The 56383-nt window shown below is 70.4% G+C and carries 49 protein-coding genes and 2 pseudogenes (2 of these 51 only partly in view); 25 read left to right on the forward strand and 26 right to left on the reverse strand.

Annotated features, from left to right (window positions below):
- Positions 1-198, reverse strand: partial view of an ATP-binding protein gene (locus tag ACH4F2_RS06850; RefSeq protein WP_398131629.1) — the 5' portion only. It extends 243 nt beyond the left edge of the window; only the first 198 of its 441 coding nucleotides appear in the window; it begins with the start codon at positions 196-198; its stop codon lies off the left edge, out of view.
- Between the two features lie 208 nt (positions 199-406).
- On the opposite strand from ACH4F2_RS06850, the gene ACH4F2_RS06855 reads away from it, so the two are divergent.
- Positions 407-1300: a helix-turn-helix domain-containing protein gene (locus ACH4F2_RS06855; RefSeq protein WP_398131630.1), complete on the forward strand. Its 894-nt coding sequence runs from the start codon at positions 407-409 to the stop codon at positions 1298-1300.
- Complete coding sequence (locus ACH4F2_RS06860) at positions 1297-1488, forward strand: DUF397 domain-containing protein (RefSeq protein ID WP_381594757.1); 192 nt, start codon at positions 1297-1299, stop codon at positions 1486-1488. Before ACH4F2_RS06855 ends, ACH4F2_RS06860 begins: the two co-directional genes overlap by 4 nt.
- 46 nt (positions 1489-1534) lie before the next feature.
- Here the strand turns inward: ACH4F2_RS06860 and pglX are convergent, their stop codons facing one another.
- The gene (pglX, locus tag ACH4F2_RS06865) at positions 1535-5236 is read right to left on the reverse strand and encodes a BREX-2 system adenine-specific DNA-methyltransferase PglX (protein ID WP_398131631.1); all 3702 of its coding nucleotides are present in this window, start codon (positions 5234-5236) and stop codon (positions 1535-1537) included.
- Positions 5237-5403: 167 nt separating this feature from the next.
- Here pglX and ACH4F2_RS06870 point away from each other — a divergent pair, with 167 nt between their 5' ends.
- Genes ACH4F2_RS06870 through ACH4F2_RS06880 form a run of 3 tightly spaced genes read left to right on the forward strand, consistent with a single transcriptional unit; the run spans position 5404 to position 8752 of the window.
- Complete coding sequence (locus ACH4F2_RS06870) at positions 5404-5934, forward strand: hypothetical protein (RefSeq protein ID WP_398131632.1); 531 nt, start codon at positions 5404-5406, stop codon at positions 5932-5934.
- A complete protein-coding gene (locus tag ACH4F2_RS06875) occupies positions 5931-7301 on the forward strand; it encodes a KGGVGR-motif variant AAA ATPase (RefSeq protein WP_398131633.1) in 1371 nt (456 codons plus the stop codon). Before ACH4F2_RS06870 ends, ACH4F2_RS06875 begins: the two co-directional genes overlap by 4 nt.
- Positions 7301-8752, forward strand: a complete 1452-nt coding sequence (locus tag ACH4F2_RS06880) for a hypothetical protein (protein ID WP_398131634.1) — start codon at positions 7301-7303, stop codon at positions 8750-8752. The genes ACH4F2_RS06875 and ACH4F2_RS06880 overlap by 1 nt, the downstream gene beginning before the upstream one ends.
- Positions 8753-8848: 96 nt before the next feature.
- On the opposite strand, the gene ACH4F2_RS06885 is transcribed toward ACH4F2_RS06880, so the two are convergent.
- Together ACH4F2_RS06885 and pglW are read right to left on the reverse strand one after the other, a co-directional pair.
- Positions 8849-10261 (reverse strand): hypothetical protein, encoded by a 1413-nt coding sequence (locus ACH4F2_RS06885; RefSeq protein WP_398131635.1) that lies wholly within the window; start codon positions 10259-10261, stop codon positions 8849-8851.
- A 48-nt stretch (positions 10262-10309) separates the two neighbouring features.
- Positions 10310-14674 carry a BREX system serine/threonine kinase PglW gene (pglW, locus tag ACH4F2_RS06890; RefSeq protein ID WP_398131636.1) on the reverse strand — a complete coding sequence of 1455 codons (4365 nt, stop codon included), beginning with the start codon at positions 14672-14674 and terminating at the stop codon, positions 10310-10312.
- A 441-nt stretch (positions 14675-15115) separates the two neighbouring features.
- Here pglW and ACH4F2_RS06895 point away from each other — a divergent pair, with 441 nt between their 5' ends.
- The gene (locus ACH4F2_RS06895; protein WP_398131637.1) at positions 15116-16294 is read left to right on the forward strand and encodes an IS30 family transposase; all 1179 of its coding nucleotides are present in this window, start codon (positions 15116-15118) and stop codon (positions 16292-16294) included.
- Between the two features lie 473 nt (positions 16295-16767).
- Here ACH4F2_RS06895 and ACH4F2_RS06900 read toward each other — a convergent pair whose 3' ends face one another.
- On the reverse strand, positions 16768-17286 hold the full coding sequence (locus ACH4F2_RS06900) for a transglycosylase SLT domain-containing protein (RefSeq protein WP_398131638.1): 519 nt from the start codon (positions 17284-17286) through the stop codon (positions 16768-16770).
- Between the two features lie 572 nt (positions 17287-17858).
- Between ACH4F2_RS06900 and ACH4F2_RS06905 the strand changes: the two are divergent.
- Positions 17859-18239, forward strand: a pseudogene (locus ACH4F2_RS06905) (nucleotidyl transferase AbiEii/AbiGii toxin family protein); the annotation flags it as partial.
- A gap of 146 nt (positions 18240-18385) precedes the next feature.
- Here the strand turns inward: ACH4F2_RS06905 and ACH4F2_RS06910 are convergent.
- Together ACH4F2_RS06910 and ACH4F2_RS06915 are read right to left on the reverse strand one after the other, a co-directional pair.
- On the reverse strand, positions 18386-18595 hold the full coding sequence (locus ACH4F2_RS06910) for a DUF397 domain-containing protein (protein ID WP_351391483.1): 210 nt from the start codon (positions 18593-18595) through the stop codon (positions 18386-18388).
- The gene (locus ACH4F2_RS06915) at positions 18577-19419 is read right to left on the reverse strand and encodes a helix-turn-helix domain-containing protein (protein ID WP_398131639.1); all 843 of its coding nucleotides are present in this window, start codon (positions 19417-19419) and stop codon (positions 18577-18579) included. The genes ACH4F2_RS06910 and ACH4F2_RS06915 overlap by 19 nt, the downstream gene beginning before the upstream one ends.
- A 201-nt stretch (positions 19420-19620) precedes the next feature.
- On the opposite strand from ACH4F2_RS06915, the gene ACH4F2_RS06920 reads away from it, so the two are divergent.
- The 3 genes from ACH4F2_RS06920 to ACH4F2_RS06930 all read left to right on the forward strand — a co-directional run bounded on the left by ACH4F2_RS06920 (position 19621) and on the right by ACH4F2_RS06930 (position 22262).
- A complete protein-coding gene (locus ACH4F2_RS06920) occupies positions 19621-19911 on the forward strand; it encodes a hypothetical protein (protein ID WP_398131640.1) in 291 nt (96 codons plus the stop codon).
- Positions 19908-20159, forward strand: a complete 252-nt coding sequence (locus ACH4F2_RS06925; protein ID WP_398131641.1) for a hypothetical protein — start codon at positions 19908-19910, stop codon at positions 20157-20159. Before ACH4F2_RS06920 ends, ACH4F2_RS06925 begins: the two co-directional genes overlap by 4 nt.
- Before the next feature lie 162 nt (positions 20160-20321).
- Positions 20322-22262 carry a DNA/RNA helicase domain-containing protein gene (locus ACH4F2_RS06930; protein ID WP_398131642.1) on the forward strand — a complete coding sequence of 647 codons (1941 nt, stop codon included), beginning with the start codon at positions 20322-20324 and terminating at the stop codon, positions 22260-22262.
- Positions 22263-22470: 208 nt separating this feature from the next.
- Here ACH4F2_RS06930 and ACH4F2_RS06935 read toward each other — a convergent pair whose 3' ends face one another.
- The 9 genes from ACH4F2_RS06935 to bagB all read right to left on the reverse strand — a co-directional run bounded on the left by ACH4F2_RS06935 (position 22471) and on the right by bagB (position 31496).
- On the reverse strand, positions 22471-23223 hold the full coding sequence (locus tag ACH4F2_RS06935) for a DUF6182 family protein (RefSeq protein WP_398131643.1): 753 nt from the start codon (positions 23221-23223) through the stop codon (positions 22471-22473).
- Positions 23224-23248: 25 nt separating this feature from the next.
- A complete protein-coding gene (locus ACH4F2_RS06940; protein ID WP_398131644.1) occupies positions 23249-24379 on the reverse strand; it encodes a hypothetical protein in 1131 nt (376 codons plus the stop codon).
- Entirely contained in the window at positions 24376-25242 is an 867-nt protein-coding gene (locus tag ACH4F2_RS06945; protein ID WP_398131645.1) for a class I SAM-dependent methyltransferase, read from the reverse strand. The genes ACH4F2_RS06940 and ACH4F2_RS06945 overlap by 4 nt, the downstream gene beginning before the upstream one ends.
- Before the next feature lie 119 nt (positions 25243-25361).
- A complete protein-coding gene (locus tag ACH4F2_RS06950) occupies positions 25362-27044 on the reverse strand; it encodes a GH3 auxin-responsive promoter family protein (RefSeq protein WP_398131646.1) in 1683 nt (560 codons plus the stop codon).
- 1 nt (position 27045) lies between these two features.
- On the reverse strand, positions 27046-27735 hold the full coding sequence (locus ACH4F2_RS06955) for a dTMP kinase (protein ID WP_398131647.1): 690 nt from the start codon (positions 27733-27735) through the stop codon (positions 27046-27048).
- A 271-nt stretch (positions 27736-28006) separates the two neighbouring features.
- A complete protein-coding gene (bagY, locus tag ACH4F2_RS06960; RefSeq protein ID WP_398131648.1) occupies positions 28007-29110 on the reverse strand; it encodes a LuxR family transcriptional regulator BagY/FevT in 1104 nt (367 codons plus the stop codon).
- Positions 29111-29230: 120 nt separating this feature from the next.
- Positions 29231-29593: an SAV_915 family protein gene (locus ACH4F2_RS06965; RefSeq protein ID WP_398131649.1), complete on the reverse strand. Its 363-nt coding sequence runs from the start codon at positions 29591-29593 to the stop codon at positions 29231-29233.
- A 4-nt stretch (positions 29594-29597) separates the two neighbouring features.
- Positions 29598-30704, reverse strand: a complete 1107-nt coding sequence (gene bagC / locus ACH4F2_RS06970) for a bagremycin/ferroverdin biosynthesis 3,4-AHBA synthase BagC/FevH (RefSeq protein ID WP_398131650.1) — start codon at positions 30702-30704, stop codon at positions 29598-29600.
- 18 nt (positions 30705-30722) lie between these two features.
- The gene (bagB, locus tag ACH4F2_RS06975) at positions 30723-31496 is read right to left on the reverse strand and encodes a bagremycin/ferroverdin biosynthesis DhnA-type aldolase BagB/FevI (protein ID WP_398131651.1); all 774 of its coding nucleotides are present in this window, start codon (positions 31494-31496) and stop codon (positions 30723-30725) included.
- A 168-nt stretch (positions 31497-31664) separates the two neighbouring features.
- Between bagB and bagA the strand changes: the two genes are divergently transcribed.
- From bagA to bagI, 7 genes are all read left to right on the forward strand, one after another.
- Complete coding sequence (gene bagA, locus ACH4F2_RS06980) at positions 31665-33254, forward strand: bagremycin/ferroverdin biosynthesis tyrosine ammonia-lyase BagA/FevW (protein WP_398131827.1); 1590 nt, start codon at positions 31665-31667, stop codon at positions 33252-33254.
- On the forward strand, positions 33251-34579 hold the full coding sequence (gene bagE / locus ACH4F2_RS06985) for a bagremycin/ferroverdin synthetase BagE/FevW (protein ID WP_398131652.1): 1329 nt from the start codon (positions 33251-33253) through the stop codon (positions 34577-34579). The genes bagA and bagE overlap by 4 nt, the downstream gene beginning before the upstream one ends.
- Positions 34580-34582: 3 nt before the next feature.
- Positions 34583-35617 carry a phospho-2-dehydro-3-deoxyheptonate aldolase BagF/FevY gene (gene bagF / locus ACH4F2_RS06990; protein WP_398131653.1) on the forward strand — a complete coding sequence of 345 codons (1035 nt, stop codon included), beginning with the start codon at positions 34583-34585 and terminating at the stop codon, positions 35615-35617.
- 133 nt (positions 35618-35750) lie between these two features.
- On the forward strand, positions 35751-37127 hold the full coding sequence (bagG, locus tag ACH4F2_RS06995) for a bagremycin/ferroverdin biosynthesis FAD-dependent oxygenase BagG/FevA2 (RefSeq protein WP_398131654.1): 1377 nt from the start codon (positions 35751-35753) through the stop codon (positions 37125-37127).
- A 130-nt stretch (positions 37128-37257) separates the two neighbouring features.
- Positions 37258-37632 (forward strand): bagremycin/ferroverdin biosynthesis copper chaperon BagZ/FevE, encoded by a 375-nt coding sequence (gene bagZ, locus ACH4F2_RS07000; RefSeq protein WP_398131655.1) that lies wholly within the window; start codon positions 37258-37260, stop codon positions 37630-37632.
- Between the two features lie 34 nt (positions 37633-37666).
- On the forward strand, positions 37667-38590 hold the full coding sequence (bagH, locus tag ACH4F2_RS07005; RefSeq protein WP_398131656.1) for a bagremycin/ferroverdin biosynthesis o-aminophenol oxidase BagH/FevF: 924 nt from the start codon (positions 37667-37669) through the stop codon (positions 38588-38590).
- Between the two features lie 164 nt (positions 38591-38754).
- Positions 38755-39753 carry an AfsR/SARP family transcriptional regulator BagI/FevR gene (gene bagI / locus ACH4F2_RS07010; RefSeq protein WP_398131657.1) on the forward strand — a complete coding sequence of 333 codons (999 nt, stop codon included), beginning with the start codon at positions 38755-38757 and terminating at the stop codon, positions 39751-39753.
- Between the two features lie 85 nt (positions 39754-39838).
- On the opposite strand, the gene bagJ is transcribed toward bagI, so the two are convergent.
- From bagJ to bagL, 3 genes are all read right to left on the reverse strand, one after another.
- Positions 39839-41197: a bagremycin/ferroverdin transporter BagJ/FevB gene (bagJ, locus tag ACH4F2_RS07015; RefSeq protein WP_398131658.1), complete on the reverse strand. Its 1359-nt coding sequence runs from the start codon at positions 41195-41197 to the stop codon at positions 39839-39841.
- Positions 41194-42642 (reverse strand): bagremycin/ferroverdin biosynthesis FAD-dependent oxygenase BagK/FevA1, encoded by a 1449-nt coding sequence (bagK, locus tag ACH4F2_RS07020; protein WP_398131659.1) that lies wholly within the window; start codon positions 42640-42642, stop codon positions 41194-41196. Before bagK ends, bagJ begins: the two co-directional genes overlap by 4 nt.
- Positions 42643-42772: 130 nt before the next feature.
- On the reverse strand, positions 42773-43228 hold the full coding sequence (bagL, locus tag ACH4F2_RS07025) for a MarR family transcriptional regulator BagL/FevM (protein WP_398131660.1): 456 nt from the start codon (positions 43226-43228) through the stop codon (positions 42773-42775).
- 60 nt (positions 43229-43288) lie between these two features.
- Between bagL and bagM the strand changes: the two genes are divergently transcribed.
- From bagM to ACH4F2_RS07040, 3 genes are all read left to right on the forward strand, one after another.
- The gene (gene bagM, locus ACH4F2_RS07030) at positions 43289-43939 is read left to right on the forward strand and encodes a bagremycin/ferroverdin biosynthesis UbiX family decarboxylase BagM/FevK (protein WP_398131661.1); all 651 of its coding nucleotides are present in this window, start codon (positions 43289-43291) and stop codon (positions 43937-43939) included.
- Complete coding sequence (gene bagN, locus ACH4F2_RS07035; protein WP_398131662.1) at positions 43936-45477, forward strand: bagremycin/ferroverdin biosynthesis UbiD family decarboxylase BagN/FevL; 1542 nt, start codon at positions 43936-43938, stop codon at positions 45475-45477. Before bagM ends, bagN begins: the two co-directional genes overlap by 4 nt.
- 205 nt (positions 45478-45682) lie before the next feature.
- Positions 45683-46768 carry a prephenate dehydrogenase gene (locus ACH4F2_RS07040; protein ID WP_398131663.1) on the forward strand — a complete coding sequence of 362 codons (1086 nt, stop codon included), beginning with the start codon at positions 45683-45685 and terminating at the stop codon, positions 46766-46768.
- A 68-nt stretch (positions 46769-46836) separates the two neighbouring features.
- Here ACH4F2_RS07040 and ACH4F2_RS07045 read toward each other — a convergent pair.
- Positions 46837-47081, reverse strand: a pseudogene (locus ACH4F2_RS07045) (glyoxalase/bleomycin resistance/dioxygenase family protein); the annotation flags it as partial.
- Positions 47082-47107: 26 nt separating this feature from the next.
- Complete coding sequence (locus tag ACH4F2_RS07050) at positions 47108-48463, reverse strand: NAD(P)-binding domain-containing protein (RefSeq protein WP_398131664.1); 1356 nt, start codon at positions 48461-48463, stop codon at positions 47108-47110.
- Between the two features lie 143 nt (positions 48464-48606).
- Between ACH4F2_RS07050 and ACH4F2_RS07055 the strand changes: the two genes are divergently transcribed.
- A complete protein-coding gene (locus ACH4F2_RS07055; protein WP_398131665.1) occupies positions 48607-48972 on the forward strand; it encodes an ArsR/SmtB family transcription factor in 366 nt (121 codons plus the stop codon).
- Between the two features lie 125 nt (positions 48973-49097).
- Here the strand turns inward: ACH4F2_RS07055 and arsB are convergent, their stop codons facing one another.
- Together arsB and ACH4F2_RS07065 are read right to left on the reverse strand one after the other, a co-directional pair.
- Positions 49098-50207, reverse strand: a complete 1110-nt coding sequence (gene arsB, locus ACH4F2_RS07060; RefSeq protein ID WP_398131666.1) for an ACR3 family arsenite efflux transporter — start codon at positions 50205-50207, stop codon at positions 49098-49100.
- Positions 50204-50512 (reverse strand): ArsR/SmtB family transcription factor, encoded by a 309-nt coding sequence (locus ACH4F2_RS07065; protein ID WP_398131667.1) that lies wholly within the window; start codon positions 50510-50512, stop codon positions 50204-50206. Before ACH4F2_RS07065 ends, arsB begins: the two co-directional genes overlap by 4 nt.
- A 92-nt stretch (positions 50513-50604) precedes the next feature.
- Here ACH4F2_RS07065 and ACH4F2_RS07070 point away from each other — a divergent pair, with 92 nt between their 5' ends.
- Positions 50605-51018, forward strand: a complete 414-nt coding sequence (locus ACH4F2_RS07070; RefSeq protein ID WP_398131668.1) for an arsenate reductase ArsC — start codon at positions 50605-50607, stop codon at positions 51016-51018.
- Between the two features lie 44 nt (positions 51019-51062).
- On the opposite strand, the gene ACH4F2_RS07075 is transcribed toward ACH4F2_RS07070, so the two are convergent.
- A complete protein-coding gene (locus ACH4F2_RS07075) occupies positions 51063-52565 on the reverse strand; it encodes a SulP family inorganic anion transporter (RefSeq protein ID WP_398131669.1) in 1503 nt (500 codons plus the stop codon).
- Positions 52566-52973: 408 nt separating this feature from the next.
- On the opposite strand from ACH4F2_RS07075, the gene ACH4F2_RS07080 reads away from it, so the two are divergent.
- A complete protein-coding gene (locus ACH4F2_RS07080) occupies positions 52974-53426 on the forward strand; it encodes a MerR family transcriptional regulator (RefSeq protein WP_398131670.1) in 453 nt (150 codons plus the stop codon).
- A gap of 399 nt (positions 53427-53825) precedes the next feature.
- Positions 53826-54713: a DUF2637 domain-containing protein gene (locus tag ACH4F2_RS07085; protein ID WP_398131671.1), complete on the forward strand. Its 888-nt coding sequence runs from the start codon at positions 53826-53828 to the stop codon at positions 54711-54713.
- Between the two features lie 48 nt (positions 54714-54761).
- Here the strand turns inward: ACH4F2_RS07085 and ACH4F2_RS07090 are convergent, their stop codons facing one another.
- Positions 54762-55214: a DUF6299 family protein gene (locus ACH4F2_RS07090; RefSeq protein WP_398131672.1), complete on the reverse strand. Its 453-nt coding sequence runs from the start codon at positions 55212-55214 to the stop codon at positions 54762-54764.
- 282 nt (positions 55215-55496) lie between these two features.
- On the opposite strand from ACH4F2_RS07090, the gene ACH4F2_RS07095 reads away from it, so the two are divergent.
- The gene (locus tag ACH4F2_RS07095; RefSeq protein ID WP_398131673.1) at positions 55497-55721 is read left to right on the forward strand and encodes a DUF5999 family protein; all 225 of its coding nucleotides are present in this window, start codon (positions 55497-55499) and stop codon (positions 55719-55721) included.
- A 58-nt stretch (positions 55722-55779) separates the two neighbouring features.
- Here ACH4F2_RS07095 and ACH4F2_RS07100 read toward each other — a convergent pair whose 3' ends face one another.
- On the reverse strand, positions 55780-56383 hold the 3' portion of the coding sequence (locus tag ACH4F2_RS07100; protein WP_398131674.1) for an alpha/beta fold hydrolase. The gene runs 224 nt beyond the window's last position; the window shows 604 of its 828 coding nt (coding positions 225-828); its start codon lies off the right edge, out of view — the gene reads right to left on this strand; the stop codon is at positions 55780-55782.

Genomic DNA, 56383 nt, shown 5'->3' on the forward strand with positions numbered 1-56383 from the left:
GTGAAGGACGGAGTTCGTGGCAAGTTCGGCGACGACGAGGATGACGGTGTCGTGCGCCTCGGTGCCGTGCGGGTGACCCCGCTCGGTGAGCTGGTGCGCGGCGAGCAGCCGGGCGAGGCGGGCGCCGCGGGGGGTGGCGGAGAAGCGCTGGGTGAACGTACGGGCCGGGGTGGGGCTCTGGGCGCGGGGGACTGACATGGCGGCCACCCTGCCGGGAGGTGGCGAAGCGTCGGCAGGCCCGGCGCCGATACAGATCGCCTTGTACTGGTCGTCTCGCTGGACTGGGTCGGTCGCTGTTCGTGACCATTAGCGTGCCGAGCGTGGCGCAGCGCGTACGGCGGACGGTACGGCAAGCGTCCGAGCCTGGCACGGGTACGGCCCGGCGGCACAGGGGAAGGCGGCTGCGATGACGACGGGCAACGGCGGCGGGGTGGGCGGGAAAGCCGGGCATGGCGGGGACGGTGCCGGGAACGGGGGAGGTAACTGCGAGCCGGAACTCTCGGACAGTCTGAAGACGTTCGGCGCGGTACTCAAGGCCCTGCGGGAGGAAGCCCGCCTGACGCAGGAGCAGTTCGCGCCGCTGGTGCGGTACTCGGTCGCGTACATCGCCAAGATCGAACAAGGGAAGCGGTTCCCGCCACGGGACCTGCTGGAGCGGTCGGAGGAGGTGCTGGGGGCGGTCGCGGGGCGGGTGCTGAGGGCGGCTGCGAAGAGTCTGACGCGGAAGGCGGGGTTGGCGTCGTGGTTCCGGCAGTGGGCGGGGATCGAGGAGGAGGCGATCTCGCTGTACGCGTATGAGTGCCGGGCGATTCCGGGGTTGTTGCAGCCTGAGTCGTACATCCGCGCGATCTTCGAGCGGCGGCTGCCACCGCTTTCCGAAGAACAGATCGAGCGCCAGGTCGCGGCACGACTGGAGCGGCAACAACTCCTGACCGAGAGGCCGAACACGGCCTTCAGTTTCGTCATCGAACAAGCTCTGCTTGAGCGACACATGGGTGGGCCGGGAGTCGCGCGACAGCTGCTGGACCACCTACTGAAGCAAGGCGCTCGAAGGAACGTCGAGCTCCAAGTGATGCCTTTGCGTCAGTACGATCACGCGGGGATCGACGGCTTGATGTACCTGGCCGAGACACCTCAGCACGAGTGGGTGGGCTACTCCGAGGGCCAGCAGTCAAGCATTCTGATCACAGCGCTGAAAGATGTCAGCGCCATGCTCCAACGCTATGGCAAGCTGCGTTCGCAGGCCCTCGGCCGTGAAGCCACAGTAAGCCTGCTGGAGCAGATGCGAGGAGCACTATGAGTACCACTGGACTGGCCTGGTTCAAGAGCAGTTACAGCGGCAGCTCCGGCGACAACTGCGTCGAGGTCGCCGTGCGCACCGAGGCCGTTCTCGTCCGGGACTCGAAGGACACGGACAGGCAGGCGCTGGCCGTGTCCCGCGATGCCTGGTCGGCGTTCACGACACTGGCGGCCGACTCGCGCGTCTGAACTTCCGGTGGGGCAGCGTGCGTCACTGCCCCACCAACTTCTCTGACTACTCGACGTCCAGCGCGGGCTGCTTCGCCGCCGCCTTGCGGCCACGCGTCTTCCGCACCGGACGCCACGCCTTCAGCTCCTCCACGCCGGCCTGGTGCTTACGGAGCTGGTTCTCGTACTCGGCCTCCAACTCGTCCGCCGGTACGTCGCCCCACTCGTCGTCGTACTCGCCGTGCCACTGCTCGACCCATGGCATGACCTCGTGGAGGCCGGCGAGCAGCGGAACGATCCGCTCGGAACTCCAGCCGTCCCGCGTCGTACGGGCGGCCAGCAGCTCGAAGAGTGCCTGCGCCTTGTCCTTGTGGTCCCAGCCGGCCCACCCGAGCATCAGCGTCGAGTCACTGTCGGGCCCGGCCTCGGGATAGGAGATGAACCGCTCCTTGGGCACGTCGAGCTTGCCGCGGTTCGACCAATAGGAGGGACGGGCGAAGTCGGCAGACGTGTACTTGGGCGGTACGGGAATGTCGAGCCGTTGCCCCGTACGGTCCTCCTCGCGCTGCTGCCGCCAGACCTCTTCCCACTGAGCACGCTTGCGCAGTCCCGGGTCCTTGTAGCGCATGGCAGCGAGGTAGGGCACGTGCTCGTCGGCGATCACCTCGGTCAGTATCTGCGCGAGGGGCAGGTCGGGCTTGCCGAGGTGGTCGGAGGCGTAGAGCGCGGCGACGGAGACGAAGTCCTCGTCCGCGCCGAGCTGGTCGGCAAGGTGGTTGACGGTCATCGGCCGGGGCCGCTTGAGCCCGTCCCGCACCTCGTACCAAAGCTCCTGCTTCTCGCACCGGTCCAGCAACCAGTTCCGCAGCGCCGCCCGCTCCTTCTTCTCCCACGACTCGGCAGCCCACCGCCGCTTGCACTCGGGTCGCTCAATAAGAGCAATGTCCTTGCGGGAGTTGATGATGTCGATACGCGCCTGAACAATGTCGCGGTACCAGTCGGGCCAATGGGCGGGGATCTCGGTAACGGGGGTGGAGCCATGCCGGGTGAACCAGACTGTCTCCGCCTCCCCTGCGGCCACCTTCCGCGCGAGCACGATCTCGAAGGCGCGCTCACCTAGGTGTACTTCAGGCAGGGCGGCGTCAGGGACGGGCACAACGGTGCGGGCAACCTCTGGCGGGGCGAGCAATCCGTACAGGCCGTACACCTCCCAGTCCAACTCTTCCTGCATGGCGATCATTCGGTTTCGCGTGGCGGCGTAGTTGTTACGAGATTCGTCCAACGCGATCCGAGTAGGAACGCCCATTTCACTCAGCACAGAGGGCTCAGATTTCGCCATCTCTTGAGCAAGACGATCCAACTCCCATCCAAGCTCCAAGGGCAAACGCTCCGGAATAGGAAAATCCTGAAGCTTGGTACCAGCGAACTCGTAACGATGTTCCCAGAGCTCGTCAGAAATGCCTCCACCAATACCTCCGTTACCCTTCGACTGACTCACTTGCTTCAGCCAAAAACAGGCGGTCGAGGAGTTAAGCAACCCCAGAATCTCCAGATGCTGGATCTCAGTGGCACCCTCTTGCAATTTGATCACCGGGGCGGTCTGCTTGAATACCTTTCCACCGCGATCCAAAACGAAGTGGTTATGCGTGGCAACGAAAGCAAAAGCAATAGACAACGGAGTTTCATATGCCGAGGCCGTATACTGCATGTAGTCCCACCACTGAAGCCCAGCACCCTCCATATCCCCTTGAAAAGTCCGTCGAGAACGAAGAGGCATACGCCATGGCCACAGTTCTTCACGTAGGCCACCTTCGACTGCGGCCTGCGAGGGGAACAGGATTCTCAGGCCTGGTTCGGCCCCCCAGTCACGGACGACTTCTCCCGCGAGTAGGGGCTTCAGCCCTTTATCGACTCGTGACACATAGGTCCGTCGCACCGGTCGCAGGTAAGCCTCATCTGCACCAGCCCTGATCGCCCGGCCGATCGGCTTCGAAATCCGGCCAACCATGGGAACTGCCACCGACTCGATATGGGCCAGCAGAACACCGGCACCACCTCCGCTCACAGACCAAGGATGCTGCAGAAAATGATCTGCCAACACGTCCTCAACAGAAACCCAGTCGGACTCGCTCCCCGGAGAACTTACCTGCCGCACGATCGCTTGCCAGACTGCCCCCTGAGAGGCATCCTTTAGCTGCTCGGCTTCGCCACGTACACCGAGTACAGCACGCACGACTTTACTCAGATTAGGAGTTCGATTACGCCCCACAATGATCACAGTAGGCGTTGCATGCCCCGGAATATAGGCACCTGAGGTGTCAATCACATGCGACAGCTCGACTCGATTCCGGAATACAATCTTAATCAGCTTTTTACCGAACTCCCTCTTCATGAAAGAGTTCGCGGTGATCTGCCCCACGAAACCACCGCCACCCCGATGCCCCCCCGCCCCTTTGACCGCCAGTTCGAACAGCCTCTGCGCAAACGGCACTGACAGCGCATACGTCCCCGCGCAAGCATCGTACGCAGCCCGATAATTCTCGTTCTCCTGCTTATCCTTAACAGTGATATAAGGCGGATTCCCCACCACCACGTGATAAGAACCCCGCCCCAGCAGATCAACCCGCTTCGCGTACTCCCACACATCCTCCGTCGAATACGCGAACGCCGTCCCCTCCTCCCGCCCGATCTGCACCTCGGCAAACAGCGTGTCCAGGTCCGTCTGAATACCCGCCGCATCCCGCCCGTGCAGCAGCGAGTCACCCACCGCCACGTTGATCGGGAACGGCGGTGCGTCCTTCAGCCTCTCCGCCCCCGCCGCCCGCATCGCGGCCACCAGCAGCCGGAAGCGCGCGATGCTCACCGCATACGGGTTCTTGTCGCAGCCGTGCACGGACTCCAGGGAGCGGCGCACCAACGTCCACGCATCCGTGCCCGGCTCGGCCGCGCGCCACTTGTCCATCAGCCGGTGGAAGATCCCCAGCAGAAAGTGCCCGGAGCCGCAGGCCGGGTCGATGGTGCGCAGGCCGCGCCGTTCCTCACCGTCGGGCCCCTCCCACACCGGGTCCAGGCCGAACGCGTCCGTGGAGACAGCCGGTTCCAGCGTGAGGTCGAGGATGAACTCCTCGACGAACTCCGGGGTCTGGAGCAGCGCATACGTCTTACGGGCGTGCTCGCTGAGGTCCTGGTACAGGTCGCCAAGGAAGCGGGTGTCCCACTCGGGGTCGGTGAAGTCGTAGCGGATCTCGCCCTCGGCACCCCACCGCCGCCAGAAGGACAGCAGCTCGGTCGCCGCCTCGTAGCCGGGCGTGATGTCCCACAGAGGGTTGTGGGCCTTGTCGAAAAGGCCGGCCGCCGTGTCGTTCGCCTCGCGGATGGCGTCGAACGCGGCGAACAGCCAGTCGCGGTTGTTCTTGGTCGGGTGCTCGCGGAAGTACGCCTCGTGCCGGGCCTCCGCCTCCGCCAGCCGCTCCCCCGGGCCGGCGATGTACGGCTCGTCGATGAGGCCGTTGTCCTCGCAGAAGCGAACGAAGACGCAGGCCAGGACCCAGGCCGCCGCGGACTGGGTGACCCGCTCGTCGCGCCAGGCGCCGTACGTCGCCGCCGTGCGCCGGGCCTCCCGGGCGTGCCGGTACTCGGCCTCCAGGCGATCGCGGATCTCGTCCACGGACTCCGTGCGCGCCCGCAGGTCGTCCTCCAGGGCCGCGACCTGTCGCTTGAGGTCCTTGAGCAGGGCCGCCGGGTCCACACCAGCCTTTACGTCCGTCACGTTCCGCTTCCTTCTCGATGCACTGCGCGTTCCTTGCGGCTCTCTCGTCCACCGTCGCAGTCCGCGCTCAGAGCACCAATCCTGCCAGGCCGCATGCGGTAGGCGCAGGGCGCCTGGTATGCGGAAACGCTCCCTTTCCCGCTGATCACGCCGATAAGGTGATCGTCGTGACGGCTCCGACGACTTCCGCCGCCCCGCCACCGGCCTTCCGGGCGGCGAGCGGCCATCATTACCACTCGGCCAGGCTGGCCGCCGCCGACCGGTTTACCATCGCCGCCGACCACTCGGCGGGGCTGGCCGCCGAGTGCGCGATCAAGGCGATCCTCCTGGACTACCTGGGCTCCCGGCTCAACGACAAGCAGCGGCCCTACAACGGCGATCTGGAGCTGAGCTCGCAGCCGAACCCGCCCGGCGGAAAGTGGCGCAAGCAGGACCGCAAGGAGTACCTGCACGAGCACCTCCCCGACCTGTGGGGACAGCTGACCACGATCCTCGACCGTCGGCGGGCACGCGAGACAGGGGTCCTGTTTCTGCGGTTGATCGGGCACAACCCGTTCCACGACTGGGACGTGTCCGGAAGATACTGCGACGGTACGGCGATCAGCGACGCGGATCTCGACCGGCACCTGCGGGCGGCGTACGACCTCCTCGCCGCTCACGAACAGGCACGCATACTCGGAACCGGGGCCCTCGCATGACGACACCCAGTGCGGGCTTCGATTCTTCGTGGCTGGCCGCGCAGAAGGTGGCCGAGGACGCCGCGGCGCTCGGCCGTGACGTCGTACTCGCCCGTGACCTGCTCGGCCGGGCCTCGCTACTCATCGACGACATGGGCGATCGGCTCGCACCGGACTCCCCCGAACTCGTCGCCGTACGTGACCGGTTCGTCGAGGTGACCCAGCCGTTCACCGGACTGGAGCCGGTGCAGACCGCGCGCTCCATGTTCGCGCCGGAACTGTTCTTCACCGCGCCGGAACTCACCGAGGTGAGCCCGCGCGGCGACGGTGTCGGCAGGATCTGCACACTGGAACGCACGGTCGTCGGAACCGACTGGCTCCAGCGCGACGACGACAGCGCCTCCGGGACACCGGTCTCCCGGCGGGACCGGCGCGTGGCCCTGTACGGGTTCAAGGGCGGTGTCGGCCGCTCGACCGCGACCGCCGTCCTCGCCCGCCACCTCGCCGACCTGGGTCGGTGCGTACTCGTCGTCGACCTCGATCTGGAATCGCCCGGCGTGTCCAACCTGCTCTCGGACGAGGCGGGCAGACCACGGCACGGCATCGTGGACCACCTCGTGGAGGCCGCGGTCGGCAGCGCGGACGACCTGGAGCTCGTCGGACGTGCCTCGTTGCTGAACTACCAGGGCAACGGGGAGGTGTTCCTCGCCCCGGCATGCGGACTGCCGCTGGAGGGGCAGCCGTACAGCTACCTGTCGAAGCTGAACCGCATCTACACCGACCTCCCGGCCACCGGCGACGGCGCGCCGCCACGTCCGTTCGCCGTCCGGCTGGAACAGGCCATCGCCGCGTGCGAGGACCAGGTCGAACGGCTCGCCCGGCGCCCCGACCACGTCCTGCTCGACAGCCGCGCCGGCATACACGACATCGCCGCCGTCACGCTCACCCGGCTCAGCGGACTCGCCCTGCTGTTCGCCGTGGACAACCCGTCGACCTGGGAGGGCTACCGGATGCTGCTCTCCGAGTGGCAGCGCCGGCCTGACCGGGCGCGCGAGCTCCGGGAGAGGATCAGGATCGTGGGCGCGATGTTCCACTCGGCGGGCGACACCGAACGGCTCGGTGTGCTCCGCAAGAACGCCTACGACCTGTTCGTGGACACGCTGTACAACCTCCCCGACGAGGACGAGCCCGAGCCGTTCTACACGCCCGCCGGCCAGGTGGACGACGCCCCCTACGCGGCGATCCCCATCCTGTTCGGCAACGACCTGGTCGGGCTCGACCCGCTGCGCAGCCGCCGCTGGCCCGAGCTGCCCTTCGTGGAAGCGGCGTACAGCAAGTTCACGACTACGGTGGAACGCCTGCTGCCCGAACCGCACGAGGACGCGTGATGAGCGAACCGACGCCCGCCGACTACCGCAAGCTGCTCATCGAAGCGCTCGGCTCGGCTCCCGACGCGAACACCACCGGCCCCGGTCTGCGAACCCTGTTCACTCCGTCCTCGCACCGGCTGGCCCTGGACCCGGACGTCACCGTGGTGCGCGGAGCACGCGGTACGGGCAAGACGTTCTGGGCCAAGGCACTGGTCGACGAGCGGCTCAGGGAGATCGCCGCCGCCTCGTACATGATGCCCCGGCTCCGCCGCACCAGGGTGACCACGGCGTTCGGGCTGGAGAGCGAGGAGGCGGGTGAACCGCCCTTCCCGTACAAGCGGACACGAGAGAAGCTCGTCGCGGACGGGGCGACCCCGGACGAACTGTGGGCGGCGATCGTCCTGATGGCCCTGAACGTTCCGGAGATCCGCCGCATCGAGGGCTGGACCGACCGTGTCCGCTGGACGCGGGACAACCCGGAGGCCTACGACGCGGCGATCGCCGCAGCCGACCGGGAGAGCCGCGAGCGCGGTGAGACCCGCGTGCTGCTCTTCGACGCCCTCGAGCACCTGCACGGCGTACGTGAACAGACGGACCGGCTGCTGTCCGGGCTGTTCCGGCTGGCGCTGGAGCTGCGCCTGACCACCGGCACCCTGCGGGCCAAGATCTTCGTACGGCCGGACATGTACGAGAACGCGCCGAAGATGTTTCCCGACGCGTCCAAGCTCGGCGCGAACGCCACGGACCTGGAGTGGAGCCGGGAGAACCTATACGGGCTGCTCTTCCACCAGCTGGGCAACCACACCACGCCCGAGGCCGAGAAGTTCCGCACGGCGACCGGCACCTGGCGGCAGGAGGAAGGCCGCCATGTCGCGCCCGTCGACGTCATCGCCGACCGGAAACGCCAGGAGGAAGTCTTCATCACGCTCGCCGGGCCGTTCATGGGAACGGACCGGCGTAAGGGACACACGTACACCTGGGTACCGAACCACCTTCAGGACGGCAAGGGCCGGGTCAGTCCCCGGACGTGGCTGAAGGCTCTCTGCAAGGCCGCCGTACTGACCGGCGAACGGCACGCGGGACACCCGGTCCCCCTCCACTACGACGCCATCCGCGAGAGTCTCAGCTCCGCCGCCGACAGCAGGGTGGCCGAACTGCAGGACGACATCGGCTGGGCGGCCCTCGCGGTCGAACAGCTGGAGAACACCCAGGTCCCACTCCAGGCCTCGGCCGTCCACTACGCCTGGCACCAGGGCTCGCTGGTCAGCAAGGTACGGGAACAGCTCAAGGACGAACGCTCCGGCAGCGGTCCACGGGAGCTGGAGAACCCCGTGGCACTACTGGAGGAGCTCATCGAACTAGGTGTGATGACCCGGCGCAGCGGAGAGGCGATCGACCTGCCGGACATCTACCGGCTGGCGTTCCACATCAGCCGCAAGGGCGGTGTACCCCGCATGCCCGTCAACTGACACCGAACCGCGGTCGCCGGGCGGGGCCCGATGTTCCGCCCCGGCGGCCGGTTACCGCAGCTCGGCTGTCGACCAGTCGTCACACAGGGAGACTGTTCATCGAGCTGCCCTGCGCTGCGCGTTTCGCGCCGCCTGCGGCGCCTCCTCCCCGCTCAGCGTGGCGAGCACGAGGTTGCGCTGGCCTCGGAAGCTGCGGATGACCTGCTGGCGGACGAGGTCGGTGCTCGTGCCGGTGGTGCCGATCTGGCCCGTCTCCACCAGGCGGGTGAACAACGTGTTGTCCAGGTAGGCCGGCACGTTCTTGTATCCGAACCGGACGGCGCCGCCCCGCCCGTCCTTCAAGCGGGCATCGTCACGCAGCGATTCGAACTGTCGGCGGGAGAAGTACATGCCGTGGATCATCTCCGTCGTGTGCGGCAGCACGGAACGCGGATGGCAGAGCTTGATCCAGCTCGGGCTGGGGTCCAGCCGCTGCTCGTCGGCCAGACCGGCGTGCCTCTCCGCGTACCGGTCGAGGCTCTTCATCCGCCGGAGCTCCTTGGCGAGGTTCCTGTCGCTTGTCGGGTAGTAGAAGCCGCCCCGTTCGGCGTCGAGCTTCTTGTACTGCACGAGGACAAGGCTGTGGCGCGTCACGTTGTAGAAGATGATGTCGCAGCCGAGGGCCCGCTCCGCCTGAGTGCGGTTGGCGTTCGCGACCAGCAGCGTGCGACCGTGCTCACGGAACCTGCGCCAGGCCACATGGTTGGTCTCCTCGCTGAGCCACCCGTGCATCGCGCGAGTGTCCTGCATGATGAGATGGTCCTCGAGCGCACGCTGATTACTGAGCCTGTCGGAACGGGCCGGACGGTCCTGCGGACGTTGCTCTGGAGGGTCGAGCAGTTCGTCAGGATGGCGGGCTGCTCCCACCATGTCGAGGAACAGCGGGGGCACCGTGTCGTCGTACAGCTCCTCGGCGGGTGGGTCCCACTCCGCCAGTTGTGGGGCCTGCATCCCTGCCATGCGCGTGACGGCGAGCGTCGCGTCGCGCTGCAGCGCCACTTCCTGTGCCGCCCGTGAGTCGCCGAAGTCCCAGGAGTCGATGGCTCCCTCGATCAGCTGGACCGCTTCCGTCAGCTCTGGCCGGAGGCGCAGGAGCCGGGCGCGTATCGCCTCGCCCGTCCCCTTGCTCTGGTGGCCCTCCTCGACCAGATGGCGCCGCTGGGCCGCGGTCAGTCCGTCGAGCAGCTCGACGAGCAGGAGAGGCCTGCGCAGTCGGCGCACATGAGTGACGCGCAGTTGCTGGTCCTGGTCCTTGGCTCCACGTCGGCGGACGGACTTCCCCACGCGGGTGACCTCGAAGCGCCCGTCAGCGTCCATGGACGCGATCAGGAGCAGATGACGGCCCTTGGACCACAGATGCCGCCCGCGCGTGAACGACCACTCCCAGTCGTGCCGACGGGATTGATGCAGCTTTTCGAGGAACTCCAGGTACTCGTCCTCATCTTCACGGCACTTCATGATCGCCACCATGGCCGTATTCTTGCCGGTCCCTCTGACAGCCCGGTCTCTTCCGGCCACTTACGCGGGCTGCTTGAGAAACCCCCCGGTGAGGTAGGCCAGTTCCCCGTCATTGCGCAACGCCTCAACCGGCTGACCGTCCAGGTGCGGGTCCTGGGTGCGGGACTCCATCGGGCACAGCAGCCACAGCCCGTGCGGTCCCTCCGACGGCCTGCGGGAGGCTGCCTGGAGGGTGACCAGGAATGTGCGGCCGCCCTCGTCCCAGTACCGGGCGATCAGACCCGCGTCGTGGAGGAAGAGCACCGTGCGCGGTTCGGCGGAGCGGGCGGCGAGGTCGTCGGCGACGCGTTGCCACACGACGCGGACGAACGTGGCGAGGCCCGGCTTCACCTGGCCCGGCGCGGAGGCCGCGTCGGCGCGCAGGACCGTCCGCCAGTCCTGGCTCTTCTCCTCCACGAGCCGCTTGAACTCCCGCAGGAACAGCGCCCCGAGGTCGACGGGCACCACCGGGAAGCGGGCGGCGATCATCTCGGCCGTGCCCTGCAGGCGGGCGGCCTTGACCGTCAGGGCGAGGAAGCCGCCGCGGCGGACGCTCTCGGTTAGCTGCTCGCGCAGCTCACCGTGCGGGTCCTCTGGCTCGCGGCGCACCACGGACCGTACCGGGGGAAGCATGCTGGTGACCGACCCCGTGGAGGACCAGGGGCCGATCGACCTCGGCAGCGGAGGGAGAAAACGTCCTGCCTCGTCGTCGTGGCGCAGGTCGAAGCGGGCCGCCTGGAGCGCGTCCTCCAGCACCACGGGGGTCGGCTCCCGGCCGTCCGACAGGGCGTCCAGGTCGGGGAAACGGGCTCGTACCCGGGCGACGAGTTCGGTCGCGGTGATCCCCCGGTCCGGCCGCACGCCCGCGCCGGCCTGCGAGATGCGCAGCGCGCGTTCCAGGCTCAGGTCACGCCGGTACAGCTCAAGGCGGGGGGTGTGGCGCACCACGGACGACGCCACGGCGGCGGCCAGCGGCACCAGGCGAGTGTCGGCGAGCGGCGCGAAGCCTTCCGGAACAGGCACCGCCCGCAGTTCGCGCACCACCTCGGCACGCCCTGGGAGGGGCTCCCGTTTGGCGAGCCTTTCCGCGGTCGTGCCGAGTTCCGCCGCGTAGTCGGCCAGTTCATGCGGGTTCGGGTCGTCGGTGCCGGGCAGGGACTCGGACGCCAGCAGCACCGTGTCGCCACGCCGGTGCACGGCGAGGCGTGGCTCATGGCCCTCCTCCTCACGGGTTTCCGCCTCGACGGCGGCCCGGACGACCGCCAGTGACCGGGCCAGCACGCGCTCGGGGCTGTCGTCCTGCGCGCCGTGCAGGGCCCGCAGCTCCTGCGCGGCCTGCGCGGCGGTCATCACTCGACCGAAGTTCGCGACGATCTCGACCAGTTCCGTGCACACCGTCTGCAGCCACTCGGCCTCGGCCCACCGCTTGATCTCGGCCCGGTGGTGGCGGGAGACCGGCGGCTGCTTGATGCCCAGGTGATCGGCTATCCGCGCCTGCACGGGCCAGGTGCCGAGCGGCGACAGACCGCCCTCCTCGGGCGGCAGTCCGAGGGTGAGGCGCACCACGTCGGCGCGGTGCGAGCCCTTGCGGCCGGGCGGCGGGGTCAGCAGGTCGACCATGTCGTCGACCGACAGGATGCCGGTGACCCCGGCCTGCGCTTCCTCGTCCCTGGCCGGAGAGGCGGCCTTGCGCGCGGCCGGTACGGCGGCCTTGCCCCGCAGAGCGGCCACCCACTGGTTGCGGCGGCGGTTCAGCTCCTTGCGCACCAATGGGCCGGCGCCACGGGCCTTGGAGATCACGGACGGCTGGACGTCCAGCAGCTGGCCCACCGTGGTGGCGCCGAGACCGGCGGCGACCGTCACCGCCCGCGGCGAGAGACCGGCCAGCTCCAGCTCCGTGTGGGCGTCAGCAGCCAGGGCCGCCCGGTCCCGTGCCTGCTCGGTGTCCTCCGCCTCGGTGCCCACGGTGGAGGGGGTGGTCGGCGGCCGGTCCGTGTCAGCGTCCCGGAACACCTTCTGCCAGGCGTCCTTCATCTGCCGCAGCGTGTCGAAGCGGTGCTCGATGTCACGGTGCAGGGCGCGCTGGAAGAAGGCGGTCAGGCCGGGCTGCAGGGGCCGGTAGAAGAGCTCACCGGTGATGTACAGCTCGGCGGACTCGTTGGTGAGCGGGTCGATGCGGCCGTCGCCCCACAGCGGCCGCTCGCCGCTCGCCATCTCGTGCAGGGTGACGGCCGCGGCGTAGCGTTCGGCGTGGTCGTCGAAGTGCGGGCGACGCACGGATCCGAGGAACGGGTCGAGATAGCCGCGGGTGCCGGCCTTCACGTCACGGTCGGAGGCGTCCGTCAGGGAGAAGTCGAACAGCTTGAGCTGCCAGGTGAAGTCCTTGCGGCGCTGGATGCCGAGGTTGTCCGGCTTGATGTCGCGGTGCCGGACGCCGTGCGCGGCGAGCTGGTCGAGGGCGAGGAACAGGTCCTCGCCGAAGCGCTCCAGTTCGTCGTAGCTGAGCTGCCCCTTGCCGCGCAGCCGGGCGCCGAGGGACTGCTCACCCGCGTACTCCAGCTGCAGGACCGTACGCGAACCGAGCTCGCGCAGGCCGTCCCCGCGCAGCTGGACGACAGCGCCTCCGCCGACCAGCTTCAGGGCGCGTTCCTCCGCGCGCAGTCGGTCGGCCTTCTGCTCGTCGAGGGCCACCTTGAAGACGCGTTCCTCGACGCGGACCGTGCCGTCGTCGTCCTCCATTGCGCGCTCCACGAGCAGGGCGCGGGCCGTGGCCCCCGTGCCGAGGACCCGGCGTACCGACCATTCCTCGTCCAGGGCCTGGCCGGGCAGTGCCTCCAGCGGGTCGACGGTCGGCGCCGCCGCGGAGTCGTGCGCGGCACCGGCCCGTTCCGCTTCGTCGAGGAGGTCCAGGAACTCCTCCGCGGAACTGAGCCGGTCGTTGACGTCGGCGCGGGTGGCTTTGTAGACCAGATCGTCGAGCGCGTCGGAGACCCCGTCGGCGACCGCGAAGAGGTGCAGCCCCGACTCGGTGCGCAGCCGCTCCTTGAGGACGCTGCGCTGCGGGGCCGGCGGCTTGCCGGTCAGGATCAGATAGGAGACGGCGCCCAGGCCGAAGACGTCCAAGTCCCCGGGGTCCGGGAAGGGCTGGTCGGTCTCGGGTGCGAGGTAGACGTGGGCGGCGTCCTCGATCAGCGCCGCGTCCAGGGCGGAGCCGCCGATGGACCGGAAGAAGGTGGCGTTGCTGTCGAAGTCGCGGGCCGCGGTCTGCCAGTCGGTGATGCGCAGCTCGGGGTGCGCACCCTCACCCCGGAAGGACACGTGGACGGAGCGGGCCGCCAGCGCGCGGTGGTACAGCGAGCGGCTGTGGGCGTACCGGATGGCCTCGGCGAGCTGGCGAACGAGGTCCAGTCGAGTCTCGGGGGTGAGCTTGTCGCCGTAGGTATCGAGATACTGGTCCAGGCGCAGGTCGGTGTGACGGTGGCGGAAGAGGATCGCCGGTCCGCCCTCGTGGTCGCGCAGCTCCATGGCGTCGGCGATGCCGCGGTGGGTGATGCCTTGGAGGACCTGGTACTCGCGGCGTGCCGCGCGCTCCGTCTTCTTGCGGTCCGCTTCCGTCGCGCCCTGGCTGACCAGGTAGATTCGCACCCGGCCCCCCTCCTGGGCGAGACCGTCATCCCTCTTGGCCAGGCGGTCCTCCCACGACGCGCCCGCGTCGAGGGGGTGCGGCTCCATTTTCCAGGCGTCGCCGAAGCGCAGATGGCCGGTCGACTGCCGGATACCGATGGTCTTGAGCAGCTGCGGCAGCCGGTGGCGGGAGAACTCCTCCGTGACACGCCGCTCGGGACGCTCGGGGGGCAGGCCGAGGAAGTCCTGCCAGATGCGGTTCAGGCCGCTCGCGCCGTCGTCGCGCCCGTACACGCGGATGCGCTGGACCTCGTCGAGGTGGCTGACGAGGTCGGGGGCCGACAGGAAGACCGCCGGCTCGATGCGCGGGACCATCCGGTCGCTCTGGTAGAGCTTACGGGCGGCCCACTGGAGCTGGCTGCGCAGTTCCTTGGACTTGAGGTCGTTGAAGTGCAGGGGGTTGTTGAGGGTGCGGGTGCGGTCCTTGCCGCGGAAGTTCCAGGTCGAACCGGTGTTATGGAGCTCGCCGGGGTGGCTCTTGATCTCGACGAGGAAGAGGCCGGCGGGGACGGCGATCAGCAGGTCGCACTCGTTGACCCGGCCCGACTGGGCAGTGAAGGAGAAGGTCGCCCAGGCGCGGTACGGCTCGGCCGCGGGCATGAGACGCCGGACGTGGTCCAGCGCGTCCTGCTCCCAGGAGTAGGGAGAGGGACGCTCCTGGAACCACTGCTGGACGGGCTTGACCGGCCCCGGCTTGGGCATGGCCGGACCGGGTGTTCGCCGTGGGTCCCCTCCCGTTGCTGCCACTGCGTCGGCCTCCTCACCGATTCGTCCCTCAGGATCCGACAAATCCCTGGTGGAGCCTACCGCCATGGACTGACTGCGCGGCTTCTCGTGAGGCCGGTCACGCAACGGTGACGTTCTGCCCGGAACAGTTCAAACGGGAGTCTGCTTCCGCCTGCCACACAGCGGGACACCATCGTCGGACGACGTCCGGCCGAAGACACGAGCGGCTGGCCCCGGCGGCCTCCGCACACCCCCGCCACGGCGCCTGGCGCCCGGAAGCCCACGGCCGCGTAGATCATAGGCCGACACCAGTCACCCGGCTCCCAGGCCGCGTGATCCTCACTGGCCGCGAACCCGTTCGTGAAACGCGGGCACCCTCAAGTGATCAACGCACCACCCACGGATGATCATGTGATCGTGGAGGCACAGGTGCGTGACTACGGGTTTTCGCCGGCTCAGCAGGATGAAGTCTGGAGACGCTGGCGCGAGGGGCAGTCGTTCAGCTTGATCGGGCGGGCGCTCGGGGCACCGATGCAGAGCGCTCGTCGGTTTCTGCACCAGAGCGGCGGCGTCCGCATCACCCCGCAGCAGCGATCAGAGCGGCATCTGAGCGGCAGCAAGCGCGAAGAGATATACCGCGGCATCGCCGCCGGGGAATCTGGCCGGCAGTTGGCCAGGCGGCTGGGCCGATCGCCTTCGACCGTCTCCCGCGAGATCGCCCGCAACGGAGGCCGGGACCGCTACCGTGCCGCGTCCGCTGATGCGGCCGCTTACGAGCGCGGGCGCCGTCCCAAGCAGGCCAATCTGGCCCAACAACCGGCTCTGCGCGCCTTGGTGGAGGCGAAGCTGGCTCTGTGCTGGTCTCCCGATCAGATCGCAGGGTGGCTGCGACGTCAGTTCCCTGGCGACACCATCATGCAGATCTCGCACGAAGCGATCTACCTCTCGCTCTACGACCCTCGTCGCCGCCAGGCAATCGACCGCAGTCTCACTCAGCGCCTGCGGTCAGGCCGGCCCATGCGCCGCCCGAAGATCGCCCGTCGGCCTACCGGACGGGGCATCATCCGCGGTATGGTGTCCATCACCGCCCGCCCCGCCGAGGCCGAGGACCGCAAGGTCCCCGGCCATTGGGAGGGCGACCTCGTGATGGGCACCAGGCCCTCGGCAGTCGCCACGCTCGTCGAACGAACCAGCCGCTACACGACCATCGTTGCGCTGCCGGACGGCATCAAGGCCGAGCAGGTCACCCCCCATCTCACCAGGAGCCTCCTCGGCATCCCGCCCCACCTGCGGCGGACGCTTACCTGGGACCGCGGCCGGGAGATCGCCGAGCACCGGGCCATCACCACCGAGACCGGGATGCCGATCTACCTCTGCAAGCCGCGTAGCCCGTGGCAACGCGGCACCAACGAGAACACCAACCGGCTGCTTCGGCAGTACCTCGCCAGGGGCGCCGACCTCCGCACGTTCAGCCAAGCCGACCTGGACGCCATCGCTCACGAACTCAACCACCGTCCGCGCAAGACCCACGGCTATCGCACTCCGGCAGAGGTCTACGCTGACCTTTTGAACAGCAGTGATGCGTTGGCCGCTTGAACTCGCCCGCGTTTCCGTTCACACAGGGCAGACCACCGATGCGCATCAGCCCACACCGCGCTCGTACGCCCTGCGCTAGCCGAAAGAGTCCGTACGAGCAGTGGTAGCCCTCTGGGACTTTTCTGGGACTTTCGGCTTCATCAACTGGCACGAGCGTGAAACAGCTGAAAGACCATTCTCCCAGGTCAGCGACCGAATCCCTCTCATCGCCGCAGGTCACCGCGCTGGCTGGTCTCTTCCGGGCCATCTGAAAGCCGTCAAAAATCAACGCCCTACGCCCCTACGGCCCTACGGCCGTACGGCCGTAGGGGCGTGATGGCACCTCTGGGACTTGTCTGGGACGCAACGGTGTGCGACGCGGGCGGGGCCGGAGGGACGTGTCGTGCCTCCGGCCCCGCCGTGCTGCCTGGGCCCCGCCGGCCTCCGCGCGGGACCGGTTGTCCCGGGGCTCAGGCGGTCATTGGGTCCGCCGGTCAGTAGGCGGAGTCGACGTTGTCCATGGAGCCGTACTTGTCGGCCGCGTAGTTGCAGGCGGCGACGATGTTGGCGACCGGGTCGGTGACGGAGTCCTTCGTGCCCTTGACGTGGTAGGCGTCGAAGGTGGGCTGGATCGTCTGGAGCAGGCCCTTCGAGGGGATGCCGTTCTGGGCGTTGACGTCCCAGTTGTTCTGCGCGTTCGGGTTGCCGGACGACTCGCGCATGATGTTGCGGTGCAAGCCTTCGTAGGTGCCCGGGATGTTCTTGGCGTCCATGACGTCCAGGGCGGTGCGGATCCAGCCGTCGAGGTCGTCGCCGTGCTTCTTCTCGCCGGCCTTGACGATGTCCTTGATCTTGTCGGTCTGGGCCTGCGTCTGCGCGGAGGAGGCCTTGGCCGGCTCGGCGGCGTGCGCCGGGCTCGGGGCGAGGGTGAGGGTGACGGCGGCGGCGCCCGCGGCGGCGAGGGAGGCCACGGCGGACTTGCGGAAGTTGGGACGGCGCATGATGGCGTGCACGGGTGTACCTCTCCATTCGGGAACGTGATGGGGAGGCCGACGGGGGGTCGGCGACGCGGTGTCCGCGTTGGACGCGGCTTCGCGTCATCAGGGCCGGTGTCTGGATCACGGACGGGCTCTTCCCGTCCGGTCCCGGCGCTCGGCTCCCCGGTACGCCGACCACACTGCGGAACCCTCCGCCGCCGCGACAAGTGTGTGACCTACTACGCCGCTTCGCAGACCGGCCGCGTGACTCGCCCGGACGGTCTGCGACCACGCGGGCGAGCGGCCGTCGGGCGTCTACTAACCCTGGCCCCGTGTGACGTGGGCCCTGTGCGCGCCCTCACAGAGCCGGTCACCCGGCGGTCGCCTCTCGTCACCCTGCGGAGACAGGTGCCTCACTCAGTGAAACAGCACAGTCACCTTTCGGGGTCGCTCTGGAAGGCCGGCGTTCCGGTACTGGGCGAGGTGACGCACGAGGCTGCGCGTGACGAGGGTGTGTCAGTCGGTACGCGTGGAACTCCGCGCCCGGCGCGGCCGGGGGACGCGCCTCAGCGGGACCGCGTGCCGAGGTCCGTGAGCAGGTCGTTCAGCACCGTTTTCTCCTCGACCCGGACACCGCACTCGGCGAGAGCGATGGCCGAGGCCCCCTGGTTCTCACCGGTGGGTACGCCGTGCGGGACACCGCCTCGTGAGGCGCCCCAGCCAGGACCTTGACGTAGCCACCGAGAACCCGGCGCCCATGGCCGACATCGCCGCCACGCTCCGCGCCGGCCTGGAAGCCCGCGGCTGGAAGGTGCACGCGCTGGAAGGTGCACGCGCTGGAAATCGCCCCGCTGTCCGCCCGCTTCACCGTGTCCGATCCGGCCACCGGGCAGGGCTGCGGGGTCGACATCCTCAAGGAGATCTTCTGGCGGCCGGTCGTCCCGGGCCCGTACGGGCCTGTCCTCGCGGAGGAGGACGTGATCGGGACCAACAGGTCCGAATCCTGTGGACCGGGACAAGCACGGCCTCACCGGCGACGACCTGCGTGCCTGGCGTCCGGCCAACAAGTAGCCAAGACGAGTACGGCAACGGTCCTCGCGGTAACGATCACCGCGAGGACCGTCGACATTCCGTGTCAGTCGCTCAGACGGCCGCTTTTGACGGCCCCCACGAACGAAGACCAGCCGCCGACCGGGAAGGCGAGCACCGGCCCATGCGGGACCTTGCTGTCTCGGACAGGAACGACCGCACCGAAGTCGTCAGAAACCTCAAGGCACTCCCCCCCGTCCTGGTTGCTGTAACTGCTCTTGCGCCAGGACACGATGCTCAGGTCGATGGATCGCACGGTGCTTCCTCCAACATGGCCAGGACAAACTTCCGCGACTCGGCCGGAGACAAGGCAAGGTCGCGCGTCGCATCGTAGGCACGTTGCAAACGCTCAACCGCAGCGTTCTCCTCGATGAGATCGCCTTGGTAGCCGTTCTCCATGTAGGCCACCGTACGTCCGTCGACCAGCCGCAGGAACATGACAGTGGCGTTCATCAGGCCATGCAAACCAGCGTCAAGCGGAAGCACCTGCATCGTCACATTCGCCCGCTCCCCCAACTCCACCACATGCTCCAACTGCTCCCGCCACTCCCCCGCATCCCGCAACGGCGTCCGCAGCACCGCCTCCGACAGGATTGTCCGGAACGGTGGCGCGTCCTCCGCCTCCAGCAACTCCCGCCGCCCCATCCGAGCCTCGACCTGCTGCTCCAGTTCCCTCTCATTCATCCCACCGGCCGCCAGCACCTCCCGCGCGTACCCCGGTGTCTGCAGCAGTCCCGGCAGGACGCTCACCGCGAAGTGCCACAGGCTCACCGCCTTGGCCTCCAGCGCCATGTACCGCCGGTACCGCTCGCGGAACTGCGTGTGGTCCCCTGCCGCAAGCTCCCACAGGGCGAGCAGCAGGCCCGGCGTGCCGTAGTGCGTGTCGAGGGCCTGGACGACCTCCGGGCTGCCCAGCGTCTCGCCCTTCTCCATCTTGCCGAACAGGGACCAGTCCCAGCCCAGCCGCTCCCCGAGCTGCCGCAGGCTCGTCCCGCTGCCCGCCCTCAGGGTGCGCAGTTCTTCGGCGAAGCGCTGACGTGGTTCCTGGCTGCGGCCGGTGATGACGCGTCGTTGCGGCATACGGCTGGCTCCCCTCCGGAAAGCTCGCGTGGACGGTGTGGAAGGTGTGGAACGACCTCGGGGACGCGGGGAAGCACGACCCCGTCCACGGCCTGGCCGCTCAGATCCCGGCGCATCCTCGTAACGCCCGGACTACGCAGCGTAATTCACCCAGCGCAGCCGGGTCCTGGAATCCGTAGGACTGGACCGACGAGGACGACGATGACCTCCACACCACGACACCCGGACCACACGACGGCGGTCGACCACCCAGCCGTCGCGGACAGCCCGCCACCCACCGCTCCGAAGGTCCAGGAGGCCCTCGACGCCCGTGACGCCCTCGCCTCCGCGCTCACCCGGGCCGGTATCCAGCTCCCGGCGATGGACATCCGCACCCCGTGGGTGGAGGACCGCGGGGACGATGCCCAGTACGCCCTCGTCCACCTCGGGGTGTGCTCGGCGCCCGTGGCCCTCATACTCGCGGACGTGATCCTGAAGGGGATCAGTACGTGACGGAGGACGGCGACCGGGGCGGAAGCCCGGGCGAGGTGCCGGCAGTGGGAGAGGCCGTGCGGGACACCGCCCGCGATCGGGTCGGCCGGGTCATGGGCCACGAAGGCCCGTACGTCCAGGTCCGGCCGCTCGGCGGTGGCCGCGAGTGGGATGCCGACCCGTGTCATGTCCGGACACTGGGTCAGGACGAGCTGCTGAGCGCCCTCCTCGCCGAGGTCAACGCCCGCTCCCGTCAGAGCACCAAGTGACCGTGCCGTCCGTCACCGGACGTGGCCGAACCCGTACGGAACCCCCTCCTCTTGATCGCCGCGCTCCCCTAGGATGTCGGCACAACATCTCAGCGGCCCGACGGGCTTCCTGATCCGCCATCGCACCCGCTCCACGGCGGTGCACGGCGGACACCGCAGGACATGCCCCCACCCGCACGAGTCTTCTTCGTGCTGCCTGGGGGCATTTCCTTGCTGTTCCGTGAGTCCGCGGCGTCCGTGGCCACCCGCATCCTCGAAGGATCACTGGCGCTGCATCTGACCGAGAACTTCTGCCACCTGCACGGGCGCAGGCCCGCACAGGCGGAGATACGGTCCTGGGAGCGCAGCCTTCCCGCTCTCGTCAACGCCCTCATGGAGGCCGGGCTCGGCGAGATCGAGGTGGTCATCGAGTACAGCCTGCCCCTCACCAGCAAGCGCGCCGACGCCGTGCTGGCCGGCGTGCACCCGACGACGGGGCAGCCGTCGTACGTCGTCGTCGAGTTGAAGCAGTGGAGCGAGGCCCACCCGGACGAGGACGACCCTCTCCTGTGCCGGCTCGACGCCTACCCGCAGCCCGTCCTCAACCCGATCGAACAGGTGCGGGGGTACTGCGAGTACCTGCTGTCGTTCAACGCGGCCCTGGAACGGATGCCCGGGTCGCTGGCCGGGGTGGCGTTCCTGCACAACGCGACCGAGTCCCGGATCGCGGGGCTGCGGAGCGTCGAGGAGGACCAGTACGGCCGGATGTACACGGCCGACCAGCGCGGGGCCCTCCTGGACTTCCTGCGATCCCGGCTGGCCGCCAAGTCCGGCGCGGAGGCCGCCGACCTGCTGAGGGACGCCAGGATCCGGCCGTCGAAACAGCTGATGGCGGTTGCCGCGGCCGAGATCCGGGACCGCGAGCAGTTCGTGCTCCTCGCCGAGCAGCGGGTCGCCTACGAGATGGTGATGTCCGCCGTGCGCAAGGCCAAGCGCGGCAACCACAAGAAGGTCATCGTGGTGACCGGCGGTCCCGGCTCCGGTAAGAGCGTCATCGCGATGTCGCTGCTGGGTGAGCTGTACCGGCGCGGGGAGACCGCTCTGCACGCCACCGGGTCGGCGTCCTTCACCAAGACGATGCGCAAGGTCGCCGGGCACAAGAAGCGCGAGGTGCAGAAACTCTTCATGTACTTCAACAGCTTCATGGACGCCGAGCCGAACGACCTCGACGTACTGATCTGCGACGAGGCGCACCGGCTGCGGAAGACCTCCGCCAACCGCTACACCAAGGCCGAGCTGCGTACGGGGCGTCCGCAGGTCTCGGAACTCATCGACGCGGCTCGCGTGCCGGTGTTCCTGCTCGACCAGCACCAGGTGGTGCGGCCCGGCGAGATGGGGACGAAGGAGGAGATCCAACGGGCCGCCGCCGCGGAAGGGCTCGACTGCACGGTGATCGAGCTGGACGGCCAGTTCCGGTGCGGCGGCAGCGACGCGTACGAGAAGTGGGTCGTCGACCTGCTCGGCCTGGAGGGCGGCACGCCCCACGTGTGGGAGCCCGACGGCAGACTGGAGCTGCGGACCGCCGAGAGCCCGCAGGAACTGGAGGACTTCCTCGTCGCCAAGCGCGCGGAGGGCTACGGCGCGCGGATGTCGGCCGGTTACTGCTGGAAGTGGACGACCAAGGTCACGCCCGAGATGACGGCGCTTCCCACCGACGTCGTCATCGGCGACTGGGCACGGCCCTGGAACGTGTACGGCGACCGGTCCGTTTTCGGAGCCCCGCCCGCGCCCCTGTGGGCCACCGAACCGGAGGGTTTCGGCCAGGTCGGCTGCGTCTACACCGCGCAGGGCTTCGAGTACGACTGGTCGGGCGTCATCATCGGTCCCGACCTGGTGTGGCGGACGGACCGGTGGGTCGTGGACCGGTCGGCGTCGAAGGACCCGATCTTCACCAAGGCGACGCCTGACAACGAGATCAAACGACTGATCCGCAACACGTACAAGGTGCTGCTGACGCGGGGCATGGTCGGCACGATCATCTACTCGACGGACCCGGAGACGCGGGAGAAACTGCGGTCGCTCGTCCATCCCGCGTCAGGGGTGCAGGCGCCCGCGCTGGTGTAGCCGGGCATGTGCGAAAAGTGGTCATGTGATGTGTCAGTGGTACGCCATCAGATCGAATGAGCCCGCGCAGCCGCCCGTCGGAGAGTGATCGTTCACGGCCCAGCAGCCGCCCCTGCTCCGCGATGTCATCGACATAGGTCGGCGGCTGCGACGGCCCGGCCGGCGTAGCCGTCCAAGGCCTCGGCGGCGGTGTCGGTGAGGGTGTCCGTCAGGCGTAGGCCGGTGGCGTGGGCCAGGGTCCGGGGCGGTCGTCGGGCCGGGGGTCACGACGGCCGTCGTGTTCCCCGGTCGCGGGCGTCGGGGCCGCTGCGGTGACGCCCGCGCAGGCGCGCAGTCGGCCGTCGGCCGCGTCCCGGTCGGGGACGACGCGCAGCATGGCGTAGGGTCCCTCGGCCGGGTCGAGCCGGGGCAGGTGCCGGAGCACGATCCCGGTGTCCGCGCCGATCAGCCCGGTCAGGACCGCCTCCGTCAGGGCGTGGTGGACGTGCACGAGGTAGTCGGCCAGGGACACCCGGGTGGTGACGACGTCGAGCCGTGCCGTGCGCGCGTCCGGGCCGGTGTCGGTCCGGGGCGGGATGTCGATCCGGGCGGGCAGCGGGGGCAGGTCGGCCGCGGGGAAGAGCCGCAGCAGGCGTCGCAGCGGCGGGGCTTCGGCGGTGTCCTCGGGCAGGGTCCACGCCATGGCGCCGTCCGCGCTGACGTGGTGGAAGGCGAACCGCGCACGGAGGTTGTCGGGGTTGCCGGAGAGGAAGACCGTGCGGGTGTACGCGCGCAGCCACGGCTCGCTCAGGGTGTCCGGCAGGTTCAGGGCGTAGCCCACCGCGGACTGCGCGAACGTCGTGGGCGCGAAGCGCCGCAGCACGACCGTCACGGCCGTCCGGCCCTGCCCGGGCGCCGGGCCGGCGTGCGCGGCCCGGACGCGGCGTTCGGCGTGCTCCGCGAGGTGCTGCTGGGTGAACATGGGCGGTGCCCCTTCTGCCGGGCGGTCAGAGATAGACGTCGGAGGCGACGGCGCGCAGCGGCACACGCTGGTGTCTGCGCAGCAGCGCGGAGGTGAGCCGGTAGGGGTCCACGTGGGCCCGCCCGCCGGTCTGCCGGCGCACGAACTCCAGAGCGTCCGGGGCGGACGGCGGGTCGTCGCGGGCGAGCAGTGCGGCGGCGCGCTCCACGGTCTGGCGCAGGAGGTCCTCGCGGTAGGACTGCCCGTTCTCGCCCTTGCCGAGCCCGGCGACGAAGTACAGCCTCATGCCGAGCCGGACGGCCTCCGGTGGCGCGTGGTCCCGCAGCGCGTCGGCCAGCCCGGCGACGGTGTGCGCGTGGGCGACGCCGTGGCGGCTGGAACGCACCTCGCCGTCGAGCGGAACCCGGTCCAGACAGACCCGGTGCGCACGGGCGCCGCCGAGCGCGCCGAGGAGTTTCTGCAGCAGGACGTAGTCCTCCGTCAGTTCGCGGTCGTGGAGCAGGACGATGTCGTCGTAGTCCTCCACCGCCGGCAGCAGATCGCGCAGGGCGCAGCCCAGGTAGTTGGGGCGGCCCGTGGCGGACGTGGCGGGGCGCAGGGGCAGGCCCTGGGCGGTGGCGTCCAGGTAGACGGGGCCGCCGTCGTCGCGCGTGTCCAGGCAGAGTCCGTGTTTGGCGAGCTGTTCGACCGTCTCCTCGAATTCGAGCCCCGGCCGCCGTGTCGCGGTCAGGCCCGGGTCGTGCATGCCGAGCCAGGCGAAGTGGCCGCGCCACAGCTCCAGCAGCCGCCGGCTCACCGGGTGGGTCCAGCCGGTCTGCTCGACGGCACGGACGTACGGCAGCAGGGCCGCGTCACCGGGCGGGTCGCCGCGGGACTGGAACTCCGTGTAGAGGACGCCCACTTCGTCCTCGGTGGCCGTGCTCAGATCGGCGTCGCCGTGGACGCGGTCGAGGTACTCCCAGAAGCCGGCGGTCTGCCGGGTGCCGTTGAAGGTCGTGTTGCTGTAGAGGTAGTCGACGTCGCGGTCGTGCAGCATCCGCGTGGCGCGGTACATGACGTCCACCCACAGCAGCCCCTTGAGGTGGCTGAGGCCGAGTGCCTTGGTGGGGGTGACGGTGATCGGTGCGATCAGCACCCTGGGGCGGGGCGCGGTCACCGGCGCCGGCCGTGGACGAGGAAGACGCGCCCGGCGTCGGCGACGTCCCGCGGCGGGACCGGGTCGGGCCAGCGGCCGAAGTCGGCGCCGGGCTCGCCGGGTTGCAGGACCGTCGCCTCGATGCCGTACTCGGCGAAGAGCGCCTCCGGCTCGTCGTGCCCGGACAGCCACGGACAGCCCCAGCTCTCGAACACCGCGAGCAGCGGCGCGACGGCGGGTGCGGTGAGGGCCGTGGCGCTGACCAGGTCCGCGGCGATCGTGCTGCCGGGCGCGGTGGCGTTCCGCACCCGGCGCAGCACCTGGCCGACCTGTTCCTCCGTGAGGTAGTAGAGGAGCCCTTCGAGCAGCCAGACCGAGGGCCGGCCGGGGTCGTAGCCGGCCTCGGTGAGCGCGGCGGTCCAGTCAGGGCCGAGCAGGTCGGCGCCGACCAGGTGCCGGGTCGCCCTCGGGGGTGCCGGCTCGGCGCGCAGCACCGATTCCTTGGCGGCGAGGACGGCCGTGCGGTCGAGTTCGAAGACGTCGACCGGGCACGGCCAGGGCAGCCGGTGGGCCCGGGTGTCCATGCCGGCCGCGGCGATCACGACCTGGGGGCGGTCGGTCTCCGCGACGCGGGCGAGCAGGAAGTCGTCGAAGTACCGGGTCCTGATGGCGTTGTAGGCGAACGTGCTCGGTACGGGCTTCGCGGGGCCGGTGCGGTTCGGCCGGGTGGCGTCGCCGATCCGGCCGAACAGGTCGGTGCCGAGGACGCCGGCCAGCCGGGCGGCGAACGGGTCCCGGAACAGGCGGTCCGGGCGCCGGCTCTCCTGTGCGCGCAGTGCCGCCGTCAGGAGGGAGGTCCTGGCGACCGCGTCGAATGTTTCCACGAGTGCTCCTTGAAGGTCGGGAAGGTGCCGAGCGGGCGCCGGGGCGGCGGCAGCCTCCAAAGAACCGGCCGCCGGAATCAGCCGCCGGTTCCGCCGGCGCCCGGCGGGTGCGGGCGCGCTCAGGCGTCGAGCAGCCGGCGCCACGCCGCGTCGTCGTTCTGGAAGACCCGGTCCTTGACCTGCGCCGGCCGCGTGCCCTGGGCGACCCTGGCCTGCCAGTCGGCGGCGAAGCCGCCGGGCGCCACGCGGTGCAGGTCCAGAGCGCCGAGGCGGGCGCTGGCGCGAGCCGCCCGGTATCCGGCGGACCGCCCGCCGAGCGCGGTGTCCAGGGCCCGGGCGAACGCCTCGGTCTCCTCGTGCGACCAGCGGCCGAAAGGCTCCGCGGCGAAGGCGTACCGCGGCGGGCCGTCCGCGCCGGGATCCGGCGTGCCCGGCCGCGCGGTGCGCCCGGTCACCCGGCAGGTGGCGTTGCGGATCTCCAGGCCGGTGGCGCGCGTGGCGTCGTGCAGGGCGCTCACCACGTGCCCCTCGCGCAGCCGCTCGCCGGCGGCGTCGGACAGGGTGCGCCGGCCGGCGTACTCGAGCCGGGGCACGCCCCCGGCGCGGTCCACGACGCGCACCACGTCGCCGAGGGCGTACCGGTAGAGGCCGCCGACGTGGCTGAGGACGACGTGGTACTCGCCGCCCGTCGCCAGTTCGTCGCAGAGCAGCGTGTCGCTGCCGGGTGTCAGTTCGTCGTCGGCGTCGACGAACTCCAGCAGTCCGCCGGTGACCGCGGGCGAGCCGGCCGTGGGGTGCCGGTCCAGCGCCACGGCGACGAAGCCCTCCGACGCCGCCGCGGGGGCGGGCAGTGCGCTCACGCCGGGCCCGAACGCCTCGCGCAGCCGGGGGAGGTAGAGCGAGGCCAGTCCGGTGGTCCAGCAGAACAGGAGTTCCATGCGCGGCCATACGTGGGTGGGCAGCGGGGCGCCGGCGCGTTCGGCGAGCCGGTCCAGGAGCCTGGCTCGTTCCGGGTCGGGCGCGGGTCCCGGACGGCCGTCGACCGTGCCGTCGTGCACGTCCTTGACCAGGCGCGGCCACCACTGGACCAGTTGGTGGGGCAGTGCGGCCACCACGGCGGGGTTGATGCCGATGACGCAGCGCACGTCGTGCGCCATGGCGGCGCGCAGCCGTACGTAGCCGCGCAGCAGGTGGTCGGCCGGATCCACGAACGACGGCAGGGTGCTCCAGGGGGCGCGGCTGCCCGGTTCCGCCGACAGCCGCTCACCGAAGGCCTGGCCGAAGTCGACCTGGCTGGCGCCGAGATGGGGGTGGCCGGAGGGGGTCGCGGCCGGAGCGGGCGCGGGGTCGTGCTTGAGGTTGAGCGTGGCGTCGGGCCTGCGGACGGCTTCCGGGTGGTGCTCGACGATGTTCGCCCAGGCCGCGTAGTAGGGCGGGAAGAAGCAGGTCCGCATGAATTCCCGGGTGACCGGTATCCGTTTGCTGTCGCCGGTGCTGCCGCTGCTCTTGAAGAAGACCACGGGGGGATCGGCGCTCAGCACGTTCGGCCGGCCTGCGGCGGCGGCCTCCATCCAGGGGCCGAGGGCCGCGTAGTCGGCGATGGGGACGGCCGCGCGGAAGTCGTCGACACCCCGGCAGCGGGCGAAGCCGTGGCGCCGTCCGAACTCGGTGTCGGCGTTCGCGCTCAGCAGGTGCCGCAGGGCGCCGTCCTGTGCCGCTCGCACGTCGCCGAGCGCCTTCCGCAGCCCGTCCCGCTCGGCCAGCACCCGTTCCCGGTAGGCGGGGAACAGTTCTTCTCCCATGTCAGGCACCGACCCGGTGTCCCGTCGCGCGCTCCACGGCATCGACGACGTGGTCGATGCCGGAGCCCGGTTCGAGGGTGGTCAGGTTCATGCGCGACGCCTCCGCGCGCAGCAGGTCGCGCAGATCGTCCTGGAACCGGGTGAACGCTTCCTCGGTGGGAGTGTCGCCGTAGTGCTCCATCGGGTTCAGCGCCGCTCCCCGCCCGCTGCGCTCCCAGGCGACGGCGGACGGGACGTCGAGGTAGACGACCCGTCCGGGCCTCGGGAACGACCGCCACCAGGAGAACAGCGACGGATTGGCGTATCCGAGCAGCGTGCACTTGGCCATGATCTTCAGGTAGTAGGAGTCCACGATCACCGGCCGTCCGGGCGGAGCGCCGGTCACGCGGTCGCGCATGTGCACCACGGCCAGCTGCATCAGGGTGAGGAGGATGTCCGGCGAGTAGCGTCCGGCCGGCGCCCCCAGCGCCTCGGGCAGCAGTTCCCGGCGGGCTCGGCCGATCAGCGCGTAGTCGGTGTCGAGCGGCGTCTGGTCGCAGGTGACCACCGTCCAGCGACCGCTGTCGGCCAGACGCCGCAGCACCGACGACTTGCCCGAGTAGTCCGGGCCCAGCAGAACGGTGAATCCCGGGCCGTCGGCCCCGGGCGGCGCGTACGGCGGGGCGCCGTACGGCATGGGTGAGGTCGGCATCTTCACTTCCTGGTAGCTGATCCGCTGCCCGCCCGAGCACGTGCCGGGTTGCGCACGGCCGCGCACGCGCGGGCACGGCGGCTCGGACCGCGGCCCGCGCGGGGCCGCAGTGCGGTCGGTTCTTCGGGTTGTGTCGGTTCTTGGGCGCGCCGGGTCCCGGTTCCGCCGCCCGGTCCGCGGCGGACCGGGGCCCATGCGGTTGTCGTTCGGATCAGGCCGGCCTCGGGCAAGGGCGCCCCGCGCGACCCCTGGCAGGAGCCGACGACGCTCCCTAACTCCGCCGGGTGGAGGACGGGCCCATGGGCTCGTAGTACTCGGTGAACAGCTGGCCCACCAACTCGCCGCGGCTGGACACGCCGAGCTTCTCGAAGATCGCCTTGATGTGGTCGCGCACGGTGTGCGGCGACAGCCGGAGCTCCTCGGAGATCCCGCTGGTGGACAGACCGCGCGCCACCTGCCGGGTGACCTCGAGCTCCCGTTCCGACAGCTCGTAGGCCTGCACGACGAGCGGCGTGACGTCGGAGACCGGTGCGCGTTCGATGATCACCGCGGAGACGCCCAGGCTCCCGTCGGACCCGCGCAGGCAGGACGCGTGGCACACGAGCCAGCGGCCGGTGCGGGTGCGCATCCTGATCCGCGCGGTGTCCCCGCCGCGCTCCTCGGCGATGGCCCTGGCCCGCATCGCGGTGCCGTGCACCCACAGGGGTATGCGCAGACCGAGTGCGGTGAGCGACGCGGGGCCCTGCGGCATCTCCTCGAGGTAGCGCCGTGCCTCGTCGTTGGCCGAGACGAGGGCGCCCTCGGCGTCGAACAGCAGCAGCCCGGTGCCGGTCAGGGCGTCGCCGGAGGGCTCGGGGCGCTGTTTGGCGTACGCCCTGATCAGGCGGGCGATCGGCGTGCCGAGGTCCTCTATGAACCTGCGCTCCCCGGTGGAGAACTCGGCCCGGCCCTTCTCACGGAACAGGCTGACGTACCCGTGGGGCCGGCCGTCCACCCGCAGCACGGCCCGCAACTCGTCGTGCACCCCGCGCGGCGCCAGAAAACCCCGGTACAGGGAGCTGCGCTCGGGCTCGCCCCCCGTGGTCTCCCACAGGCTGGCCACCGGCACCGGCGCCAGCGCGAGGTCCCGGAACAGGTTGATCTTCTCCGTGAACAGCTCGTACTGCCAGTAGACGGCACAGCTGTGATCCTCGATGTTCTCCGCGAAGATCGGCGACGTGATCATGCCGGTCTCCGGGTCGGTGGCCCGCCAGACCGCGGCGTCGTACGGGATCGCCCTGCGCAGTTGCGTCGCGAGCGTGCTGAACAGCGTGTGCGGGCTGTCTGCACGTCCGGCACGTGAGAGGAGTTCGTCGCGACCGAGCGCAGTGGGCATCTCCGGCACTCCGTTCCGGGGTGGTCTACGGGTGATGAGGTAAGCCTTGCCTGTCCCAACCTGCTACCACCGTACGCTACTTGACGATCGCGGGCCGGTGACGGCGGCCGGAGCCCACCGTCACCACACCTCGTCCGGCAGCCACTGCGCGTACCGCCGAGGACCGGCCAGGACGGGCCCGTCCTCGCGGAAGTCCACGGCCGACAGGTCGGCCGCCTCCGGCATCCTCGGCATTTCCGGTCCGACGTAGAGCGCGTCGATCCGGACCTGCTCGATTCCCAGTGGCCGGAGCAGCGCCAGGAGTGCGGGCCGGGACAACCGGATCCACCGCTGGGTGGGGCCCAGCGCGGCGTGGAGCCGTTCCTCGCCGGTGAAGGCGAGGCCGACCCGCTCCTGGCCGGCACCCGGCCGGGCCGTACGCACGACGGCCGCCGCGCCGTCGAGGTCGCCGACCCGGACCGGGACATACAGGAGCGTGTCCACTACGTCACGTCTCGAGGCAGAACTCGTCGAGCGGGTAGCCGACGTGCCGGTCCTCCGTCGGCAGGAAGCCGAGCACCTTGTCGCCGGGCTTGAGCTCGGTGCTGTTGAGGACCTTGCCACCCGGGCCGAGCACCCGCACGTGCCAGTCGTCCTGCAGGATCAGATTGACCTCGCGGCCGTCGGCGGAGACCGCGTTCACCGAGATCAGCGGCCTGGTCTCGATCTTGACCCGGCCGACGGTGACGAGCCGGGTACGTCCCTCGACGTCCGACGCCACGACCTTGCTGCCGGCCTTCAGCTCGCTGAGGTAGTTGGTACGGCCGTCCTTGGACAGCGTGTACGAGTGGATGGCGCCGGCGTTCACCCGGAACGGGCGGGTCGGCATGTACGGCAGCGGGTGCGTCTCGCTGACGCACAGGATCATGCCCTTGGAGTGCGACCCGACCAGGATGCCCTCGTCCTCACGGAAGTAGGTGCAGGTGTCGACGCAGGCGCGCTCGCCCATGCCGACGTGCTCCGTGCCGACGACCTCGAGCTCGGTCAGGGTCAGGTCGGGGGTCTCGGCGTTGACCACGGTCTTCAGCGCGGTGGCGTCGCCGACCTTGCGGGGCGCCATCATCACGCCGTCGGAGCCGTGCTCGAGGACGCCGAAGATGATCTCGGCCTCCTCCACGTCGGCCGCCACCGTGATCAGGCTGCCCCGGGAGGCGGCGGACGCCGCGATGACGATCTCCAGCGGGATCTTGGTCGGGTCGCGGAACAGCAGCAGGCTCCACTGCTCGCTGCGCGCCGACTGACAGGCGTCCTCCAGCGTCTTCGCGTCGACGATCTCCACGAACCGGCCGAATTCCAGCTCCGGGTGCTTGAGCTTCAGCTCGGCGGGGGTGACTTTGTGGAAGTCGGGCTCCACGATGACCACGGTGGCCTCGCCGAAGTCCTCCGGAAGGGCCTTGCCGCGGGGGAACAGCACCTTGGTGACGGTCGGAGGCAGGCCCTCCAGGGATGCCGGGTCCGCCGCGACGATGCCGTCGACCCGCTGATGCAGCGCCTCCTGGACGATGGCGTCCCGCGCCTCGTCGACGCCTCGGATGTCCAGCCAACTGAGCTTCATGTGCAGGGCTCCTAGAGGTCACACACTGTGGATGAGATCGGCCAGCTTGGCGGCCATGACGCCGGGATCGGGCGCCTCGAAAACGTTGCGGCCCATGGCCACACCCGCGACGCCGGCACTCAGCGCCTCGCCGACGTGGGCGAGAACCTGGCCCTCGTCGTCGTTGCGCGGGCCGCCGACGGTGATGACCGGGACGGGAGAGCGGGCGACGATCTCCTTCATCTCCGTCACCGAGCCGACGTACGGCGCCTTCACCAGGTCGGCGCCGAGATCGGCGGCCAGGGTCACCGCGTGCGCCACCAGGGCGGGGTCGCGCGGATCGGTGATCCTGGGGCCGCGGGGGTACATCATCGCGAGCAGCGGTACGTTCCAGCGGTCGCAGGCTTCGGCGACCGCCGCCAGATCGGATATCTGCCGCTGCTCGCCGTCCGAACCCAGGTTGACGTGCACGCTCACCGCGTCCGCGCCCAGCCGCAGGCTCTCCTCGACGCCGGCCACCAGGTACTTGGCGTCCGGGTCGGAAGCGTGCACGGTGCTGGCGCTCAGATGGACGATGAGCGAGGTGCCGGCGAACCAGGTGGGGTCGACGTGCCGGAGACTGCCCTTGTGCAGGACGATCGCGTCCACCCGGTTGGTGGCCAGCCGGCCCACGAGTGCGTCGAGCCCCTCGCCGCCGGTGATCGGTCCCTGGCTCACCGAATGGTCCATCGGCACGATCAACAGCCGTTCGGAATCGTTTCGGTAGAGGCGCCGCAGGCGGAGCCGCCTGCCGAACGCGCCATTGGAGATCATGGGGTTTCCTCATTTCTCCGTGCCGGTCTTGGATCAACCCTGAAGAGGGCGGGTATCTTCGGCGTCTCATCCGCATATCGCGTGCGGCGCCTTTCCGATATCGACGGGAAACATCAGCGGTCAAGACTCGTGGGCAACCGGCGAGAAAGGTGTCCACAAGTGACGACCATGAAGATTGACGGCCACGGCCTGAGCATCACCGAGACCGTGGCCGCCGCATCCCGCGAAGGTTCTGAATTCTCGGTCTCCGAGGACGCGTTGCGGGCGATGAACGCCTCCCGGAACCTGAAGCTGGAGATCCTCGCGACCGGCAAGCCCATCTACGGGGTGACGACGGGTTTCGGTGACAGCGTCAACCGGCAGATATCGCCGGAGAAGACCGCACGGCTGCAGAACGAGCTGATCCGCTACCACCTGAACGGAACCGGCCCGCTGGCCTCCGACGAGGTCGTGCGCGCCACCCTGCTGATCCGCGCCAACTGCCTGGCCCGGGGCAACTCCGGCGTCAGTCTCCCCGTCGTGGACCTGCTGCTGGACTTCCTCCGGCACGACATCCTGCCGACCGTTCCCGAGCGCGGCTCGGTCGGTGCCAGTGGTGACCTGGTCCCGCTCTGCTACCTCGCCTACGCCCTGACGGGCCAGGGCAAGGTGCGCTACCGCGGCGAGACGCGGCAGACCGCGGAGGTGCTGGCCGAGCTGGGCCTCGAGCCGGTGACGCTGGAGGCCAAGGACGGGCTGGCGCTGATCAACGGCACCTCCTTCAGCTCGGCGTTCGCCGTCCTGAACACCGAGGCGGCGGCCGAACTCGCCGACGTGGCCGACATCTGCACCGCGCTGGCCAGTGAGGGAATGCTCGGCAACCGGGGCCATTACGCGCCGTTCATCCACAACGAGAAGCCGCACAGCGGCCAGGGCGCCAGCGCCGCGTTCATCCACCAGATGCTGGAGGGTTCCTCGCTGGCGATGACGTACGACCAGGTCGTCGACCTGAACGTTCCGCTGGACGGCCGGCACTACCAGAAGCTCGCGCGCAGCATCCAGGACCGTTACTCGCTGCGCTGCGCCCCGCACGTCAACGGCGTGCTGCGGGACATGCTCGACTGGGTCCGCACCTGGATGACGGTGGAGATCAACTCCTCCAGCGACAACCCGCTGTTCGACCCGTCCACGGGCGCCGTGTACAGCGGCGGCAACTTCTACGGCGGGCACGTCGTCACCGCGATGGACTCGCTGAAGACGGCCGTCGCCGGCGTCGCCGACCTGCTCGACCGGCAGCTCGCGCTCCTGGTCGACGAGAAGTTCAACAACGGCCTCACCCCGAACCTGATCGCCCGGGTGGACGACGACGACACCGAGGCCGGGCTCCAGCACGGTTTCAAGGGCATGCAGATCGCCTGCTCGTCGCTCACCGCCGAGGCGCTCAAGCACGCGGGCCCGGCCTCCACCTTCTCCCGCTCCACCGAGGCCCACAACCAGGACAAGGTCAGCATGGCCCCGATCGCGGCGCGCGACGCGCGCAACGTGATCGAACTGACCCGTGAGGTCGCGGCCATCCATCTCCTCGCCGCCTGCCAGGCCGTCGAGCTGCGCGGCGTCGACGAGATGAGCCCGCGCACCAAGGCCGTGCACGCGCGCATCCGCAAGGAGGTCCCCTTCGCCGCCAAGGACCGGCAGATGGACGGCGACATCGCCGCGGTCGTGGAGATGATCGCCTCCGGCGCCATCACCGAGGCCGCTTCGGCGGGAGGGGATCTGTGACCGTCGCCCTGAACGCCGAAGCGGCCTTCTCCGGTCCGGCGTCCGGCGCGCTGCCGGCCATCGGCGACTGGAAGACCTTCGACGAACTGCGGGCGCTGCAGCGTGAGCGGATCGGGCCGACGCTGCGCCACGCCCTCGGCTCGCCGTTCTACGCCGGGCGTCTGGAGGCCGGGCAGGAGCTGTCCACGGTGGGTCTCACCGGGAAGTCGGACCTGCGCGACAGCTACCCCTTCGGCATGCTCGCCGTGCCCAGGGAGCGCCTGGCCTCCTACCACGAGTCCAGCGGCAGCACCGGCAACCCGACCCCCGCCTACTTCACCGAGGCGGAGTGGACCGACCTCGCCGACCGGTTCGTCCGCAAGACCGTGCCGCTCGGTCCCGAGGACACCATGCTGGTGCGCATCCCCTACGGGCTGGTGCTCGCCGGGCACATGGCCCACTGGGCGGCCATGCGCGGCGGCGCGACCGTCGTCCCCGGCGACTGCCGCTCGCTCGCGGTGCCCTATTCGCGGGTCGTGCGCGTGCTGCGCGACCTCGAAGTGACGCTGACCTGGTCGACGCCGAGCGAGAGCCTGTTGTGGGTCGCGGCGGCCAAGGCCGCCGGCTGTCCCGCCGACTCCTTCAAGTCGCTGCGGGCGCTGTACGTGGCGGGCGAACCGATGAGCAACGCGCGCCGCCGCCGGATCGAGGAGATCTGGGGCGCCCCGGTCATCGAGGAGTACGGCTGCACCGAGGTCGGCCCGCTGGGCAGCGACTGCCCGTACGGCCGGATGCACTTCTGGGCCGACCGGGTGCTGCCGGAGATCTACGACCCGCAGACCGGGGAGATCGCCGCCGAGGGCGCCGGGCAGCTGGTCATCACCCCGCTGTACCGCGAGGCGATGCCGCTGGTGCGCTACAACCTCGAGGATCTGGTGGAACTGCGGTACGAGGACTGTGCCTGCGGCTGGAAACTCCCCACCGTGCGGGTCATGGGCCGGCTCGGCCAGGGCTACACGGTCGCCGGGCGGCGTCTCGGGCAGATCCAGGTGGAGGAGTTGGTCTACCGGCTTCCCGCCTCCCACGGCGTGCTGTTCTGGCGGGCCAGGGCCGAACGGGACCGTCTGGTCGTCGAGTTCGAGGCGCCCGGCCCGGACGGTGCGGAGGCCGCCGCGACGCTCGCCGCCTCCGTCGAGGCGGAGCTCGGGGTGCCCTGCGTGGCCGGCGCGGTGCCCGAGGGCACGCTGGTGCCGACCGCGTTGCTGGCGGAGCAACTGGACGCCATGAAGCCGCGCAAACTGTTCGGGCCCGACGAGGACTGGGGGCAGGCCGTTGTCCGGGGTTGAGACATGGTGATCGTGATGACGCCGCAGGCCACGGCGTCGGACGTAGCCGCGGTCGTCGCGCGGGTCGAGTCGGCGGGCGGCGAGGCCTTCGTCAGCCGCGGGACGAGCCGTACCGTCGTCGGACTGGTCGGCGACGTCGAGGAGTTCGGCACGCTCAGCCTCGGCGCCCTGCGCGGGGTCGCCGAGGTGGTGCGCATCTCGGTGCCGTACAAGCTGATCAGCAGGGAGAGCCACCCGGACCGCTCGGTGGTCCGGGTGGGCGGGGCGCCGATCGGCCCCGGCTCGCCGACGCTGATCGCCGGGCCCTGCGCGGTGGAGACGCCGGAGCAGACGCTGCGGGCGGCGCTGATGGCCCGGGCGGCCGGCGCGACCGTCCTGCGGGGCGGCGCCTTCAAGCCCAGGACCTCCCCCTACGCCTTCCAGGGCCTGGGTGAGGCCGGACTGAGGATCCTCGCCGACGTGCGCGCCGAGACCGGCCTGCCCGTCGTCACCGAGGTCGTCGACGCCCACGACGTCGAACTGGTCGCCTCGTACGCCGACATGCTGCAGATCGGCACCCGCAACGCGCAGAACTTCGCGCTGCTGCAGGCCGTCGGGGACGTGGGCAAGCCGGTCATGCTCAAGCGGGGGATGTCCGGGACCATCGAGGAGTGGCTGATGGCCGCCGAGTACGTCGCGCAGCGCGGCAACCTCGACATCGTGCTGTGCGAACGCGGCATCCGGACGTTCGAGACGGCCACGCGCAACACCCTGGACATCTCCGCCGTGCCCATCGTCCAGCGGCTGTCGCACCTTCCCGTCATCGTCGACCCCTCGCACTCGGGCGGGCGGCGCGACCTCGTGCTCCCCCTGACCCGGGCGGCGCTGGCCGTCGGCGCCGACGGGGTCATCGTCGACGTGCACCCCGACCCGGCGACCGCGCTGTGCGACGGGCCCCAGGCGCTCGTCCACGAGGACCTGGAGGAGCTCGGCGCGGCCATGCGCGGCGAGACGGCCGCGGGGCGCCGGGTCCTCGACGAGGTCGCCTCCCTCCCGTAACGGCGAGACGGCCGCCGGGTCCGGCCCGGCGGCCGTCTCGCCGCATCCTCCTCAAACGGGGGATGGGATGCGGCCCCCGCGGTTGAAAGAGTCCTTCCGTCCCGCCAAACAACCGGGTCCGGGAGGACTGAGGATGACGACAGGCAAGAGCATCGAGAAGCCGGCCGCGGCGGAGCTCTCCGAACGGCTCCGGGGCCGGGTCCTGCTGCCCAAAGACAACGACTTCGCCCCGGAACTGGACGGGTTCAACCAGATCACCGAGCACTCTCCGGACCTGATGGCGGTCGTGGCAGGAGCCGATGACGTACGCGAGGCCGTGTCCTTCGCCGCCGCCCGCGGGATGCCGATCGCCGTCCAGGCCACCGGCCACGGCCCGTCGACCGCGGCGGACGGCGGGCTGCTGATCAACACCCGCCGGATGCGCGGCGTGCGCATCGACCCCGTCGCGCGGACGGCCCGGGTCGAGGGCGGCACGCAGTGGTTCGAGGTGGTCGCGGCGGCCGCCGAGCACGGCCTCGCCCCGCTCAACGGCTCTTCGCCGCTGACCGGGGTGATCGGCTACACGCTCGGCGGCGGCCTCGGGCTGATGGCCCGCAAGTACGGCTATGCCGCCGACCACGTCACCGCCCTGGAGATCGTCACGCCCGACGGGCAGTCGCACCGGGCCACCGCCGAGAAGGACACCGACCTCTTCTGGGCCGTGCGCGGCGGCAAGGGCAACTTCGGCGTCGTCACCGCCCTCGAGTTCGGCCTCGTCCCGGTGGAGCGGCTGTACGGCGGCGGGCTGTTCTTCGCCGGCGAGGCCGCCGCGGAGGTGCTGCACGCCTGGCGCGAGTGGGCCGCGTCCGCGCCGGAGGACCTCACCTCCTCGCTGGCGCTGCTGCGGCTGCCGGACGTCGAGGCGATCCCGCCCTTCCTGCGCGGCCGGCTGACCGTGCACGTCCGGATCGCCTACCTGGGCTCGGCCGAGGACGGCGAGAAGCTGGTCGGGCCGCTGCGCGCCGCCGGTCCGCTGGTCGTCGACACCCTGGCCGACATGCCGTACACCAGGTGCGGAGAGATCCACAACGACCCCACCGAGCCGATCCCCTACAGCGAGCGGTCGCTGATGCTCCGCGAGCTGGACGACGCGGCCGTGCGCGCGCTGCTGGAGCTGGCGGGTCCGGGCGCCGACTGCATCGACCTGGCCGTGGAGCTGCGGCAGCTGGGCGGCGCGGTCGGCCGGCCGCCGAAGACGCCCAACGCCGTCGACCACCGGGACGCCGCCTTCGCGCTGTCGACCCTCTCGCTCCCCGACAACCGGCCCCCTCTCGTGGTGGACGGAATGGCCGCGTGGGGCACCGGGCGGCGCTATCTCAACTTCCTGGCCAGTCCCGACACCGCGCACCTCGCCGAAAGCGGCTACGAACCGGCCACCTTCGCCCGGCTGGCCGAGATCAAGGCCCGCGTCGATCCGCACAATCTTTTCCGTTTCAACCACAACATCGCGCCGCGTCACCAGCGGGTTTGACGCGAAAGGAGCCGCTCGGCGCGGCCGCGGGCGCGGCACCACCGGCGCGATAGCCCGCCGATACATCCCATTGCAAGGCTGGCCGGGACGAATACCACCGTTTGGTGGTTTGTCAATCGGGAGGACAACAGTGAAACGACGTGACGTGATGAAGGGCATGGCGGGCGCCGTCGCGGTCGCGGCGGCGCCCGCCGCCGTCATCCACGCGGGCAACACCTGGGCCGCCGCGAACGACGACACGGCCGTCACCGGGGCGGCCGGGGAAGAGCCGGCGGACCTGTACACCGAGCAGTACAAGGGCCGCACGATCACCGTGTCGAAGAGCACCGAGAAGGTGCACATCGACGGCAACGAACTGCACCTGATGAAGCTGGGCGAGGGCGCCTACCTCAGCTCGATGTGCCACTACCGGTTCGAACCCACCCCGCTGGCCGCCGGCAGGCAGGCCGTCGACGAACTGCGCGGGGCGAACCTGCTGCCTTCCGGCGGCCACCACCACGCCTGACCGGGCCGCGAGAGAACCGAGAAGGAAGAAGCCGATGGTTCCCGTTCGCAAGAACCACCTCAACATGACCGCCACGGAGAAGAGACGCTTCATCCGTGCGCTGCTGCGGGTCAAGGAGACAGGCGTCTACGACGAGCTGGTCCGGCTCCACATAAAGATCAACTCGGGTGACTACCTGGACAAGGACGGCGGCGTCGGCAAGCGCTGGGGTCACATGAGCCCGGGCCTGTTCCCGTGGCACCGCCAGTACCTGCTGATCCTGGAGCGGGCACTGCAGCGGGTCGACCCCACCGTCACCATCCCGTACTGGGACTGGACCAAGGACCGCAGTCCCGACTCGCCCCTGTGGGCCGACAACTTCATGGGCGGCAACGGCCGTCCCGGCGACGGCATGGTCATGACCGGCCCGTTCGCCCGGTGCAACGGCTGGAAGCTCAACGTCAGCGTGGTGCCGGTCGGCGAGGAGCACCCGGCGTTCAACGGCAACTACACCGCGGACGACCGGGACTACCTGGTCCGCGACTTCGGCACCACCAACCCCGACCTGCCGACGACGAAGGAACTGGAGGACACTCTCGCCATCCCGACGTACGACACGCCGCCCTACAACTACACCTCGGGGTACGGCACCGAGACGCAGTCCCTGCGCAACCACCTGGAGGGGTACGCGAAGTTCCCCCACGAGGCCAACCTCGGCAAGCTGCACGGCGCCGGCCACACCTGGGTGGGCGGCCACATGCTGTACATCGGTTCGCCGAACGACCCCATCTTCTTCATGCACCACTGCTTCCTCGACAAGGCCTGGTCGATCTGGCAGAAGCAGCACCCGGACGTTCCGCAGTACCTGCCGGTGGAAGAGCACCCGGACGTCCCCTCGCTGCACACGAAGCTCGCGCCCTGGTACACGATGACGCCGGCCGATCTGCTGGACCACACGAAGTTCTACCGTTACGAATAGCGTTATCCTGGTACCGGGAACAGCTGGCACAACGAAATTCCTGTGCCGTCCATGACAGTTGCCATCGACATCCCACCGATGCCGGTGGCAACTTCATTGGCACAGTTACCGGCGTTTACACGCCCACGCGTCATTACTCGCACATCACTGCCGGGGGTATGGATATGTGCGCCGACTACGCATTCCGAATACTTGGCCCGCTGTTCGTGGCAAACGGCGGGGAACAGATTGAAATAGGCGGTATCCGTCGCCAGAAGTTATTGGCGGCTCTGCTTCTTCAACCGAATCAGATGGTCAGCCTCGACCGGCTCGTCGATGCCATGTGGGACGACAAGCCGCCCGCGTCCGCCCACGGACAGATCCGCATCTGCGTCTCCGGCCTTCGCCGCCTGCTCAGGGGAGGCGAACGCGACAGTGTGATAGAGACGCACCCCTCCTGCTATCGGATCAGTGTCCGCGACGAGGACTCCCTGGACCTGTTCACGTTCGAGCGGCTGGTCTCCCAGGGACGGGCGATGGTCCGCGACAACCAGCTGGAACGCGCCGAGACGCTGCTGAAGTCCGCGCTCGCGCTGTGGCGCGGACCGGTCGTGGCCGGCCTCGACAGCTCGGCGCTGGCCTCGCTCGTCGTCAAGCTCCACGAGGACCGGCTGACCGTGCAGGAGGAGTACTTCGACGTGGCGCTGAAGCTGGGGCGCCACCAGCAGATCATCGGCGATCTGACTGGTTTCGTCACCGACAACCCCTTCCGGGAACGCGCCTGCGCCCAGCTGATGCTCGCGCTGTACCACTCGGGCCGTCAGGCGGACGCCCTGGAGACGTTCCGCACCATCAGGATGCGGTTCTCCGAGGACCTCGGCATCGAGCCGGCGCGTGACCTGCACGTCCTGCACCAGTCGATCCTGGTCGGCCGGCTCTCCTCGGCGGCCACACGTCCTTCGGACCTACTGACGCCATCCCCCCTGCGCCCGAACGGTCATCAGGGCCGTCCGGCCGGCGTCGCGCTGCTCTCACGGACCTCGCCGAACACCGTCGGCGGCGATCCGATGGAGCAACTGCGACTGGAGAACGACCTGCTCCGCGTGGAACGCGACGGGCTCCGCCGGATCCTGTCCCTGTGGCTGGACCTGAACGACGCCGATGCGGGCCTCGCGGCCTCCTGAACCCGTCGCACCGCGACGCCCCTCCCCCTGGTCCCCGACGGAGCGGACCAGGGGGAGGGGCGTTCTCATGCCGGCGCCGTACGCGTCAGGCTTCCTGCTGCGCCCGGGCGGGCGGGAGCGTCAGGGCGATCAGACCGGCCAGCAGCGGGAGCGCCGCGACGACGGCGAGTGCGCTGGTGAGGTCCATGTGCTCGGAGAAGGTTCCGGCCGCGGCCGAGCCGATACCGCCGCCGACGAAGAACAGCAGGTTGAGCACGCCCATGGCGCCACCGCGCTGAGCGGGCTCGAGCCGGCTGGAGAGCACGGCGGTGGTGAGCACCTGAGTGGCGGCGAAGGTCGCCATGCCCATGGAGGTGCCGATGAGCATGACGACGATGCCGCCGTCGACGAGGCCGACGATGCCGAGGAACACCGCGCAGCTGACGGCGGTCCCGGCGAGCAGCAGGCTGCCGCCCTTGCCGACGGTGAGCTTGCTGGCCACGCGGGCGGCCACGGCGCCGACGACCGCGCCCGGCAGCAGCCAGGCGCCGATCTTGAACACACCCCAGCCGTACTGCAGGGTGAGGATCTGCGGCACCGCGTACATCGCGGCGAACAGGCCGGCGTAACCGCCCACGCCGATCATCGCGGAGGTCAGGAAGGTCCGGTCGGTGGCCAGTTCACGCGGGAGGAACCCGTCGGGCCGCCTGCCGATCTGCATCAGCAGGCCGGCCACCGACACCACGAGGAGCACCGCCAGCCCGATCACCAGCGGGGTGTCGAGGTCGAGGGAGGAGGCCTGGATGAGCAGCAGCAGCGAGGTCGCGCCGGCGCCCAGCAGGACGCCGCCGGTCACGTCGACGGCCTTGCCGTAGCCGGGGCGGGAGGCCGCGAGCTCCAGGCAGAAGGGCACCAGCAGCAGCGAGAGCGCCGGCAGCACCAGGGTCAGCCGCCAGTCCAGCCAGTCCGTCACCATGCCGCCCATGAGGGTGGCGGTGGAGGAGAACAGTGCCATGGAGGCGCCGAAGATGGCCAGGATCTTCGTCCGGTGTTCGGGCGCCGCTCCCGAAGCGAGCGTGAGGGCGCTGGAGGTCATGGCGCCGGAGCCGGCCGCCTGCACGAACCGGCCGGCGATCAGGGTGCCGAAGTCCTGGGCGATCAGGCACAGCACCGCGCCCGCGGCGAGGAACAGGGCGCCGGTGAGAAGGGTGTTGCGCACCCCCCACTTCTCGGAGAGCCGCCCGAAGAACGCGGTGCCCACGCCGAGCGCGAGGGCGTGCGCCGTCAGCACCCAGCCGGCGACGGCCGGGCGGACCTCCATCTCCATGGCGACGTCGGGCAGCGCCACGCCCGCGGCGGTCACTCCGAAGATCACGGGGCCGAAGAGGGCTCCGAGCCTGAGCCCGGTCAAACCCGCACCGGGTGCGGTTCGCGGCGGGGCCTGCACCGCGCTGTTGGTCGTCATCGAGAGTCGTCCCTTCCAGATTTCGTGAGGTGCGCCGAGTCGGCGTCGTCGTGTGGTCGAGGGCTCTTGACGCGGGGCGTTCGGACGGCCCTCACGCGCGGCGAGATGGTGTGGTTGAACCGGAAGAGGTTCTCCGGGTCGTACCGGGCCTTGATCTCGCCCAGCCGCGCGTAGTCGGCGGGCGCGTAGCCCCGGTCGGCCAGCCGGGCGGTGCCCGGTCCGGCGACGAAGTTGAGGTGGTTGCGGCCCGTTGCGCGGTGCGCCATGCCGTCCACGACGTGTTCCGGGCGTCCGCCGGGCAGTCCGAGCGTGGTCAGGCAGTACAGGGCGTCGCGGTGGTCGGCCGCGCCCGGCTCCGCGACCGGCCGGCCGAGCGCACCGCCCATGTGCCGGAGCTCGACCATGACGTCCGTGCAGCCGCTGCCGGGACCGGCGAGGCGGAGCAGGTCGTCGACCGCGTCCGGGCCCAGCTCCCGCAGCATGGCGGAGCGTTGGCCGTAGGGGATGGGGAAGGCCGGATCCTGGTGAATGTCCGCGAAGCGGGTGTACGGCATCTCCCCCAGCGTGTCCGCGAGCGCCGGGGCGACGGTTCGCAGGGGTCTGACCAGTCGCTCCCCCTCGTCGCCCGGGCCGAGGTGGGCGACGCGGACGTGCACCACGAGCCCGCCGCGGAGGAAGGGGGCGATCGGCTCCCGGTCGGGCATTCTCAGCAGCGCCAGCGAGGAGGCTGTCTCCTGGGGCACGTACTCCGTCCACGACCGCCAGGCATGCAGCACCTCGGCGGCGCTGTCGCCGGGGAAGAAGAGGCCGCCGCCGTAGAGCCGGGTGACCGGCACGAGCCCGAACTCCAGGGCCGTCACCACGCCGAAGTTGCCCTTGCCGCCGCGCAGCGCCCAGAAGAGGTCCGGGTGACGCCGCGCGGTGGCGGTGCGGGGCCGTCCGTCGGGGGTGACGATGTCCACCGCCGTGACGTGGTCGGCGGCGAGGCCGTACGCCCGGGACAGCAGTGCCAGTCCGCCGCCCAGGGTGTAGCCGACGACCCCCACCAGCGGTGAGGAGCCGCTCAGCGGGGCGAGTCCGTGGACGGCGGCCGCGTCGACGACCTGCTGCCAGCGCGCACCGGCCTCGGTCCGGGCGACCCGGGCCACCGGGTCGATGGTCACGCCGGTCATCCGGCGGGTGTTGATCAGCAGCCCGGTTCCCTCGGTGACACGCGAGGGACCGTGGCCGGTCGCCTGGACCGCCGTCGGCAGGTCGGTCTCGGCGGCGAAGGCGACGGCCTCGCGCACCTGCGTGGCGTCCTGTGCGCCGAGGACCATCGCGGGCCGGTGCCGCAGGATCCGGTTGTACCCGGCGACCTCGGCCGCGTACCCCTCGTCGCCGGGCCCGAGCACCGGACCGGAAAGGCGGCCGGCAAGCCTTTGCGCGGTTGCCGGTCTGTACATGCGTCAGCCCTCCCAGGCGGAGCCAGTCGGTTCGCTGATCACACTTCCAGCGCCGGCTCGGAGGGCCCATCCCTCTATTGAGGGGAAGTGGGCTGCGGCCCTCTATTGAGGGGAAGTGGGCTGCGGCCCTCTATTGAGGGGAAGTGGGCTGCGGCAGGTCGCCCAGGACGCGGAGCATCTCGACCAGCTGCCTCGTCCGTTCCTCGCCCAGCGACTCCTCCACCCGTGCGTGCAGCCGCTCGGCCTCCTCGACCGCCTCGGTCAGGCGCCGGAGGCCGGCGTCGGTGAGGGCGACGATGCGGCGCCGGCGGTTCGCCGGGTCCATCTCCTTGGTCACCAGGCCGCGCGCCTCCAGGCGGTCCAGCAGGACGGTGAGCGTGGAACGGTCGACGGCGGCCAGGGCCCCCAGCGCGGACTGGTCCAGGCTGCCGTGGTCGTCCAGGGCGAGCAGCACCGCGAACTGAGGGCTGGTCAGGTCGGGCAGGCGCTGCTGCCACAGCGTCGTCCACGCCTGTCCGGCCCGGCGCAGCTGATGCGGCAGCGCCTCTTCCAGTTGTGGCCGGGGTCGAGGGCTTGTGTTCGTCATGACGACCAGTATATTCAGTACAAGGATATTCCGTACACGGAAGATTACGGTGGGGGCAGGATGCGGCTGATCGTGGGAATGACCGGCGCCACCGGCGCGGCGCTGGGCGTTCGACTGCTCACCGAGTTGCGCGGGAACCCGCGGGTGGAGACACATCTGGTGCTCAGCCGCTGGGCGCGCGCGACGGTGGAGCTGGAGACCGGGCTGAGCGCCCGTGAGGTGGCCGCGCTGGCCGACGTCACCTACTCGCCCGACGACCAGGGGGCTGCGATCTCCTCCGGCTCGTTCCCCACCGACGGCATGGTGATCATCCCGTGCAGCATGAAGACGCTGGCCGGCATCCGCGCCGGGTACGCCGAAGGGCTGATGGGGCGCGCCGCCGACGTGACGCTCAAGGAGCGGCGCCGGATGGTCCTGGTGCCGCGGGAGACGCCTCTCAACGAGATCCACCTGGCGAACATGCTGGAACTCGCCCGCATGGGCGTCTCGATCGTGCCGCCCATGCCCGCCTTCTACAACCGGCCGGAGTCGGTCGACGACATCGTCGGCCACATCGTCATGCGGGTCCTCGACCAGTTCGGGCTCGAGTCCGTCGGCGCCCGGCGCTGGGACGGCTTCCCCCGGCCGTCCGCGGGCCGGCCGGGTGTCGCGGCCGACGTCGCCCCCGCGATACGCCCCAACGGCACGAAGCAGAGGAGCGCCCGTTCATGACCAGCCCGACGACCGACCCCACGACCGGTCCCCGGACCGACCCCCCGACCGATTCCCCGACCTGGCCGGTGATCCGGTTCGGCGAGCTGCGCGGTTACCTCGACGCGCTGGAGGCCCTCGGTGACCTGCGGCGCGTCACGCGGCCGGTGAGCGCCGACCTGGAGGCCGCCGCGATCACCCGTCTGTCCTGCGAACGGCAGTCCCCGGCCCCGCTGTTCGAGAACGTGGAGGGCGTCGCGCCCGGCTTCCGGCTGCTCGGGGCGCCCGCCGCGCTCAGCTCCGCCCCCGGCAAGCCGCTGGCCCGGGTCGCCCTGTCCGTCGGTCTGCCCGCCGGGGCCACCGCCGCCGAACTGGTCGACCACCTGGCCCGCACCCGCGACGCGAAGCCCGTGCCCCCTCGGCCGGTCGCGCGGAAGGACGCGCCCTGCAAGCAGAACGTGCTGCTGGGCGACGACGCCACCCTCGACCGCTTCCCGGTGCCCCGGGTCCACGAGTTCGACGGCGGCCCCTACGCCAACACCTGGGGCATCATCGTCGCCAGGACGCCGGACGGCCGGTGGACCAACTGGTCGATCGCCCGGATCATGCTGATCGACGGCAAGCACATGACCGGCCTGGTGATCCCGGCGCAGCACATCGGCATGATCTGGTCGGAGTGGGTGAAGATCGGCGAGCCGATGCCGTACGCGCTGGTGCAGGGCGGCGACCCGGCCATCCCGTTCGTCGGGGGCGTCCCGCTGCCGCCGGGGGTCGACGAGGCCGGCTACATCGGGGCGCTGCACGGCGAGCCGGTCGACGTCGTGCGGTGCGAGACGGTGGACCTGGACGTGCCCGCGGGCGCGGAGATCGTCATCGAAGGGCACCTGTCCGTCGGCCGCGACGCGCGGGAGGGGCCGTTCGGCGAGTTCGCCGGATACGGCTCCACCGAGACGTCGATGCAGCCGGTGTACACGGTCGAGGCCATCACCCACCGCGACGACCCGATCTGGCCACTGGTGGCCGAGGGCCGCCCGGTGGACGAGTTCCACACCGTGACGGGCGTCGGCCAGGCGGCCGAGGTCCTGGCGGAACTCCGCGCGGCCGGGCTGCCGGTCACCACTGCCTGGTCGCCGCTGCGCGCCGCGTCGCACTGGATGGTGGTCACCGTTCCGCAGGACTGGCGGGAGCGGCTGCCCGGCGTCGACTCCGCCGAACTCACGCACCGGATCGGCAAGGTGCTCTCCGAGTCCCACTCGGGCCGCGCCACGGCGGCGACCTTCGTCCTGGACGACGACATCGACCCGGCCGACGACACCGACCTGCTGTGGGCGCTGGCCACCCGGATCCACCCCCTGGTCCGGTCGGAGGCGTGGTACGGCTTCGTCCACCCGCTGCTGAACTGCTACACGCACGAGGAGCGCGCCGCCCAGTCCGGCCCGATCGTCTTCCACGACGGGCTGCTGCCCGCCCCCGGCGAGGGCCGGCTCCCGCACAGTTCCTTCGCCCAGGCGTATCCGGAGCGGATACGCCGCCGGGTTCTCGAGCACTGGGACGACTGACGCCGCGTCCGGACCGGAGCGGGCCGCGGCGCAGGCAGCACGCGCGCCGGGCCCGCCACCCGGACCGGGCGCGGTCTCGGCGAAGGGGCCACTCGATGAAGGGTCTCTTCCGAACCTGGATGGAGCATGTGAACACTGAGCAGCAGCACGAAGGGCTCGCAGCCCTCCCCCGCCGCGCGGCGGCCCGGCACGAGGGCGGCGTCCGATGAGGACCGCCCTGGTCATAGGAGCCGGTCTCATCGGCACGTCCGCGGCACTGACGCTCGCCGGACGCGGCGTCACCGTCCATCTGGCCGACCACGACCCGGACCGGGCCCGGACGGCGGCTGCCCTCGGCGCCGGCAGCGACGAGCCGCCCCTCGGCCCCGTGGACCTCGCGCTCGTCGCCGTGCCGCCCGCGCACACCGCCTCCGTGCTGGCCGGGGCCATGCGCGCGGGGGTGGCGCGCGGGTATGCCGACGTCGCCAGCGTCAAGGGCGGGCCCCGGCGCGAGCTGGAGGACCTGGGGCTCGATCTCGGCTCGTACATCGGCACCCACCCCATGGCGGGCAAGGAGAGCTCCGGCCCGCTCGCGGCGAGCGCCGACCTTTTCGAGGGCCGGCCCTGGGTGCTCACCCCGATGCCGGACACCGACACGGAGGTGCTGAACCTCGCTCTGGAACTGGTCGCGCTCTGCCGCGCCGTGCCCGTGATCATGGACGCCGCCGCCCACGACCGGGCCGTCGCCCTCGTCTCGCACACGCCACAGCTCATCTCCTCGATGGTCGCCGCGCGGCTGCAGGCCGCCGACGAGACGGTGGTGCGGCTGTGCGGCCAGGGCATCCGCGACGTCACCCGGATCGCCGCGTCCGACCCGCGGATGTGGATCGAGATCCTCTCGGCCAACCCGGGCCCCGTCGCGGAGGTGCTCGCGGGGGTGGCGGCGGACCTGGAGGACACCGTCGAGTCGCTGCGCGCCCTGCAGTCCGCCGACGACGCCAAGCGGCGCGGCGGCGCGGCGGGCATCGAGGACGTCCTGCGCCGGGGCAACGCGGGCCGGGTCAGGGTGCCCGGCAAGCACGGAGAGGCGCCCGCCTCCTATGAGACGGTGGCCGTCCTCATCAGCGACCAGCCGGGCGAACTGGCCCGCATCTTCGCCGACGCCGGGCGTGCGGGCGTCAACATCGAGGACGTACGCATCGACCACGCGACCGGCCGGCAGGCGGGCCTGGTCCAGCTGATGGTGAGCCCCGCGGCGGCCCCCGCCCTGAGCGCCGCCCTGAGCGAACGCGGCTGGTCGATCCGCCGTTGACGTCACGCTCGCCACGACGGCGGGCGCACCCCGCCGACCAGGTACGAACGCGGTGACGGACGTGGTCGGTCGCTCGGGCGGGCGGTGGCGGCGTGGACGGTCCCCGTGCTGTCGACCTCGACGCCGAGGCGGTCCAGGCGGGTCGCGTCGCCCGCCTCGCCTTCGATCAGGACGAGCTTGAGCGGGGGCTGCGCGATGGCGAAGTCGGCGTAGCCGTCGCGGAGTTCGGCGGCTCGGCGCCGTAGAGCTTCGTGCAGAGGGAGACGGACTCGGCGAGATCCGGTACCCGGAGGTCGAGTTGTACGCGGGACATGGCGAACCTCCTTGAGTGGGAGCAGGTCAGCAGCCACCGGAGGAGGCCGGGGCGCCGATGCCGATCCGCAGCGTTCGCGGGGCGGCGCAGCAACCGCCGCCGTCGCCGCTCTGCGCGGCGTCGGGCTCGTCGAACAGGCCGGCGCCGCCGCACACGCCGGTCTCCGGCAGGGTCAGCTCCACGCGCTCGGCCGCCTCGTGGTCGCCGGCCAGGGCGGCGGTGATGGAGCGGACCTGCTCGTAGCCGGTCATGGCGAGGAACGTGGGTGCGCGGCCGTAGGACTTCATGCCGGCCAGGTACACGCCCTGCTCCGGGTGGGACAGCTCCTTCACGCCGTGCGGGTAGACCGTGCCACAGGAGTGGACGTTCGGGTCGATCAGCGGGGCGAGCGCGGTCGGGGCCTCGAGGCGCTCGTCGAGGCGGAGGCGGAGCTCGGAGAGGAAGGAGAGGTCGGGGCGGAAACCCGTCAGAACGACGATCTCGTCGACCGGGTCCAGGCGGCGGCCGTCCTCGGCGACGAGGACCAGCCGGCCGCCGTCCCGTTCGACGGCCTCCGTGCGGAATCCGGTGACGGCGCTCGCGTGTCCTGCCTCCACCGCCGCCTTGGCCCGCAGGCCGAGGGCACCACGGGCCGGGAGCTGGTCGGCCTCGCCGCCGCCGTACGTGGCGTCGCCGATGCCCCGGCGCAGGATCCACACCGCGTGCGTGCCCGCCTCCTCCTTCGCCAGGTCGGCCAGCAGGGCGAGGGCGGTGAAGGCGGAGGCGCCGGAGCCGACGACCGCCGTGCGCTTGCCGGCGTAGCGGGCTCGGACGGCCGGGTCCTCCAGGTCCGGGACGCGGTGGGCGATGCGGCCGGCCGCCGTCCTCTCGCCGAGGGCGGGCAGGCCGTTCGCGCCCATCGGGCTGGGCGTGGTCCACGTGCCGGAGGCGTCGATGACGGCCCGGGCGGTGATCCGCTCCTCGCCGCCGTCCGCCGTCGTGATGTGCACGGTGAAGGGCTGTTCCGCACGGCCTGCGTCGACGATCCGGTCGCGTCCGGCGCGGGCCGCACCGGTGACCGTCGCTCCGTAGCGGACCTTGTCGCCGAGGGCGTCGGCGAGTGGCTGGAGGTAGCGTTCGGCCCAGTCGCCGCCGGTCGGGTACGTCGTGCCGTCGGGGCGGACCCAGCCGGTGGGGGCGAGCAGCTTCTCGGCGGCCGGGTCGGTGACCTCGGCCCACGTCGAGAACAGGCGGACGTGCGCCCACTCCCGTACGGCGGTGGCGGCGGACCGGCCGGCCTCCAGCACCAGCGGTTCCAGGCCGCGGTCGACGAGGTGTGCGGCGGCGGCCAGGCCGACCGGGCCGGCTCCGACGACCACTACGGGCAGGTTCTGCGTGTCCATGGCGGCACAACCCTCTGTTTCGATGTTCTTCGATGGCTTGCACTGCCAGCATGACGCCTGCTTCGACAAACGTCAAGATAGACATCCATCGAAGCAGCGACCGCATCCGGGCGCTCTGATTCGACATGTGTCAACATAGACATATGTCGAACGTCAAGGCGCTGCCGCTTCCGGAACCCGAGGCCCCCGACGCCGTGGTGCCGTGCTGCCCGCCCCTGAGCGAGCGTCCTCTCACCGCCGAGGAGGCCGAGCGGACGGCGCGGATGTTCAAGGCGCTCGGGGACCCGGTACGGCTGCGGCTGTTCTCGGCCGTCGCCTCGCACGAGGGCGGCGAGGCATGCGTGTGCGACATCTCCGACGTCGGTGTCTCCCAGCCGACCGTCTCCCACCACCTCAAGAAGCTCAAGGAGGCCGGACTGCTCACCTCGGAGCGGCGCGGCACCTGGGTCTACTACCGCGTCGAACCGTCGGTGCTGGCGGCCATGGGTCAGCTGCTGACCGTCCGGTAGCCCGCTCGGGGCGCAGCCGGTCTCCACCACGTCGACACGCCGTCACGCCTGCCGCGGCTCCGCAGCCGGGCAGGCGCCGACAGCCGTGCCGGTCGTTCCCCGTGCGCGGCGGTCGCGGCAGTGGATCAGTGGTCCCTGCCGGCGGTGGTCACCGCGGACGGGGCGAACTTCCCGCGCCAGGCCAGGGACACGCGGACGAGGCCGATCAGGACGGGGACCTCGATGAGTGGTCCCACGACGCCGGACAGGGCCTGGCCGGAGGTCACGCCGAAGGTGGCGACGGCGACGGCGATCGCCAGCTCGAAGTTGTTGCCGGCGGCGGTGAAGGCGAGGGTGGCCGTGCGGTCGTAGGCGAGACCGATCGCCTTGCCCAGCAGGAAGGTACCGGCCCACATCACGGCGAAGTACACCAGCAGCGGCAGCGCGATGCGTACGACGTCCAGGGGCTGCGAGGTGATGGTCTTCCCCTGCAGGGCGAAGAGGACGACGATCGTGAAGAGCAGGCCGTACAGCGCCCAGGGGCCGATTTTCGGCAGGAACTTCCGCTCGTAGCTCTCGCGGCCCGTCTTCTTCTCGCCGATGCGGCGGGTGAGGAATCCGGCGAGGAGCGGGATGCCGAGGAACACCACGACGTTGAGGGCGATCTTCCACACGGAGACGTCCAGGCCCTGCCCGTCGCCGAGGCCGAGCCACTGGGGCAGCAGGTCGAGGTAGAACCAGCCCAGCAGGCCGAACGCGACGACCTGGAAGACCGAGTTGAGGGCGACCAGGACGGCGGCCGCCTCCCGGTCGCCGCACGCGAGGTCGTTCCAGATGACGACCATGGCGATGCAGCGGGCCAGCCCGACGATGATCAGCCCGGTGCGGTACTCGGGCAGGTCGGGGAGGAAGATCCAGGCCAGCGCGAACATGACGGCCGGGCCGACCAGCCAGTTGACGACCAGCGAGGAGACCATCAGCCTCTTGTCGCCGGTGACCGCGTCGAGCTTGTCGTAGCGGACCTTGGCCAGCACCGGGTACATCATGACCAGCAGACCCAGGGCGATCGGCAGGGAGATGCCGCCGACCTCCAGATGCGCGAGGGCGTCGTTCATGCCGGGAACCAGGCGCCCCAGGCCGAGGCCGACGGCCATGGCGACGAGGATCCAGACGGCGAGGAAGCGGTCGAGCGTCGACAGCTTCGCGACGACGGAGGACTCCTCGGCGGTCGTCGCGGGTGCGTCGGTGCGGGTCATGGACAGGCCCTCTTGTTCTCGGCGGCGCTACGGGCGGACGCGGCCAGGTCGGTGAACCGGCCGGCGAGCGAGGCGATGACGTCCGGACGCAGCCTGTAGTACGTGTAGCGGCCGCACGGCTCCGTCTCCACGACACCTGCCTCGCGCAGCACTCTCAGGTGGTTGGAGAGGTTGGTCTGCCGGGCACCGGTCTCCTCCACGAGGTGGGTGGTGCACAGCGTCTCTTCGGCGAGCAGGGTCACGATGCGCAGCCTGAGCGGGTCCGCCAGAACCCGGATCAGGTCAGCGTCGGCTGACGTCATCACGCGCTGATACTGTCACATCAGTGGTGGCTGACACCACCGGGCGCTGATGTCACTGGCACCTGATGCCGTCGCGAGACAAGAGAGACCTCCTGATGACCGACAAGCCCTCCGTGCTGTTCGTCTGCGTCCACAACGCCGGCCGCTCGCAGATGGCCGCCGCGTGGCTGACCCACCTCGCCGGGGACCGCGTCGAGGTCCGTTCCGCCGGCTCCGACCCCGGCGAGAACGTCAACCCCGCCGCCGTCGAGGCCATGCGCGAGGTCGGCATCGACATCTCCGCCGAGGTGCCCAAGATGCTCACCGTGGACGCGGTCGAGGAGTCCGACGTCTGCGTGACCATGGGCTGCGGCGACACCTGCCCGGTCTTCCCGGGCAAGCGGTACCTGGACTGGCGGCTGGAGGACCCGGCCGGCCAGGGCGTCGAGGCCGTCCGCCCGATCCGCGACGAGATCAGGGTGCTGGTCGAGGGCCTGGTCGAGGAGATCGCGCCGAAGACGCGGTCGTGAGCACGGCGACGGACGTCATCCGGCGGGGCGGACGGCGTTGACGGTCAGTGACCGGCCGTGAGCCGGCCCGCCAGCCGCCCGTGCATGTCGGCGCTGGGCTCGTTGAGCCCGGTGATGGTGACCTTCTTGCCGCGCTGGGCGTACTTGGTCTCGATGGCGTCGAGGGCGGCGACGGAGGAGGCGTCCCAGATGTGGGTGCGGGAGAGGTCGATGACGACGTCGCCGGGGTCGCCCTTGTAGTCGAACCGGTGGACGAGGTCGTTGGAGGAGGCGAAGAAGAGCTCGCCGGTGACCGAGTAGACGACCTGCTTGCCGTCGGGGTCGACGACGCCGGACACGTCGGCCAGGTGGGCCACCCGCTTGGCGAAGATGATCATCGCGGTGACGGAGCCGATGACGACGCCGATGGCCAGGTTCTCGGTGGCGACCACGACGACCACCGTGGCCACCATGACGACGGTCTCGCCCAGCGGCATCCGCTTGAGGGTCCTGGGCTGGATGGAGTGCCAGTCGAACGTGCCGACCGACACCATGACCATGACGGCGACGAGTGCGGCCATGGGGATGTCGGAGACGACCGGGCCGAAGACGATGCACAGCACCATGAGGAAGGAGCCGGCCAGGAAGGTGGACAGGCGGGTACGGGCGCCGGACACCTTCACGTTGATCATGGTCTGGCCGATCATGGCGCAGCCGCCCATGCCCCCGAAGAACCCGGTGACGATGTTGGCGACACCCTGGCCGACGGACTCCCGGGTCTTGTTGGAGCGCGTGTCGGTGAGGTCGTCCACGAGCTTGGCCGTCATCAGGGACTCCATCAGGCCGACCAGCGCCATGGCGAGGGCGTAGGGCGCGACGGTGGTCAGGGTGTCCATGGTGAAGGGGACGTCCGGCAGCCCGGGAACGGGCAGGGACGACGGCAGCTCACCCTTGTCACCCACCGTGGGGACCGCGATGCCGGCCGCGACGGTGATCACGGTCAGCACGACGATGGAGACCAGCGGCGCCGGGACCACCTTGGTGACCTTCGGGAAGAACACCATGAGGGCCAGTCCGCCGACGATGAGCGGGTAGACGGCCCAGGGGACGTCGTGCATCTCCGGCACCTGGGCCATGAAGATCATGACGGCCAGGGCGTTGACGAAGCCGACCATCACCGAGCGGGGCACGAACCGCATCAGCTTGGCCACCCCGAGCGTGCCGAGGATCACCTGGAAGACACCGGCCAGGATGACGGCGGCGACCAGGTAGCCCAGTCCGTGCTCGCGGTTCAGCGGCGCGATGACCAGGGCGACCGCGCCGGTGGCGGCGGAGATCATCGCCTTGCGTCCGCCGACGACCGAGATGACGACCGCCATGGTGAAGGAGGCGAACAGTCCGATGCGGGGGTCGACGCCCGCGATGATCGAGAAGGAGATCGCCTCGGGGATGAGCGCGAGGGCCACGACCAGACCGGCCAGCACCTCGGTGCGCAGGACCTTCGGGGAGGCGAGCCAGTCGGGCTTGGACATGCGGAACCTGGGAGCTGCGGGCAGCGGTGAGGACATGCGACCGTTCCTGTTCAGGCGCACGCGTCCATGGCCGCTGGACACACGCGCGGGGGCGTACGTGGCTCCGCGAAGGCGCGGAATCCCCGGCGGCCCGGCCGCCTCCGCGGGGGCCCTGCCGGACAGGGCGGCGACCCGGTGGCCGCCGGTCAGGCATCATTGCCCGGGAAGTCTTCGGTGCCGTCACAGGCTCCGTCGAGGCGTGCGCTGTGGCGACTGCGCCCTTGCCGTGCACTGACAGGCGGGGACGAGCACGTCCGCGACTCTACCCTGACGTAAGAGCAGAGTGTGAGTCGCGGCTTGTGAGCGCAGGTAAGCAGCACAGGGGTTCCTGTGCATGTTCGCGCCTGGACTGACGCACGTCACTGTTTCGGAATCAGGCGGACGACAGAGGGAGATGGCTCAGCGATGGCGGAAGACCGGCAGATGCAGATCGGCGAGGTGGCCGAGCGAACCGGTTTGTCGTTGCGCACCATCCGGCACTACGAGGAAGTCAGCCTGGTTATTCCCTCGGCCCGCAGCAAGGGCGGCTTCCGGCTGTACACGGCGGCGGACGTCGACCGGCTGATGGTGATCCGCCGCATGAAGCCGCTCGACTTCTCCCTGGAGGAGATGCGCGACCTGCTGGAGATCACAGACCGGCTCGCCGCGGTCGGCGGCGCCCTCACCGGCGAGGAGCGGGAGAGGCTGCGGGAGCGGCTGGATTCCTACCGGGAGGTGGCCGACGCACGCTGCGAGACGCTGCGCGCCCGCCTGTCGATGGCCGAGGATTTCGCCGCGACACTGCGACAGCGGCTCGAACACCGACCCGACGGCAGGACGCCCGGCCCCGGCGACACCCCCGAAGCCGACCGGCCGTAGCCGCCGGGTCCGTAGATCCGATTCACATTCTTCATACTTCGTACGTGATGATTCATGTCGAACCGATGTGAATTCGGGATTGGGTAAGTATCAGAGAAATCGTTCACTCGATTGCCGCGCATCCGACGGAGTGAGTGGACGTTACTTCGGATATGAGCGAGGAAAACGGGGAATTGGTGACGCTTGGCCCGTACATCTACAGGCCTGGCAGAAACCACTGTCCGTCACCGAGCAACGGAACTCTGACCAGAGGCGGGCTCCCCGTCCCACTCCGGGTGACCGAGCCCGTGCTGCAACGCTTCCTGGACGTCATGACCGAGCTGGAGAGCGGCCTCGCCGAGCGGTGGGGCCGGTCCCAGGGGTCCCTCACGTACACCCGGGCGGAGTGACCCGCGCGTCGTGTACGAGGAACAGACTCATCAGCAAACGCCCTACGGCGAGGGCCCGTTCCGTTCGAGCGGCGGCGGCGGCCGGCACCGAGCGCCGGAGGAAGCCCGGCAGCATGACTTCCAGGAAACCCTCGTCCCGCCGGAACCCAACTGGGACCCGGCCGAAGAGCTCGCTTTCCTGCTCCAGGACGCGATGGGACAGCAGCCCATCACCCCGCACGGGACGACGGACACGTCGGCGATCGCTCCCGCGCCGGGCACGCCGCTGAGCAATCTGCAGGAAATCACAGCGGAACTGCCACCGTTGAGAGAGACCCCCGCCAGTCACCGCAAGGTCCGCAAGCCGAAGGTGAGCCGGCTGCGCGCCGCGAGCCTCTTCGTCGCGGCGCTCGCCGCGGTCATCGCGGCCTCCGTGAGCCTGTTCGGCGGCATGGTGGCCTACGAACCGCTGCGCATGGCGGCCGCGACCCGCACCCGTGGCAGCGTCGTGTCGTGGTGGCCGCTGCTGGTCTACGGGCCCTGGCTGGTGGCGTCACTGGCCGTCCTGCGGTCCGCGCTGCACCAACGCCGCGCGGTGCACTCCTGGGCCGTGGTGCTGCTGTTCTCGGGCATCGCGATGATGCTGTGCATCGCCCAGGCGCCCAGGACCCTCAGCGACGGTGCGGCCGCGGCCCTGCCGGGGCTGGCCTCGCTGGTCTGCTTCCAGCAGATCGTCCGCCAGATCACGCTCACCCGTCCGCCCCGGCGGGCGGTGCCGCGGCACCGGCAACGCGCCACGCCTCCTCCGGGCGACGGGGTGGCGGCCGCGGCGGCCTCGGACCCGTTGCCCCTTCCCCAGCAGCGGCGGCATCCCCAGCGCCCGTCCCGGCCGGGCCCCGGGCCCCGGAAGCGGATCTGACCGGATGACGGACCGGGCGACGCGTCACAAGGCCGTGCCGGCGCGGGGTCAGCCCTCGACCAGCGTCACGTTCTGGCCCTGACGCGCGCGGAAGATCGGGAGCGGCAGACCGCCCATGGACCGCAGTTCCAGAAGAGTGGCCTCGGCGTAGGCCGCGCCGGGCTTCAGGGCGTTCGCGGAGGTCGTGTCCGTATTGACCCAGCGGTGCTCCTGGCCGTCGCACACCGCGAGGCTCCCGCCGATGCCGTACCGGACGGACGAGTCGCCCTGGCTGACGGAGGAGCCGACGAAGACCAGGCCGGTCGCGGCGGTGCAGCGGTAGGTCCCGGAGAGGGTGACGGTGCCGTCCGCGGCGATGCGGCCGGTCGGATCCACCGTCAGTGACTCCGTGACGTGGCGGGCGTCGTCGGGGGCCGCGGTCGCGGCGGGGGCGGCCAGCAGGAGCAGGGCGGCGCCGGCGGCCGTGGCGAGGGCTGCGCATCGTGCGGGTCGTGCGGGCATGAGGAACCTCCCGGTCGGTCGGAGACAAGGGTTCCACTGGTACCGGGCGGACCGTCCGGCGGCGGTGACCGTCACCCCTTCGGTGGCGAGTCCGCGTCGGCGGCGGCCTGGGGCCTCGTCGATGGTGCCGGTTCCGCGTCGGCCGTCGTGGAACCGTCGCCGGGTTGTCCGGGTGCTGTCACGCTTGCCGCCGGGGTCTTGGCGATGACTTCCCGTCGGGCGCACGGTCTGTTCATGCGACGGTCCCGACGACGGGACGGTCTCCCGACGTGGAGGTGCGCCATGTGTACCCACCGGCCTTCCTGCCCCGCGGCCGACTCCGCGGCAGCCGGCTTTGCCGCCGCGCGGTCCGTCGTCCCGCACATCGTCGCCGCCCACCCCGGACAGGGGTGGAGCCTGCTGTGCGACGGCAGGATCGTCTTCGACGACACCGGTGAGCTGCTGCCCGACGGCCGGGTCGTCGCGCCGCGCCGGGTTACCGCCGGGCACCTGGCGGTGGCCGCCTGATTTGCTGTCAGGCCAGGCCTGTCCCTTTCCGGCGGTACTCACTCCATGCCGGCGGTACTCACCCCTTCTCGGCGATGAACTCCCGCAGCAGCGAGGCGAGCAGCTCCGGCTGGTCCTCGGGGATCAGCGTCCGGGCGTCCTCGACCTCCACCAGCCGCCCCTGCGGGAGGAGTTCTGCCAGGCGTCGGCCGTGGGCGCGGGGCATCATCAGGTCCTCGGTCGCCCAGACGACGAGCGCGGGCCGGTCGAACCTCCGCAACCCCTGGGCGGCCTCGAGCAGTTCACCGCGGCGGACGTGGGTGCCGTAGTACCGGAAGTCGCGCCGGATCGCCGGGTCGGTGCGCAACGGGCGCAGCCAGCCGTCGACGACCGCGTCCGGCACGGGCCGCTTGGTGAGCGCGCCGATGCCGACGGGCAGCCGGCGCAGCGGTTTCAGCCCCAGGGTGCGGACCAGCAGGGACACGCCGCCGGGTATCCGGCAGGCCACGCCGATCAGCTTTCCGGGCAGTCCCGGCGGGTAGTTGTCGAACGCCTCGCACGCGACGAGCGCCAGCCGCGCGAGGCGCTCCGGGTGCCGGGCCGCCACCGTCTGGGCCCGTCCGCAGTCGTTCTCGACCAGGGTGACGTCCGTGAGGTCGAGGCGGTCGAGGAACTCCGCGATC

Source organism: Streptomyces sp. NPDC017890, assembly GCF_044328675.1.
Taxonomy (GTDB): domain Bacteria; phylum Actinomycetota; class Actinomycetes; order Streptomycetales; family Streptomycetaceae; genus Streptomyces.

Excerpts from the sequence above, each read along its gene's own strand:
- bagJ (WP_398131658.1), bottom strand. The coding sequence starts at position 41,197 with ATGACGACCAACAGCGCGGTGCAGGCCCCGCCGCGAACCGCACCCGGT.
- ACH4F2_RS06880 (WP_398131634.1), top strand. The coding sequence starts at position 7,301 with ATGAGCGAACCGACGCCCGCCGACTACCGCAAGCTGCTCATCGAAGCG.
- ACH4F2_RS06935 (WP_398131643.1), bottom strand. The coding sequence starts at position 23,223 with ATGTTCACCCAGCAGCACCTCGCGGAGCACGCCGAACGCCGCGTCCGG.
- ACH4F2_RS06875 (WP_398131633.1), top strand. The coding sequence starts at position 5,931 with ATGACGACACCCAGTGCGGGCTTCGATTCTTCGTGGCTGGCCGCGCAG.
- bagF (WP_398131653.1), top strand. The coding sequence starts at position 34,583 with ATGGTGATCGTGATGACGCCGCAGGCCACGGCGTCGGACGTAGCCGCG.
- ACH4F2_RS06915 (WP_398131639.1), bottom strand. The coding sequence starts at position 19,419 with ATGCCGCAACGACGCGTCATCACCGGCCGCAGCCAGGAACCACGTCAG.
- ACH4F2_RS06930 (WP_398131642.1), top strand. The coding sequence starts at position 20,322 with ATGCCCCCACCCGCACGAGTCTTCTTCGTGCTGCCTGGGGGCATTTCC.
- bagH (WP_398131656.1), top strand. The coding sequence starts at position 37,667 with ATGGTTCCCGTTCGCAAGAACCACCTCAACATGACCGCCACGGAGAAG.
- bagC (WP_398131650.1), bottom strand. The coding sequence starts at position 30,704 with ATGAAGCTCAGTTGGCTGGACATCCGAGGCGTCGACGAGGCGCGGGAC.
- bagK (WP_398131659.1), bottom strand. The coding sequence starts at position 42,642 with ATGTACAGACCGGCAACCGCGCAAAGGCTTGCCGGCCGCCTTTCCGGT.
- bagG (WP_398131654.1), top strand. The coding sequence starts at position 35,751 with ATGACGACAGGCAAGAGCATCGAGAAGCCGGCCGCGGCGGAGCTCTCC.
- bagB (WP_398131651.1), bottom strand. The coding sequence starts at position 31,496 with ATGATCTCCAATGGCGCGTTCGGCAGGCGGCTCCGCCTGCGGCGCCTC.
- ACH4F2_RS07070 (WP_398131668.1), top strand. The coding sequence starts at position 50,605 with ATGACCGACAAGCCCTCCGTGCTGTTCGTCTGCGTCCACAACGCCGGC.
- bagM (WP_398131661.1), top strand. The coding sequence starts at position 43,289 with ATGCGGCTGATCGTGGGAATGACCGGCGCCACCGGCGCGGCGCTGGGC.
- pglW (WP_398131636.1), bottom strand. The coding sequence starts at position 14,674 with ATGCCCAAGCCGGGGCCGGTCAAGCCCGTCCAGCAGTGGTTCCAGGAG.
- ACH4F2_RS07075 (WP_398131669.1), bottom strand. The coding sequence starts at position 52,565 with ATGTCCTCACCGCTGCCCGCAGCTCCCAGGTTCCGCATGTCCAAGCCC.
- ACH4F2_RS06855 (WP_398131630.1), top strand. The coding sequence starts at position 407 with ATGACGACGGGCAACGGCGGCGGGGTGGGCGGGAAAGCCGGGCATGGC.
- bagA (WP_398131827.1), top strand. The coding sequence starts at position 31,665 with ATGAAGATTGACGGCCACGGCCTGAGCATCACCGAGACCGTGGCCGCC.
- bagL (WP_398131660.1), bottom strand. The coding sequence starts at position 43,228 with ATGACGAACACAAGCCCTCGACCCCGGCCACAACTGGAAGAGGCGCTG.
- ACH4F2_RS06920 (WP_398131640.1), top strand. The coding sequence starts at position 19,621 with ATGACCTCCACACCACGACACCCGGACCACACGACGGCGGTCGACCAC.
- bagN (WP_398131662.1), top strand. The coding sequence starts at position 43,936 with ATGACCAGCCCGACGACCGACCCCACGACCGGTCCCCGGACCGACCCC.
- ACH4F2_RS06950 (WP_398131646.1), bottom strand. The coding sequence starts at position 27,044 with ATGGGAGAAGAACTGTTCCCCGCCTACCGGGAACGGGTGCTGGCCGAG.
- ACH4F2_RS07095 (WP_398131673.1), top strand. The coding sequence starts at position 55,497 with ATGTGTACCCACCGGCCTTCCTGCCCCGCGGCCGACTCCGCGGCAGCC.
- ACH4F2_RS06860 (WP_381594757.1), top strand. The coding sequence starts at position 1,297 with ATGAGTACCACTGGACTGGCCTGGTTCAAGAGCAGTTACAGCGGCAGC.
- ACH4F2_RS06885 (WP_398131635.1), bottom strand. The coding sequence starts at position 10,261 with ATGGTGGCGATCATGAAGTGCCGTGAAGATGAGGACGAGTACCTGGAG.
- bagY (WP_398131648.1), bottom strand. The coding sequence starts at position 29,110 with ATGCCCACTGCGCTCGGTCGCGACGAACTCCTCTCACGTGCCGGACGT.
- ACH4F2_RS07090 (WP_398131672.1), bottom strand. The coding sequence starts at position 55,214 with ATGCCCGCACGACCCGCACGATGCGCAGCCCTCGCCACGGCCGCCGGC.
- ACH4F2_RS07055 (WP_398131665.1), top strand. The coding sequence starts at position 48,607 with ATGTCGAACGTCAAGGCGCTGCCGCTTCCGGAACCCGAGGCCCCCGAC.
- ACH4F2_RS07040 (WP_398131663.1), top strand. The coding sequence starts at position 45,683 with ATGAGGACCGCCCTGGTCATAGGAGCCGGTCTCATCGGCACGTCCGCG.
- arsB (WP_398131666.1), bottom strand. The coding sequence starts at position 50,207 with ATGACCCGCACCGACGCACCCGCGACGACCGCCGAGGAGTCCTCCGTC.
- ACH4F2_RS06955 (WP_398131647.1), bottom strand. The coding sequence starts at position 27,735 with ATGCCGACCTCACCCATGCCGTACGGCGCCCCGCCGTACGCGCCGCCC.
- ACH4F2_RS07080 (WP_398131670.1), top strand. The coding sequence starts at position 52,974 with ATGGCGGAAGACCGGCAGATGCAGATCGGCGAGGTGGCCGAGCGAACC.
- ACH4F2_RS07050 (WP_398131664.1), bottom strand. The coding sequence starts at position 48,463 with ATGGACACGCAGAACCTGCCCGTAGTGGTCGTCGGAGCCGGCCCGGTC.
- bagI (WP_398131657.1), top strand. The coding sequence starts at position 38,755 with ATGTGCGCCGACTACGCATTCCGAATACTTGGCCCGCTGTTCGTGGCA.